The sequence below is a fragment of the Nocardia sp. JCM 38205 genome, from assembly GCF_058222935.1.
The window spans coordinates 761,849-819,519 of the sequence record NZ_JBYHFL010000001.1 but is presented as its reverse complement, the minus strand read 5'-3'; the positions used below and the strand labels follow the sequence as shown (position 1 = coordinate 819,519).

The following is a 57,671-nucleotide window of genomic DNA, read 5'->3' as shown; positions in this document are numbered from 1 at the left end:
CGCACTTCGGATCGGTCGCAAAGTTGAAGGAGGCAACGGTGGAGGAGATCACCGAAGTGCCCGGTATCGGGGTCGCCACGGCCCAGGCGGTGCTGGCCGCCTTGCGCGGAGATTAGCCCCGGTCGCGTACGTTGTGTAACTGCACCGGGTACCGAATTCGGTGCGACAAGATCGAGAGGCATCCAGACAACAGATCCGGTGGTACATGACACGCGTCGAATCGAACAGCAGCGGCCATGCCCCCGGGCCCGCCGCAGCGCGCGGCGGACCCGCTGGTGCGCAGGTAGAGGTCGTTCTGGTGACCGGTTTGTCCGGAGCGGGGCGCGGTACCGCGGCCAAGGTGCTCGAGGATCTCGGCTGGTATGTCACCGATAATCTGCCGCCCGAACTGATCGGGCGCATGGTCGAGCTCGGCGCCGCCGCTGATCCGCCGATCCGGCGATTGGCCCTGGTCATGGACGTGCGCAGCCGGTTCTTCACCGGCGATCTCTCGGTGGTCACCGAGCAGCTGCGTGCGCGCGGTGTGAAGACCCGGGTGTTGTTCCTGGAAGCCTCCGACGATGTGCTGATCCGCCGGTTCGGTTTCGCCCGGCGCCGCCATCCCTTGCAGAGCGAGAGCGCCGACGGCACGCTGTCGGCGGGCATCGCCGCGGAGCGGATCCGGCTCTCGGCGGTCAAGGCCGCCGCGGATGTCGTCATCGATACCACCGAGCTGTCCATTCACCAGCTGCACCGCAAGCTGGAGGAAGCCTACGGCGGCGGCGCCTCGGCAGCCTTGCAGCTGACCGTGCAGTCCTTCGGTTTCAAGTACGGGGTACCGCTGGACGCCGACATGGTGTTGGATGTGCGTTTTCTGCCCAATCCACACTGGATACCGGAACTGCGGGAACATTCTGGACAGGAGTCGGTGGTCAGCGAGTACGTGCTGACGCGTCCGGGCGCGGACGACTATCTGCGTACCTGCCACCACCTGCTCGACCTGGTCACGAACGGTTACCGCCAAGAGGGGAAGCGATACATGACGGTGGCAGTGGGGTGCACCGGCGGCAGGCACCGCAGCGTAGCGATCGCGGAAGCGCTGGGTGAATCGTTGCGCACCGACTCCGACGGGGTCGTCGACGTGGTGCGCGTGGTCCACCGGGATCTGGGGCGCGAATGACGGGATGGGATGCCAACCCCGCCATCGTCGCGCTCGGCGGCGGGCACGGTCTGTACGCGACGCTGACCGCGGTGCGGCGGCTCACCACCCGCATCAGTGCGGTGGTGACCGTCGCCGACGACGGCGGCTCCTCCGGCCGATTACGCGCCGAGCTCGGCGTGCCTCCGCCGGGTGACCTGCGGATGGCGCTGGCAGCGCTGGCCGCCGATGCCGACGGGGTGTGGACCCGCACGGTGCAGCACCGCTTCGGCGGCACCGGCGCGCTGGCCGGGCATTCGGTCGGCAACCTGATCCTGGCCGGGCTCACCGAGGTACTCGGCGATCCGGTGGCCGCACTCGACCAGGTCGCGGCGCTGCTCGGAGTGACAGGGCGGGTGCTGCCGATGTCGCCGATCGCCCTCGATATCGAGGCCGACGTATCCGGGCTGGAGGCCGACCCACGGGTGAGCCGCTGCATCCGCGGGCAGGTGGCGGTGGCGACCACCCCGGGCAAGGTCCGGCGGGTGCGGCTGATCCCCTCCGACCCGCCCGCCAGTCCGGAGGCCACCTCGGCCATCGAACACGCCGACGTGGTGGTGCTCGGCCCCGGTTCCTGGTTCACCAGTGTGATCCCGCATGTGCTGGTCCCCGAGCTGCACGACGCGCTGGTCTACACCCGAGCACGCAAAGTGCTCGTCCTGAATCTGGCCGCCGAGCCGGGCGAGACCGCAGGATTCTCCGCCGAACGCCATCTGCATGTATTGTCCCAGCACGCACCGGATTTCGCGGTCGACGATGTCTTGGTCGATTCCGGCTGCGTGCCCGAGGGCAGAGAGCGCGAACATGTGGCAAGAGCGGCCGAACAGTTGCGAGCGCGGGTAGTCTTTTCCGATGTCGCCGACGCGGGAACAGACCGGCACCATCCCGGAAAGCTTGCCGCCGCACTGGATCGTTTGATCCGGGAACCTCGGCCGACCGTGTCAGGGCTTCGAGTCGAGGGACGGCACATGGGTCAGGATGTGCGGTCCGGGTTGGGTGGAAAGGAGCGCGTCTCGTGGCGATGACAGCCGAAGTGAAGGACGAGCTGAGCAGGCTCGCGGTGTCCCAGGTGAGTTCGCGCAAGGCGGAACTGTCCGCCCTGCTGCGCTTCGCCGGTGGGCTGCACATCGTCGGCGGGCGGGTGATCGTCGAGGCCGAGGTGGATATGGGCTCGATCGCGCGCAGGCTACGACGCGAAATCTTCGAGCTCTACGGCTACGGCTCCGACGTGCACGTTCTCGGTGCCGGCGGGCTCCGCAAGACCTCGCGCTACGTGGTGCGGGTGTCGAAGGAGGGCGAGGCGCTGGCCCGCCAGACCGGCCTGCTCGACGTGCGCGGCCGTCCGGTGCGCGGGCTGCCTGCCCAGGTGGTCGGCGGCAGCGTCGGCGACGCCGAAGCCGCTTGGCGTGGTGCGTTTCTCGCGCACGGCTCGCTCACCGAACCGGGGCGCTCCTCGGCGCTCGAGGTCAGCTGCCCCGGGCCGGAGGCGGCGCTGGCGCTGGTGGGCGCGGCGCGCAGGCTCGGCATCTCGGCCAAGGCGCGCGAGGTACGCGGCACCGACCGGGTGGTGGTGCGCGACGGCGAGGCCATCGGCGCGCTGCTGACCAGGATGGGCGCCCAGGACACCCGGCTGACCTGGGAAGAACGCCGGATGCGCCGGGAGGTGCGGGCCACCGCCAACCGGTTGGCCAACTTCGACGACGCGAATCTGCGCCGCTCGGCGCGCGCCGCTGTCGCCGCCGCCGCGCGGGTGGAGCGGGCCCTGGAAATCCTCGGTGACGAGGTACCCGATCATCTGGCCGCGGCGGGCAAGCTTCGCGTGCAGCATCGCCAGGCCTCGCTCGAGGAACTGGGCCAGCTCGCCGATCCGCCGATGACGAAAGACGCTGTGGCCGGACGTATCCGGCGCCTGCTGTCGATGGCCGACCGCCGCGCGAAGGAGCTCGGCGTGCCCGATACCGAATCGGCGGTGACCGCCGAACTGCTCGACGAAGCCTGAGCGGGCGGGGCCGGTTGTACCGGCCCGCGTTCGGTCGTTCGCGGGCCGCACCTCACCGGATTCGCAATCGTGAGGTGCATGTCCGCGGGGTTACGGCCGGGCACTACTGTAGGTAGAGACGGAATGAATCCGCTGAAAAGCTGAGGAGCGATAACGTGACTGTCCGGGTAGGCATCAACGGCTTCGGTCGTATCGGCCGTAACTTCTTCAGGGCGGTCGAGGCGCAGAAGGCGCTCGGCACCACCGACATCGAGATCGTCGCGGTCAACGACCTCACCGATAACGCGACCCTGGCCACCCTGCTGAAGTACGACTCGATCCTGGGCCGGCTGCCGCAGGACGTGTCGCTCGACGGCGAGGACACCATCGTGGTCGGCGACCAGCGGATCAAGGCGCTGGCCATCAAGGAGGGGCCCGCCGCCCTGCCGTGGGGCGATCTCGGCGTCGACGTGGTGGTCGAGTCCACCGGCATCTTCACCGACGCCACCAAGGCCAAGGGTCACCTGGCCGCAGGCGCCAAGAAGGTCATCATCTCCGCGCCCGCCAAGGGCGAAGACCTGACCGTGGTCATGGGTGTCAACGACAGCCAGTACGACGGCAGCCAGAACATCATCTCCAACGCCTCCTGCACCACCAACTGCCTCGGCCCGCTGGCCAAGGTCCTCAACGACGAGTTCGGCATCGAGCGTGGCCTGATGACCACGATCCACGCCTACACCCAGGATCAGAACCTCCAGGACGGCCCGCACAGCGATCTGCGCCGCGCCCGCGCCGCCGCGCTGAACATCGTGCCCACCGGCACCGGCGCCGCCAAGGCCATCGGCCTGGTGCTGCCCGAGTTGCAGGGCAAGCTGGACGGCTACGCGCTGCGCGTGCCGGTGCCCACCGGTTCGGTCACCGACCTCACCGCCACCCTGTCCAAGTCGGCCACCATCGACGAGATCAACGCCGCGTACAAGGCTGCCGCCGAGGGCCCGCTGAAGGGCATCCTGAAGTACAACACCGATCCGATCGTCTCCAGCGACATCGTCACCGACCCGCACTCGTCGATCTACGACGCGCCGCTGACCAAGGTCATCGACGATCAGGTGAAGGTCGTGTCCTGGTACGACAACGAGTGGGGCTACTCCAACCGCCTCGCCGACCTCATCGGCCTGGTCGGAAAGTCGCTCTGACCCAGATGGCAGTCAAGACACTCGCAGATCTGCTGGCCGAGGGTGTCGAGGGCCGGGGCGTGCTGATGCGCTCCGACCTGAACGTCCCCCTCGACGACAACGGCACCATCACCGATCCGGGCCGCATCCTGGCGTCGGTGCCCACGCTGAAGGCGCTGGTCGAGGCCGGCGCCAAGGTGGTCGTCACCGCGCATCTGGGCCGCCCGAAGGGTGAGCCGGATCCGAAGTTGTCGCTGGCGCCGGTCGCCGCGCGGCTGGCCGAGGAACTGGGCCGCAATGTCCAACTCGCCGGTGATGTGGTCGGCCAGGACGCGCTCGCGCGTTCGGAAGGCCTCACCGACGGTGACGTGCTCATGCTCGAGAACATCCGGTTCGATCCGCGCGAAACCAGCAAAGACGACGCGCAGCGCGCCAAGCTGGCCGCCGCGCTGGTCGAGCTGGTGGGCGAGGACGGGGCGTTCGTCTCCGACGGCTTCGGTGTGGTGCACCGCAAGCAGGCCTCGGTCTACGACGTGGCGAAGCTGCTGCCGCATTACGCGGGCACGCTGGTCGCCGCCGAGGTCGAGGTGCTGGCCAAGCTCACCGAGAACCCGGAGCGGCCGTACGCGGTGGTGCTCGGCGGGTCCAAGGTCTCGGACAAGCTCGCGGTGATCGAGGCGCTGGCCCCCAAGGTCGACACCCTCGTCATCGGCGGCGGCATGTGCTTCACCTTCCTTGCCGCCCAGGGCCTTTCGGTAGGTTCCTCGCTGTTGCAGGAGGAGATGATCGACACCTGCAAGCAGCTGCTCGAACGCTTCGCCGACGTCATCCATCTGCCCCGTGACATCGTCGCGGCCGACAAGTTCGCCGCCGACGCCGACTCGAAGGTCGTTCCGGCCCACGAGATCCCGGACGGCTGGATGGGCCTGGACATCGGTCCCGAGTCGGTGGACCGGTTCTCGGCGCTGCTGACCGAGGCGAAGACGGTGTTCTGGAACGGCCCGATGGGTGTGTTCGAGTTCGACAACTTCGCCGCCGGCACCCGCGGGGTCGCCGAGGCGATCGTGACCGCGACCGGTAAGGGCGCGTTCACCGTCGTCGGTGGTGGCGACTCGGCCGCGGCCGTGCGCACCCTCGGCCTGCCGGAGGACGGTTTCTCGCACATCTCGACCGGTGGCGGTGCGTCGCTGGAATACCTCGAGGGCAAGGAACTTCCCGGCATCAGCGTGCTGGAGGAGGACGCGTAATGGCACGCAAGCCGCTCATCGCGGGCAACTGGAAGATGAACCTCAATCATCTCGAGGCCATCGCCCTGGTGCAGAAGATCGCGTTCGCCCTGCCGGACAAGTACTTCGACAAGGTCGACGTCACCGTCATCCCGCCGTTCACCGATATCCGCAGCGTGCAGACGCTGATCGAGGGTGACAAGCTGCGCGTCACCTTCGGCGCGCAGGATGTGTCGGTGCACGACGCGGGCGCCTACACCGGCGAGATCAGCGCGTCCATGCTGGCCAAGCTGGGGTGCAGCTTCGTGGTGGTCGGCCATTCGGAGCGCCGCCAGTACCACAACGAGGACGACGCGATCGTGCTCGCCAAGGCCAAGCAGGCGTTGAAGCACGAGATCACCCCGATCGTGTGCATCGGTGAGGGTCTCAATGTCCGCGAGGCGAAGACCCACGTCGAGTACAACCTCGAGCAGTTGCGTGGTTCGCTCAAAGGCCTGACGGCCGAGGAGATCTCGAAGATCGTCATCGCCTACGAACCGGTGTGGGCCATCGGCACCGGCAAGGTCGCCACTCCTGCCGACGCGCAGGAAGTGTGCGGCGCGATCCGCGGTGAGCTCGCCGAACTGGCGTCGCCGGAGGTGGCGGCGTCGGTGCGGGTGCTCTACGGCGGTTCGGTCAATGCCAAGAACGTCGGCGAACTGGTCTCGCAGACCGATATCGACGGCGCGCTGGTCGGCGGTGCCTCGCTCAAGGGTGACGAGTTCGCCACTCTGTCGGCGATCGCCGCGGGTGGCCCGCTGCCCTGATCAACGACCCTCGAGGCCCACCGGGATTGATCCCGGTGGGCCTCAGTCGTTGTCGTGGATTCGTGGTCGTGCTCGGAGGGGCGTGTGATCCGGTTCGCGGAGCGGCTGAGGCGATGACCCAGACCCGCAGTTCGTCGGCGAGGTTCTGGCGTGACCCCGCACGCAGTGAACAGTGCGTGCGGGTGCGCCGGGCTGTGCCTTGGCCGGCGGTGTGGGGCAGGTGTGCCGGGTGCTGCGCGGCTACTGGGCCCGCAGCGTCAGTCCATGACCGTTGGGGTTGCGCAGGGTGAGGACGTCGGCGTCGACGGTGGCCTGCGCGGTGCCGTCGAGGGCCTGGAGGACCGCCTGTTCGACCTCCATGGTTTCCGGGTCGCACATCATCCTGGTGGTCGCCACCTGGAAGGCGATATCGGAGCCTTCGGGGGTGTCGGTGATGGTGGCCGAGCCGGTCATCCGGTTGCAGCCGGCGAAGCCGGTGAGGGAGCCGTCCTCGGCGATGGTGAAGGTCGGCCGAAGTTCGTCGATCTTCTGTGAGTGGATCTGGGCGTCGGGGGTGAGCAGGGCATTGACGACCCAGGGCGTACCGCGCAGCGGGCGGTCGGGGAGCAGGACTTCCTTGTCCATCATGATCACGGTGGTGTTGTTGCCTTCGAGGGTGAGCCGGGCGTCGTCGAGCCGCCAGCTGGGCGAGGCATTGAGCAGATCACTGAGCCATCCGTCGGCGCCCATCTTCTCGCCGGGGCAGGCCATCAGCGTGCTGGCCAGGCCCGACACCTTGACGGTGTTGCCATCGAGTTCGACCGCGCCGCTATGGGTATTGCAGCCCGCCGATCCGGAGATCCGGCCCTCGGCGAAGGTGAGCGTCAGCGGGCCGCCGCCGGGAATCGGGGCGCCTTCCACCTCGGTGGAGAGGTAGGTGTGGCCCATCGGCGTCGGCGCGGGCCCGGCCGGCTCGGCGTCGTCGTTCGCGCAGGCCGTGGCGGCCGCGAGGGTGAGCAGCAATGCCGCTCCGAACCGGATCAGATGTGCCGACATGTCGCGATCCTACCGGCGGGTGATCTGCCGACTCGGGATTCGCGGGCGATGTCCACGTCCAGCTGCTGCGGCGGGCGGCGATCGGGTATCGACATTCCGGCGATCGCCGAAAATCAGGTGACGCAGCGAATGCCGGGCCGTACCGTACGTCCCTGTCCGATAACGGGATACGGGGTGGACCAAGTGATTGCGAATTCGACATCCGAGTGGGTCGATCGCTGATGCGATTGTGGACCTTGCAGGCGGCGCAAGTCGTCGACGCCGTGCGTGACAACGGCGTCTACCGCGCGGACTGGCAATACGCGATCGTGAACTGGCGCCCGGCCTACCGGGCGATGGTCGCCGAGATGGAACGCCGGGGCATTGCCTGCCATGGTGCGGCACCGGTGTGGTGCTGGCCCGGGCGTGCACTGCGCCCGCGCGCGACGCGCAGCACCGCCAACAGTCTGCTCGGCCTCGACCAATGGGCGCGCGGCGTGTATCTGCTCAAGCTCGACGTGCCCGCCGCGCTCACCATGACCACCTCCTACGCCCGCTGGAACGACTACCTCGGCGTCACGATGGAGCTGCTGCGCGCCGCCGGCCGCACCGACGGTCCCGCCTTCCCACCCGAGCAGGCGCCCATGGATTGGAGCGCCACTCTCGAACACGAGTGGGACAACCTTCAGGTCGTGATCCCCGAACTGCGGCGCGAATGGGTCGTGCGCAGCCGCTACTACGCACCGGACGCCGAAACCGCCGCCAGCATCGCCGCCGACCCGGATCTCACCCCGTCGCCAGTTGTCGCCGACTGAGCACCGAGGATGGTCCCGGGGGCGGGCTGGATTTCCGTCACGGACAGACCGCCTCCTGGGCGTGGCGAACCCGGATCCGACTGGCGCCTGTGCTGACGCCGGAGACCGCGATGGTCGAGTGCGGCGGACGCGATCACCAGGTCTCGGAAGCCCAACCTCCGGTCCGGACGCCGTCCACCTGCCCACTGGTGCGCCGGCTGCGCCGAAGGCGGGGGTCGGTCACGGGTCCGCGGTGCCGACTGGCGATGCTGGCCGGATGACGCCGCCTGGTGTTCCGTGCTGAGCTCGCTCGCCGATCCTCGATTCGACCTCGAACCGCGACGCGCAAGCACCCGGCTCGGTGATCGCCGAGGCGCCGCCGGAGCCCCGGACTAGGCTGTCCCAAGTGACCACCGCCGCGCCGAAACCGCCTTCCACCTGGGCGCCACTGCGGATCCGGGTGTATCGGGCGTTGTGGATCGCGCAGCTCGTCTCCAATCTCGGCACCTGGATGCAGACGGTCGGCGCTCAGTGGATCCTGGTGGATCAGCCGAACGCCGCGACACTGGTGGCCTTCGTGCAGACCGCGACCACCTTGCCGGTGATGCTGCTGTCGATCCCGTCCGGCGTGATCGCCGACCTGGTGGATCGACGCAGGCTGCTGCTCGGTGCGCAGACGACCATGGCGTTGCTGGCGGCCACGCTCGCCGTCACAACGGCCACCGGGCACACCACGCCTGCGGTCCTGCTGACATTGCTGTTCCTGCTCGGTTGCGGCCAGGCGCTGACCGCGCCCGCCTGGCAGGCCATCCAGCCCGAACTGGTGCCGCGCGAACAGATTCCGTCGGTCGCGGCGCTCGGCAGTATGAGCATGAACATCGGGCGGGCGGTAGGGCCCGCGATCGCGGGTGTGCTGGTATCGCTGTCGGGCCCGACGCTGGTGTTCACGCTCAACGCGCTGTCCTTCGGTGCCATCGTCGCCGCGCTGATCCTGTGGCGCCGACCGTCCACCGAGCGGTCGCTGCCCAGCGAACGCCCGCTGGCCGCCCTGCAGGCGGGCACCCGGTTCATCCGGGCCGCGCCGGCGATCCGGCGGGTGCTGCTGCGTTCCATCCTGTTCGTCGGGCCGGGTAGCGCGTTGTGGGCGCTGCTGCCGGTGGTCGCCCGCGACGGTCTGCACCTCGGCTCCTCCGGCTACGGCGTGATGCTCGGTGCCCTCGGCGTCGGTGCCGTCCTCGGTGCGTTGGCGCTGGCACGGGTCCGGGCGCTGCTCACCCCGACCAGGCAGCTGGCGGTCGCGGCGGTGATGTTCGGCGCCGCGACGGTCGGCGCCGCGCTGCTACACGCGCTGATTCCGGTGCTGCTGCTCCTGGTGTGCGCGGGCTTCGCCTGGCTGCTCGCGCTGTCCACCATGAACGCGACGATGCAGCTACTGCTGCCCGGATGGGTGCGGGCACGCGGGCTGTCGGTGTACATGCTGGTGTTCATGGGCGGGCAGGCCATCGGCTCGCTGGTGTGGGGCCTGGTCGCGGGCGCGTTCGGGGTGGTGACGGCGCTGTTGGCGGCGGCGGTCCTGCTCGGCTGCTGTGCGTTGAGCACGCTGTGGCTGCCGATCCGCCACGATGCCGACGCGCTCGATCTCACGCCGTCGGCGTTCTGGCCGGAACCGCAACTGGTGGAGGAACCGTCACCGGCCGACGGGCCGGTCATGGTGCTGCGCGCCTATGACGTGCCGCCGGAGAACGTCGACGAATTCCTGGCCGCGATGGTGTTCGTGGGCCGGTCCCGCCAGCGCACCGGCGCCATGGAGTGGCGGCTCTACCGCGATGTCGGGGTGGTCGACCGCTATGTCGAGGCGTTCGTGGTGCGCTCCTGGTCGGAGCATATGCAGCAGCATCAGGTCCGGCTCACCGCACAGGATCAGCTGCGCGAGAGCGCGGTGGCCCGCTACTCCGCCGATGAGCCGGGGACCGTCACGCACCTGGTCGCGGTGACGCCGCGGTAGTCACGGCCGGGAGATACGGACCGGGCAGTCGGTGGATCAGGCGGCGAAACCGGGCTGATTCGGCGCCAGGAGACCGAGCACATAGACTGTCGGCCATGCGGATGTTCCTGGATATCCTCCTGATCATCACCAGCGTGCTGCTGGTGCTGCTGGTGCTGCTGCACCGCGCCAAGGGTGGAGGTCTGTCCAGCCTGTTCGGCGGCGGCGTGCAGTCCAGCCTGTCCGGCTCGACCGTTGTGGAGAAGAACCTCGACCGCGTCACCATCTTCACCGGTCTCATCTGGTTGATCGCCATCCTCGGTATCGGCCTGGAGATCAAGTTCTCCTGATCCGCCGGATCGCCGGTGCGTGACCAGGAACACCGGCGCATCGCAGTCGGCTCCCGCGTGGCGTCGCGACCTGCGGCGACCGCGGCGATGTGACATCACGCAGAGGCGGACGTCTGCCGCGCACTATCCGACCGGAACCGTCTCGTCCCGGGTACGTGAGGTGCGGGCACCATCCATCGGCTCGATCGTCCGCGCAACCACGACCGCCAACAGCGTCCCCGCCGCCAGCACCACGGCCGCCACCGCGAACGCGGCGCCGTAACCCGCACCCAACAGCGGCGCCACCAGTAACGGCCCCAGCAGCTGACCGGCTCCGTACACCGCCGTCAATGAGGCAGCCGCCGCCGCCCCACGCAGCTCACCGCCGACCTCCATCGCCAGCAGCGTGATCCCCATGAACGTCGCGCCGAACAAGGCAGCCGCCAGCACGACCTGCCATGTTCCGCTCGACACCGCCAGCAAGACCGCCGACAGCAGCTGCGCGAACAACGCGATCGGCAGCAGCGCCGACGCCTGCCATCGCCGAGCCAGCGCACCCCACACCACCGTCGCCGGTGCCGCAGCCACCCCGACGATCACCCAGCTCAGCGGCGCCAGCGCAGCACCATCGGGCCCGCTCACCGCCGCCACCAGGAACGTCCCGATGACGATGTAGCCGAGCCCCTCCAGGAAGTACGCCCCCAACAGCAACCGCCACGCACTTCGACCCGCCCGCCGGACGGTCTGCCGCTGTGCGCCTCCCGCAGGAATCGGCAACTGGATCGCGGGCGCGAGCAGTAGCGCGGTGAGCGCCGCCGCCCCGGCCCACATCCCCTGCCACGACACCACCGGGCGCGCCACGAGCACCAGCACCCCGGTGATCGCGATCCCCACGCCCACGCCGGCGAACGCGATGCCCGCACCGTGCCGTCCGCCGGACACCGCGACGGCGCGGGCGCAGCCGACGAAGATCACGGCACTGGCCACCCCCGCCACCAGCCGAGACCCCGCGGCCACCGCACTAGGGGTCGGCACCGCCATTACTGCCTCGCTCGCGATCAGGGCCAGGGCCGACAGCCGGAAGAAGGTCGGACCGTGCAGTTTCGGCACACGCGCGAGCAGGACCGCGCCGAGCAGGTACCCCGCGTAGTTGGCGGCCGCGACGACCGCACCGGTATGAGCGTCGAGGCGCTGCGCGTCGATCATCACCGGCATGAGCGGGGTGTAGGCGAAACGGCCCACGCCCATCGCAGCGGCCAAACCGGCACAGGCTGCCAGCGCCTGCATCAGCGGGCGTCCGTGCGCACTGCCGTGTCGGGCCCACGGATTCGACTCGGAGGTAGCGGTCACGACATCCGACGCTAGGTCCCGCCCGATCCGCCGTGAAATGCTTCCTGTGCACGATGTATACGCTGGACGCATGGATGTCGAGCTGCGCCACCTGCGGGCCTTCGTCGCACTGTGCGAGGAAGCCAACTACACCCGCGCCGCCGCCCGCCTGCACCTGAGCCAGCCGGCGCTGACCCGGACCATCCAGCAGCTCGAGCGCCTGCTCGAATGCCGGTTGATCGAGCGCAGCTCGCGGCACTTCGCGCTCACCGACGAGGGCCGGGAACTACTGGACCGCGGCCGCGGCATCCTCGCCGACGTCGACGCGGTCCGCGCCGACCTGAGCAGCCGCAGCGCCGTCGAACTCGGCTTCTCCTGGCTGCTGCCGGACGAATGGTTCAGCGAAACCCGCACCCGCTTCGAGCAACTCAGCGGGCGCATCGCGCTGCGTCGCATCGACGATCCACTCACCGCGCTCACCGAACGCACCATCGATATCGCCATCTACCGCACCGGCAACGGCCTGCCCCGGCACCTCCGCTCCCGCCCGATCGCCACCGAACGCCGGGTACTCGCGGTCGCCTCCGCCTCCCCACTGGCCACCGCCGCCGGACTACGCTGGGCCGGCCTCGCCCATGAGCCGCTGGTGGTCAATACCATCTCCGGGACGACAACCGCTGCGTCCTGGGATCCGCCCGACCCGGCGCGCCCGGTCATCACCTGCACCAACTTCGACGAGTGGATCGAGCTGGTGGCCGCCGGACGCGGCATCGGTGTCGTTCCCGAACTTGCCCGGGTGCGTGCGCCGCACCCCGGGGTGGTGTATCGCGACCTACCGGACGCGCCGCCGTCACGGGTGCGGGTGGCGTGGCGAGCCGAACCGTCGCGGGCCGTGCGCCGGTTTCTCGAGGTCGCCTGAGCGGACAGAGTGCCGGCGATCTCGTGGACGTTCGAGGTCGAAACGGTCGACAGACGAGTGCTCGAGATCAGCGCTTCGCCGACTGCCCGAGGTGATCTGCTTCGGCACCGGGTCGTGATCAGTCGGCGCGCGGTACGCGTCCATCGATGTCGGTGAACCCGTACTCCTCGGCGAGGTCGGCGACCCGGAAGGCGCGGCCGGAGCGGCGCTGTCGATCGGGATCGGCGGCCAGCGCGGTGACCGCGCGGCCAGGGAACCGCGGTGATTCCGCGGCATCCAGATCGAAACTGCCCTCACCGGGCAGCGTGACCCGCCGTTTGCCCTCCGCATCGCGCGGAATCATCTGCAACAGTTCGGTATTCACAATGCCGGGCCACAGCGATACGACCGTGACACCGTCCGCGGCCAGTTCGTGCGCCATATCGGCGGTGAGCCGATCCAGGGCGGTCTTGGCGACGCCGTAGACGGCATTGTGCATATGCCGTTCGGCGCCGGGGGAGGAGATATTGACGATCAATCCGCCCGATTCACGCAGTAGGGGCGCGGCGTAAACGCTGGCCGCGTAGTGGGAGCGCACGCCGACGTCGAAGGTCTCGTCCCAGGCCGTCGGCGGCACCTCCCAGAACGGTTTGCCCAGCCAGCGGGCGGCGGCCGGGGAGTTGTAGACGTTGTTCACCAGCAGGTCGAGCCGGCCCTGCTCGCCGCGCACCATCTCGAACAGCCGCTGCACCGCGTCGTCGTCGCGGTGATCGCAGATGTAGGGGATACCGGTGCCGCCCAGCGCATCGATCTCGGTGGCGGTGTCGTTCACGGTGCCGGGCAGCCGTCCCGGCGTGGTCGACCGCCCGGTGACGTACACCGTCGCGCCGGCCGCGCCCAGCTCGAGGGCGATGCCTTTACCGATGCCACGGCTGGCGCCGGTGACCACCGCGACCCGGCCGCTCAGTTGTGCAGGTATTCCGCTCACGGTCCCGGGACATTACCGTGAAACTGAAACGCGTTCTAGTGTTCGGGAGGTTGTCGTGGAAGTAGCTCATCGGTTCGTGACGGGCAATGGCGTGCGGTTGCACGTGGCGGAGCAGGGTGCGGGCGATCCGGTGGTGTTCTGCCACGGTTTCCCGCACACCTGGTTCGTCTGGCATCGGCAGATGGAAGCCGTGGCGAACGCGGGTTTCCGCGCACTGGCCCCGGACATGCGCGGATACGGTCGCAGCGACATCCCCGACGGTGTGGACGCCTACACCAACGAAGCCGTCATCGGCGACCTTCTCGCCCTGCTCGACGACATCGGCGCGCAACAGGCCGTTTTCGTCGGCCTGGATTTCGGTGCGGCGTTGCTGTGGGAGCTGGCATTGCGCGCACCCGAGCGTGTGCGCGGTCTGGTGATGCTGAACAACCCGTTCACCCCGCGCGCGCCGCGGGTGCCGTCGAGCTACTGGTCGAAGATGGCCGAAAGGCACTTCCTGCATCTCGAATACTTCCGCGAGCCCGGCGTCGCCGACACGGCGTTGGCCGCCCGTCCGCGCGAATTCCTCTCCCGCGTGTACTACGCGCTCAGCGGCGACTACCACTACCTCGACACCTGGCGTAACCCGCCCGGCATCAACTATCTCGAGGCACTCCCGGAAGCGCCGTCACTGCCCTGGAAGTGGCTGTCGTCCAAAGAATTCGACACGCTCGCAGCCGATTTCGAACGCACCGGTTTCACCGGCGGCCTGAGCTGGTATCGCGCCATCGACCGCAACTGGGAACTGACCGCCGACTACGCCGGCGCCTCGGTAGGTGTCCCGGTGTACTTCATCTACGGCGAGAACGACCCGGATATGGAGGGCTTCAGCGGCCGCGACCCGCTCGACACCATGCGGGCGCACGTCCCCGACCTGCGTGCTGTCGAAAAAGTCGATGGCGCGGGACATTTGGTTCAGCTGGAGCGTTCCGATGCGGTGAATGCCTTCCTGCTCGAGAGCCTGCGTGGGCTCGGGGTCGCCGGGGAATTCGCCGAGGAACGTTCGACCTCGGCATAGATGCGGGCGCCTGCTCGAGACCGGGCAGGTGTGCCGTAGCCGACACTCGACGCAGCTGCGGGCGCGGGGTAGTCTTCCAGTCATATACGGTGCCGTATAGATGGAGGCTCGCCATGACACTTCCCCCTGGTCAACGTGCTGTCGACGGGTTCCCACGCTTCGGTACCCATCTCCACCACCCGCCGCCGGCGGTGCCCGTCGATCCGGCCATCGAGATCGGTGGCGCGGTAGCCGAGCCCTTCGCTGTGTCGGTGGCCGATCTCGCGACGATGCCGCGCCGCGAGCAGCGCTCCGACTTCCATTGCGTCGCCGGCTGGTCGGCCACCGGCCTGCTGTGGGAAGGGGTGCCGTTCGGCACCTTCTACCGCTCGCAGATCGAGCCGCGGCTAGAACCGGGCACCTCGATCAGCCACCTCATCTTCGAAGGTCTCGACGGCTTCCAATCGACCGTGGAACTCGCCGACGCCCTGGCCGACGACGTCCTCATCGCCGACCGCCTCGACGGCCAACCGCTCAACAGCGACCACGGCGCCCCCGTCCGTCTCGTCAGCCCCCGCCAATACGGCTTCATCAACACAAAACACCTCTGCCGCATCGAATTACACACCTCCACACCCCCGGTGACCGACCGATGGTCCCCCCTCGCCTCACACCCGAGGGCACGAGTGTGGGAGGAGGAACGCCACCGGCATCTGCCGGGTCGGGTAGTGCGGCCGGTGTATCGGTCGTTGATCGGGCCGATTCGCCGGCTCAGTGCGCGGGGGAGTGCGGAGGGGTAGGGGATGTGGTCGGTGGGTCGCCGCTGCTGCGGCTGAACTTTGCGACGGCCATGTCAGGTGGCCGGCAGGCTGGATTGTGCCGGCCGGGTGATCGGGTTTCGCGATAACGCACTCGTGTGCCGCCGCCGAGTAGGTGTGCTCGGCCACCCTGATCAAACGGCACGGACCGCGGACACCGCCAGTGTGCTGTACTGCATCATGAACCCGCCGCCCAGTGCATCGATCGCCGCGCCGACGGCCGTCGAAATCGTGGCCTGTTGACCAGGGTCGAGCCGGGTGAGGCCGCCGGTAGTGGGAAGTAGCGCCAGCCATTCCGCGCGGGTGTACCGCTGCTCCCAGTCGTACCGCCAGTGTTCGGGCTCGGTGAAGGCGCCGGTGGAACGCAGTGCTTCGGCGAATTTCGCATACATCGCCTCATACATCTCCACTGACCGTCGGGCCGGCTGGTCGGCGAACGGGGAGTCCGGCACGGCGCGACGGTAGGCGGCGGCGAACGGTTCGGCGACCTCGGGCGGCGGTTCGAAGACATGCCCGAAGATGGCGAGTCGCCCGCCTGGTCGCAGCACCTGTGCCGCCTTCTTCGCGCCGACAGCGGGATCCACCCAATGCCAGGACTGTGCCGCGATGACAGCATCGAAGCTGCGCCCATCCGGCGCCCAGGCCTCGAAGGTGGCGACCTCCACCGGCAGCCCACTAGCACGCGCGAACTCGGCCATCCGTGCATCCGGTTCGACACCGAGCACAGTGCAGCCCGCGGCCTGGAACTGCCGTCCCGCGATGCCGGTGCCGCAGCCGACATCGAGCACCGCGCTCCCGGGGCTGCCCGCGATGATCCGGTTCACCAGGGCATCGGGGTACCGGGGCCGTGCCCGGTCGTAGCCCGGCGCGTCCACACCGAATGATTCCGCCATCGCCCGAGCCTGATGCGGCTGCGGTGCTGCTGATTCGGGTTCTTCCCGAGGTAGAGTGGGCATGTGCCCACACTAGTGGGCGGTTGCCCACCTGGCAACGTGTTCGTTCGTGAGGAGTCTCGAGTGCCCACTGGAGTGCATCTGCGTGACGCGCGGCAGCAACTGTTCGACGCGGCCGAACGCATCCTGCTGCGCGACGGGCCGAACGGACTCACCAGCCGGGCCGTCACCGATGAGGCCGGATGCGCCAAGGGCGTGCTGCACCGCCACTTCGCCGATTTCGACGCCTTCCTCACCGATCTCGTTCTCGACCGCGCCGCACAACTGGAGGCGCAAGCAGATTCGCTCCGGGCCTCCGCCGGCACCGGCACGGTAACCGGCAACCTCGCATCCGCGCTCACGGTCCTCTTCGGCCCGGTCCCGGTGGCGATCATCCCGCTCATCACCTTCCGCGACGAACTCCGCGCCCGCCTCCGCCGAGCCCGCCCCGGAGGCGGCATCGCCATCCTCGGCCACGCCACCGACGCCGTCGCCGCCTACCTCACCGCCGAACGCACGCTCGGCCGCATCACCCCCGACGCCGACATCGATTCCCTCACCCTCTCCCTGGTCGGCGGTGGAAACCTCCTACACGCCGACCGGGATTCCCCGCCCACCACCCAGGCGATCGAGAAACTGGTGGAGGCCGTGCTCGCAGGGGTTCTTTAGTGGGTGTGCGGAGTGGTTTGGGGACTGCTGAGCGATATGACGCAGCAGGGCGGTCGCGTTGAAGGGATCCCGCAATTGCGAGAACGGCTACCGGACGGAAACAGACCAAACGCTATGTGCGATCAGAACTTCGTCATCGTCTTCAGTCAGGGCAGCGATTTCGCTTTCCGAAGTTGATGTCGCGTAGTGGTCGAAATCCTTTCTGTCGCTTCAGCGATCAGCGTTACGAGTGGTACCTTCATCCTTATCTATTTCACGTTCAGTCCAGAGTGCACGCACGCCGAGTTTGTTTGGGGTATCGAACCCGAACGATGACCACCCCATTTTCATTGTCCTATTCATACTTCACACCTGCATTCAGTGCGCGTGCGAAAAACCTCCAGGGGTTGAAAGTCTCGATATCGCCGCGGGTTCCGTGTGCGTCTTCGAGCCATGCTGCAAGACTCTCGAGCAGGTCGGAAGCGAGCATGTTGGCGTATACATCGGGATTCTCGCTCATACCGGTCGATGTCGCTCTGGCGAATGTGATTAACAAATCCAAGCTGTCAACTGATTCTGGGTCCAACTCGGTCACTGAAACTTCCTCATCCGAATTCGAGTCCGAGGGTTGATCGCGGCGATCCATCTGGTCGGTTCTTGGCAGACGCGGTGCTGTTCCGGCGGTAATTTATGCGAGACATTCTTGCTAATTTGTTCTCTCAATCTCTGGCGCGGTATTTAAATCGGCTCGAACTCCACGATCGCGAGCTCGGTAAAAAACCGGACATCAAGCCAATCCTGCTGAATACGCCCTGTCGAGCAAATCGAATACCTTCCGGTAGACGTAGGTGGTCAGAGTGGGTTGTAGCGCCCGACTTGGCCCTGTTTAGGGGCCGGTCGGTGACGCACCAATCATTTGGGAACGACCGATTGTGGGAGAATTCCGCGTGTCCACTTGTCATCGAGCTTCCACAGAAATGCGCGCGGAGACTTTTTCTCAATCATTTCCTTGAGGGTTTCGCCAATTGGTGGATCGGAGATCGAGAACCTCTCAGATGCTGACCCGATCATCGATGTGGCGTACCGACGACAACTTGCGCACCACTCAATTATTTCCGCTCGCCCTGCGAATCTGGACATTTCGTGGTAATACCATCGGACCGAATGTCGTCCGCAGTGAGGGCAATTTCTCTCGGGTCCAAGATCGCTTATTCCAGTACGGCCTAAGGCTTCCTTCTCCTCGCCATCGTATCCGGTCCACGTGTAGTCGTCCATCAGCTATCCCGTCCTGCGAAGGAAGGTCTGATACATCGAACGGCCGAAGTCTTCCGCAGCGTGCTCCGGTCCGCCTACGGTTATCGCACTCATCCTGAACTGTTGGTGGTGGTAGATTTCATGAAAGATGGTCGTGATCAGTGTTTCATCGGATCTGAAAGCGGACTCGCTCAACTCTATCAGTGGTCGTCCTCGTGAACCAAGATATGGCGTTCCATCCGAGTTGTGAGGTGAGTTGCCGAAGACGGTCCTACCGCCACCGAGGCGTTCCTCGATATCTGGGGCATATTGAATGTCATAGTCTCTGACGCTCATTCCTGCGCGACCGAGCATCATCTTGATCCGCTCTATTCGGCAAGGGGTTAAGCCGAGTGGGTCGAACTCCACCAGTGGGTTCGTCGGATACGCCAGTGGATTTGGAGAAGGAAGTAGGCCAAATGGATCTATTGACGTGTACCGTGCGGTTTCTGGGTCGTAATATCGGTGGAAATTGTAGTGAAGCCCACTTTCGTAGTCGTACTGCTGACCAGGAAAGCGAAGTGGGCTCTCGGCCGTTCCACGCCACGCGGTCGTGCCCCAGAGGCTGGTTTTGGCCTCACCAATGATAGAACAAGTGTGGGCGTCGATCAGTGCTAATGGAGTGCCGGAATTGTCGGCAACTATTACCCCGTGGCTGATGGGGTTCGCGACTTTTCTGGAAATTGTCTGCGTAACCGCAAATGGGCTGCCGGGATGGTAGGTCCATAAATAGACGTAATCTGAATAAGCTTCCGCCACCAGCGTGGCTCCGTCCCATTCGAATCTGATTACGGTGACCTGCGCTCGAGCATTCGTAAAACGCTGCTTGGTTGTTCTCCTCCCAAGGGCGTCGTAGGTGTAGTGCCACCATTGGCCGGTGGGGGTGTAGACGTCGGTGAGTTGGTCGAAGGCGTTGTAGCGGTAGTGCCAGACGTCGGGTTTGCGGGATGGGCGGGTGGTGGTTTTGCGGATGAGGCGGCCGGCGGGGTCGTAATGGTACTGGTGGCGGCCGTCTCGGATGAGGAGGTTGTTGTGGTACTCGCGGCGGCCGTGGGTGGGTGAGTTTTGTTGGGGTGGGGGTGGATTGGCCGGGGGCGCCGGTGGGGTGGGGTATCCCTGGTGCGGGTTGGCGGGGGCTGTGGGGTGGTGGCCGGACGGGCCGGGGGTGGTGGGGTCGGGGGTGAGGACGCCGCCGGAGGTGATGTTGGAGAGGTGGTCGTAGGTGTATTGCTCGGTGGGGGTGCCGTTTCGGGTGATTCGAGTGACTCGGCCTATGGGGTCGAGGGTGTATTCGCGGTGGTCGGTGACAGAGCCGGGGTGGGTGGTGGTGTGGGTGGTGAGGTAGCCGTCGGGGCGCCAGGTGTAGTCATCGCGGCGGAGGAGGCGGGGGCCTGGGCTTGCGGCGGTGGGCGGTAGTGGGGGCTCGTTGCTGGGGGTGGTGCCGAGGGGGTGGTGCGTTGCGGGCTGAGGCGGAAACTCGGTGGATTGTGCGGCGGGGTAACCGTGGTGAGTGGGTGCGGCGTACCCGCCAGACGTCGAGCTCGGGGCGGCTGCTGATCCGCTGGTGGAGGGCTGGGTGGTGAATCCGGGTGGGGTGGCCGGGTATCGGCTGGGATCTGGCTGGGGGTTCCAGGGGTTCGAACTGGGCGTCGGCTCGGTGGACGGTAGGTGGGTGGTGACGATCTGGTGGGTGGTGTGGCCGACGGGGGTGAAGGCTCGGTCGATGGAGATGTTGCCGATGCGCCAGCCGGTGGTGCGGCCGAGGGGGTCGTGGGTGAACGAAATCGAGTGACCGTCGGTGGTCATCTGGGTGACGCGGCCGGTGGCGTCGTGGGTCCAGGTGGTGTGGCCGCCGGAGGGTGTGGTGCGGGTGGTGCGGCGGCCGAATTGGTCGTGGGTGAAGACCATGGGTGGTTGGTCGTCGACCTGTTGAGAAGCGAGTCGGCCGGTGGGGGTGTGGGTGAATTGGAGGGTGTGGGTGCGGGTTTCGCCGGTGCCGGAGACGGCGGTCTTCAACCGGCCGGCCACATCGTGGGTGTAGTGGATCCATTCGCCGGTGTCGGCGGTGATCGAGGTGAGGCGGCCGAGCACGTCGTGGGTGTGATGGCGGGTCACGCCGGTGGCGGGGGTGACCGTGGCGACGCGGCCGGCGACATCGTGGGTGTAGTGGGTGGTGGCACCCGTGTAGTCGGTTTCCGAGACGAGACGCCCCGCCGGGTCGTAGCGGTAGTGCCAGGTCTGGCCGATGGGGTTGGCGACGGCGGTGAGGCGACGCTGGGTGTCCCACTGGTAGTGGGTCATGGCGCCGTCGGGTTCGGTGCGGGCGGTGAGGAGATCGAAGGCGCCGTACGTGTAGCGGGTGATGCCGTTGGCGCGGTTGACGTGGGCGGTGAGGTTGAGTTCGCCGTCCCAGATCCAGGATTCGCCGACGCCGTCGGGGTCGATGCGGCGCATCAGTTTGCCCTCGCCGGACCACACGTATCGGACTACCGAGCCGAGTGGGTCGGTGACGGTGATCGGGCGGCCGAAGTGGTCGCGCTCGATGGTGGTGACCGCGCCGTGCGGGTCGGTGACCCGGACCGGGAGCCCGGCGGCATCGACCTCGATGTGGGTGACGGCGCCGGTGGGTTCGGTGACCGAGGCGACCGCGCCAGAGGTGTGGTGGGTGTAGGTGGTGCGGTTTCCGGCGGGGTCGATGATCGCGGCGAGGTTGCCGTCGGGGTTCCATTCCTGCCGGGTGAGGCTGCCGTCGACGTTGGTGATGGAGATGGGCCGGTTGTGGGCTTGGTAGGCGATGTCGATGGATAGCCCGTCGGGGCGGGTGATGCGGTGCGGGTCGCCGGCGGGGGTGTAGTGGTAGGTGGTGACGGCGCCGTCGGGGGCGATGACGCGGGTGGGGCGGCGGTTGTCGTCGTAGTCGGTGCGGGTGCGGGCGCCTGCCGGGTCGATGTGTTCGATTAGGCGGAGGTCGGCGTTGAAGATGAACGTGGTTGCCGCGCCGAGGGAATCGGTGTGGATGGTGCGGTGGGTCGTGGCGTCGGGGGTGGTGAAGTAGTCGAAGGTGGCGTTGAGGATGTTTGAGTTGCCGTGCTGGGCTACGACCCGGCCTTCGGTGTCGTAGGTGTTGAGCATGCGGTTGCCGTTGGAATCGGTCCAGCCGGTCAGGCGATGGGCGTCGTCGTAGGAGTAGTGGGTGGTGGCGCCGACACCGTTGGTGACCGACACCAACTCACCGGCCTCGTAGGCGAAAGCCCGCACCTGCGTGAGGATCTCGCTGTCGCTGTCGCTGTCGCTGTCGCTGTCGCTGTCGCTGCTACTGCCGCTACTGCCGCTACTGCTGCTGCTGCTGTCGCTGCTGGTGGTGCTGCCGCTGCTGCTGGTGGTGCCGCCGCTGCTGGTGGTGCTGCTGCTGTCGCTGCTGGTGGTGCTGCCGCCGCTGCTGCTGCTGGTGCTGGCGCTGTAGTTGTTGGCGCCGCGGGCGTGACTGTCGTAGTCGGTGGGGTCAGTGCCGCCGGGATCGCCGCCGCTACGGTCTGCGCCGGTTTCAAGGGACTCACCTCTGGCCCCGCCACTGTCGTGGGCTGCGCCGGGTTGGGCGTGCCCACGGTGCGTGGCGGCACCCGGGCTCGTGTCGGTAGTGGCGCTACCGGTGTCGGCGGGGCCCGCATCGGTGGTGGTTGCAGGACCGACGACCGCGAGTGCGGTGACGCGCCCATCCTCGGTGCTCACCCGCACCCGATACCCGCCGGTGTGGGTGATTTCGACGGGTGCGCCGTCGCGGTCGTAGTGGAAGCGGATGCGATTGTGGTGGCGGTCGGTGATCGCGGAGATGGCGTAGTTGCCGAGGAGCGCATCGAGCCCGCCGAGGGCGGGGGCGGGGGTGAAGTGCCAGGTGAGTTCGCGGTCGGGGTCGTAGACGCGGTAGCCGCCGGCCTCGGTGCGTGACATCGGCCAGCGTTGGCCGCCGTTGCGGGGCAGGACCGGCTTACCGACTTCGGGGTGCGGGTAGACCAGCAGCAGGCCGTGTTCGCCGATGAAGGTGACGGTGTCGTCTTCGACGACGACGCGCATGTCCAGGGTCGCCGACCAGGACGGGCCGAACCAGCGCCCGAACCGGTAGCTCGAACGGTGCCGCCGCAGCAACACCAGCGGGAGCACCCCGGGCAGTTCGAGATCGGTTTCCGGGAGCAGGAATTCACCGGTCGCGACGTCGACGGGGTCGTTACATTCGGTGACGTCCTTGGCGTCCTGGGTGTTCTTCGGCCCGCCTTCGGTGGCCTTGTCGCCGACGCCGTCGTCGGCTTTGGCCTGGTCCTGCGGTTTGCCCGGTTGATCTGGAGTGCGTTCCGGATCACCGGTCTTGGAGGGTGTTTCGGTGGAGGCCGTGCTGGTGTCGGGAGATTTGTCGCCCGGCTTGCTCGGAGTGTCGGTGTCCTTCGGCTTGGTCGGGGTGTCGGTCGAGGCGGTGGTGGTGTCGGTGGAGGTTTTCTTCGTGCTGCTCGGGCTGTTCTTTCCGGTTTTGCCGAGGACCTTCGTGATGGCCTTCCACGCATCCTTCAGCTTCGCCAGCAGTGGTTTCAGTTTGGCGAAGGTGGAGGCGACCTTGGAGAACAGCCGCGCAATGGTGGCCATCGTCTTCGCCACATATGTCGCTGCCTGGGCGGCGATGATCGGTGTGGCGGTGCCGAGGGAGAACACCGCCTCGGCGGCCCAGACCGCCAGCCGGCCCACGGTTTGGGCGACGATGTCGCGCACCGTCATCCGCACCGCCGCCACGATCCCGCCGGCCATCTCGATCGCCTGCGATGCCGCTGTTGCCGCCGCGGCGGCTGCCGCCAGTGCATCGGAGGTTTCCGCGGCCCGCGCCCGATACGCCGACGCCGCCGCTCCCGACCAATTCGCGATATCCGCCGCGACCGCCTGCTTGTGGGTGTCGACAGCCGCACTGACCTGGGTGGCGACGTTTTCCCAGGTCTTGGCATACGCGGTGATCTGATCGGGGTCGCCGGCCACCCAATCCAACGCATCCTGCAACGGCTCGACGTGCTCGATCAGGAAACCGACACCGAACCCGGCCAGCGTCCCGAACGGATCCACCACCATCGAGGCGACCTCGAGCCCGGCGGCCGCGATCCCGACCCCGGCCTCGATCCACGACCCCGACGAGATCGCATCACCGACATCGGCGACCGACTCGAACAACGTGACCCCGGAATACCACTCGGTGGAATCCTCGGGGGCGGCGATCAGCGGGTTCGACTGCGTGTCGGTCACTGCGACTCCCCGTGACCGGCGGAAGATGGCACGGCGAGCGCCCCGGCCGCGCGCCAATCACGCGAGACCAGTCCAGCAAAACCGGTCACTGCGACACCCCACTACCGGCCGCCCGCACCGCCGCCGAATTCGAATCATCTGCCTGGGCGAACGAATCCGCCGCCGCCCGCAGCTTCGCCGCGTCCTCGGTCAAGGCCGTCACCGCCGTCTCCAACGCGGTGATCCCCTCGGTCTCCACCGAATCGACGAACAACGGCGGCAGAAACGCGCACAACTTCCCGAACGCATCCGACGGCGCGGAGACGGCCTTGGCAGCCTCCACCGCCTGCCCCATCGGCCCGTTCAAGCCCTCGACATTCGAGGCGTGGGTGCGCAATTCGTCGGGCTGAACCTGCACCGGCTGTGCGTCGGACATCGACATCCCCCCGTCTAGCTACAGAACTGTTCGTCGATATTACCGATCTACACCAACCAACCTCGCTCGTTGCGCTGCTGGTAGTGCAGGTCGTCGCCGTCGACGGGGTTCGGGCCGGAGCCGGGCCGCCACCCCGCACCGGCGACCACAGCGCCCGGCGATGCTGTCTACCTGGCCTCGCGCCAGAACGTGAGGCCGCGCTCGGCCTGGCGAGTGTCCGGGTGGTCCGGGCCGAGAAGCCGCAGGCGCCGCACATGCAGCGCTTCGTATTCGGTCACCGCACCTTCGGTATCGCCGACGAGACCAAGCCATGCGGCCAGATTCTCCTGCGCGAGCAGCGTTTTCGGGTGATTGGGCCCGAGGATCCGGCGCCGCTGCGAAACCTGCTGCCGGTACTCCGCTACGGCTCCCTGCGGGTCACCGCTCGCCCCGTGCCAGAAGGCGAGGCTGGCGCGTGTCCGCAGAGTGTCGGCATGCTCGGCCCCGAGCACCCGTTGCCGTTGTTCGAGCAGGATGCGGTAGTGGCCGACCGCGCTGTCGACGTCACCGGTACGGGCCAGCCAGTAGGCGAGATCGCTTCTCGTCGTGAGAGTGTCGGGATGGTCCGGCCCGAGTGAAGCCGTCCGGTCGGCCAGTAGCGTCGTGAAGCCGCGCACAGCCTGTTCGGGCTGTCCGCTCTTGCCGTGCAGCGACGCGACGAGACCGCGCAGGGACAAGATCTCGGGGTGCAGCGGGTCGAGCACCCGCAGACGGGTATCGAGAAGAGCGTCGAGATCGCCGAGCGCGCCGGTGTAATCCCCGGAACGGCCGCGCCACCATGCCAGAGCTCGGATCGTCGCGACGGTGGCGTGATGATCGCGGCCTTGCACCCGCAACCGATCGGTCAGCAGCGCTGTCAACTGCGCGACGGCCGCTTCGGCGTCACCGCTGCACTGAGCCAGTTCACCGCGGGTATCGAGGGTATCCGGATGGTCCCGGCCGAGAACGCGCTCCTGCGCGGCCAGCACAGCGCCGAACCGCGCCACGGCGGCGGCGACATGGCCGCTGTCGCCGAGCCATGTGGCAATCCCCGCGCGGAGTCGGAGAGTGTCGCGATGGTCGGCTCCCAGCGCCTTCTCGAACTCCGGCAACCATGCTGCCCAGCGCTGGTGATTGTCGGCGGCCCGGTCGGTATCGGCCAGGGACAACGCCGCAAGCGCGGCCGCCGAGTCGCCCGCCGCGAGGTGGTGGCGTGGCAGCGATGATCGCGCGTAGGCGGCGATCGCAGCTGTGGGCACGGCATCCGGTGCGTCGAGCTGAGTTTCGAGCGCACTGATGATCGCGCGATGGATGCGCCTGTCGTCGGAACCGCGGGGCCCGAGGACACCGGTCAACGCGGACGCGAATTCGGAGTGGATGATGCCGACCGTTTCTTCCGGCAGGCCAGGGCGCCCACGAGCGATGAGCGAACCCAGCTCGACGAGCAGGTCTCGGATTCGCGCCAGCGGCAGGTCGGCCCCGAGGGCCGGCAGTGCCGATCGGAGCACCGGAATCGGCAGGCTCGGCCCGATTCCGGCGGCGAGCAGGATCCGTATGGTGGTGTCGAGGACGCCCCGATCGGCACAACGGCGTTCGGCGATCTCCAGTCTGACCTTGATGAGCTCGCTGAGACCGGCCTGCCCGGGCAGGGCGCCTTCGTCCTCGGCGGCGATTTCGGTGAGCAGCCTTCCGAGGAGCCAGCCGCCGGCATCGAGGGCTTCCACCAGGTGGTCGAGCGTTGCGGAAGCATCGCGGATCCCTCTGGCGGCGAGGGCATCCTGCAGGTCGGTGCGGGTCGGGGCGGCGACATGGATACGGGTAGCGTGACGCAGTTCGTCGCCGGTGTCGGGCTCGGTACCTGTGCGGACGCCCGCGATGACATGCACAGGCGGCCGGTCCGGGTGGTCCGTCGTCAGTTGCCGGATGGCTGCGACAATGATGCTTCGCGCCCCCGGCTCGGGCTGGTCGAGGCCGTCGATGACGACGGTGACGCGTCGCGGGCAGCGGCGCAATGCACGCGCGATGTCGACGTCGAAACCGGTGAGGTTCGCTCGCTCCGCACTGGTGAGTTCGTTCTGCGCAGCCTCACGTGCGGCGGTGTAGCCGGGCACTCTGCCGTGCAGCTGGTCGACGATGCCGGCGGTGAGCGAATCGAGGGTGCTGGTGATGTCGAGGAAGACCGCGGCGGTGACGTACTTTTCGTTGATGTCCAGCTCGTCCACGAGATTCGGGCGGATCAACAGCGACAGAACTGTTGATTTGCCTGCGCCGGCGGGACCGTGCACCAACCGTAGGGGCGCGGGCCGGGCATCCAGTATGGCCTGGAGCGCCTCGCGGACAGTGGTGGTGATCAGCACTGCGGTGGTGAGCTGATCGACGAACCCCGCCGCTGCGTGGCCGGTGACGGCATGGCGATGCAGCGCTTGGTTGGGCACCAGCCACAGCCCCCGGTCGCCGGGGTTCGTCCGGATCGGCGAGCCTCGGGTGTGGGAGGTGTGGTGTGGGATCTGCCTCGGGCATCGCTGAGCCAGTGCGTCGACGAAGTCCGCGCACAGCAGCTGCGAGCCGGCGGTCGGCATTCCGGCGTCGAACATGTCGAGGAGGGTGCGGGTGAAGCATCCGTCGTAGGCGTTGTGGTCGCCCGAGGCGACCAGCAGTTCGAATCGGCCATCCACGGCCAGCATCTCCGGCCAGCGCGATCCCGCGCCCGCCACGGCTTCGCCTGCCTCGCAGGCGTCCACGAGCACGATGAGTCCATCCAGCGACGGGTATTCGCCGAGGCGTTCCCTGACGGTCTGTGTCAGATGGATGGCGGTGTCGGAGTCCGCGCCTCGCGCCGGCGAGTCCTGGGCCAGCAGGCGAAAATCGGCGGTGCCAGAGGATGTCCCGTGCCCGAGAAAGAACAGCAGCAGGGTTGCGTTCGACGCGTCGGCTGTTGCGAATGCCCGCTTGATCGCCGTTTTCAGCTCCGTGACGGTGGGATTCAGCACCAGCCCGGTGTCGATCACCGGTTGCCAGCCGCCTCGCCGGGTCACGGCGGAGTGGAACTCGGTGGCCAGTTCTTCGAAGAAGTTCCGCGGGGGCAGCGCGGCGCATTGCGATCCCACGATCAGCGCTACCCGATTCGCCACTATGCCACTATGAACGCCGGGGGTGCTGCGGCACAACCGAATCCATTCATCTGGCTCGTTAGGGACTGGCGATGGCAACGATCGTGCTCGTGCACGGGATCGCGCAGGAGCAGTACTCCGCCGACACCTTGGAAGCCGCGTGGCTGCCCGCGCTCGCCGGCGGCGTCCGGACCAGCGGTGCTCATGCGTTGGCGGATCTGTTGTGGCGGCACCGGGCCGACGGCCGCATCGACACCCGCATGGCCTACTACGGCGATCTCTTCCTCAGCGCGGGCGCACAGGGCGGCCCGTCATCCGATCCCGGCGACGATGTCGCAGCGGAGCTCACCGAGAGCCTCGCCCGAGCGTTGCTCGAGAATGCGGCGGCATTCGCGGCGGATCCGCGTGATCGCGCTGAGGCTGCGCGCCGGCTCGGGCAACTCGATCCGCACGGTGAAGCGCAGGGAGCGCGTTCGGCGCTGCGTCCGGTGTTGAACGGGTTGGCGGCCCTTCGCTGGTTCGCACCGCTCGGCGTCGGGGTGGCCGGCCGCACTGTGTGGCGCGCTTTGTCGCAGGTCACCCGGTACCTCGGCGATGAACGGGTGCGCGCCGAGGCGCAGTCTCGGGTGCGCACGCAGATCGGTCCGGACACCCGGTTGGTGATCGGTCATTCGCTGGGTTCGGTGGTCGCCTATGAAGCGTTGCACCACTGCGAGCATCCGGTCGCGCTGCTCACCTTGGGTTCCCCGCTGGGGCTGCGCACCGTCGTCTATGACCTCCTGCGGCCAGCGCCACCCACTGTTCCTGTGGCGGTCACCCGATGGGACAACCTCGTCGACCGCGATGATCTCGTCGCTGCCCGCATCGATCTCGCCGAACTCTTCCCGGCCGCGGCCGGTTCCACTGTCCTACCGGTCACCGCGCCCCTGGTCGACAACGGGGCCAAACCGCACGATGCGACGCACTACCTCACCAAATCCGAGGTCGGAGGGATCGTCAGTGCGGTTCTCGGGCCTGCTGCCGGAGACCGCTGGGTCCGTTGAGGATGAAGCAGGTGATCGGCACGGTCGGCTGCTCGATCTCCACCAACCACCCACGCTCGTTGCGCTGCTGGTAGTACAGGTCGTCGTCTTCGACCGGTCGGGAACGCGCGGCGGCGGGGGCTCGGAGGCGCGGAATCGCGCGAAGTTTGCAGAGTGAGATATTCGAATTGACTGCGAGTCATGGAAAGTGGCCTTTGTCGAGGGCATGTGGGCATGACGCGATATGTGAAATCGGGCGGTGGATACCCGGCGGGACAGCGGGAATCGGTAGTGCCGAACGGGCGCGAAAAGTATTGTCGCCAGGTAGTTCGCAGTGAATACCGAAGGGAATATTCCGCGCGGAATATTCAGCACGGTTCGACGGTGGATCGCCTAGGTCGGGTTATTCGCTCAAGTACTTTTCGATGCCGTCCAGGCGGTCTGCGCGGAACAACTCGACGCCGTCGGCCGCATCGAGCAACGCCCACTGATCCTCGTCCGGAACGGGGATGAGTTGGTAGCCGGCGCGGCGGGCGCGCACGGTGAGGAAGCGCAGTCGCGCGGCGGTCGCTCGGTCGGTGTGCGGGTGCTCGTTCACTGGCCTCGGCTCCTGTTCTCGGCGTCGGGCTGCCAGTTGCGCAGGGCATCGGCGAACCGGGTCAATGTTCGAGTATCGGTGATGATCGGGCAGTTCAGCGGCTGTTTCGGCGACGGGCCCCCGGACCGGCCGGGGATTCGTCGCGGCAGCGTCGTGCTCACGAGTGCCTCCGGATGCGTGGTTCAGAAACCCATATGCGGACGGTCGGCGGGAACCATGCGGCGATCCGCGACCAGCCGCGCCTTCGCCTGCTGCTTGACCGCACAGACCGAGACCAGGCAGTCGATGTGCACCTGCATCACCCGATGCGCCTCGCCCACGGTCATGGACGACACCCGCTGATGATCGAGCACGGGATCTCCGAACATCGTTGCACCTCTCAACTGTCGAAACACGGATGAAGGAAAGTGCCCGGCGGTATCACCGAATGCGCGGTGCGGACCCGGCGCGCCGTACGGAGGGGCATCGGCCGCGACGCGCTGTCCTATTCACCGCCGGACACGCAGTAAGTAAACACCGAGATTTCGTGTTGTTGGCGTGTCTGTATGCAATTGGCGCACAATGAATTTGATCCACCTGGACCGGTTGCTCCGAGTTAAATGACCGTTCCATCTGAGTTGACATGACGGTGAGCGAAGCTAACGAAAGGTGATGTTCGTGCCCGTGGAATCGAGTCCTTCGACCCTGCCGCGACGAGTGCTCGGACGGCGGTTGGTCCAATTGCGTGAGTCACGCGAACTGAGTCGTGCACTCGCTGCGCGCCGGGTTCAGATGGGCACACAGACGCTGTGGCGCTTGGAGACCGGTCGCAGCAGTGAAGTGAAGCGGATGGTCATCAACGCACTCTGTGATCTGTACGAGTCGAGCGCGGAGGAGCGGCGCGAGTTGCTGTGGTTGGCGGAGGAAACCAAGAAGGAGGGCTGGTGGCAGTCATATGTCGACGCGATGGTCCCAGAGGTCGAGGTGTACGTGAGCCTCGAGCAGTCGGCGCGCAGAACGATCACATGGCAATCGACCCTGGTCCCGGGACTGTTGCAGACCGCCGACTACCGGCACGCCGTGTGGGATATCGCGAAGACGCAGCGTCAGCGTATCGACTTCACGCGCGAGATCGCGCTGCTCGAACGGCGGCAGAGTCGACTCCGCGACTCGGACAACTTCGCCTTCTCCGCGCTCCTGTGCGAGTCGGTGTTGCTGCGCCAAGTGGGCGGCCCTGAGGTCATGGCCGCTCAGCTGGAGCGGCTTCTCGAGGCCGGGGAACTGCCGAACGTGTCGATCCGGGTGGCCAGGCTGGGCACGCCGAGCCATGCCGGGCTGATCAACAAGGACTTCGTGTTCATCGAGTTTCCTGAGCACCTGAATCCCGCGCTGAGTGAACCGCCGGTGGTGTTCATCGAGGGCTTCACGGGCGACCTCTACCTGGACAAGCCGCTGGAGATCGAGACCTATCGCGCGGCATACACCGATATTGGTCGGGTAGCGTTGGACGAGCGGGATACTCGCAGTCTCATCGAGTCGATTCTCAAGGAGCGTGCAGCGTGAAAGTCGATCTGTCTGAAGCTGTTTGGTTCAAGAGCTCCCGCAGCACCGGAAGCAAGGAGTGCGTCGAGATCGCCCATCTCGGCTCCGGCGAGGTCGGCCTCCGTGACTCGAAGAATCCCACCGGCCCCGCCCTGGTCTTCGGTCCGGGCGAATGGGATGCCTTCTTGACCGGCATAGCAGCGGGCAGGTTCGATCGGTCCTCCTGACATTCGAGTCAGCAGTGATCAGCTGGGCGGCGTCGGGTCGTTCGTTGCGCTCCGAGCGGGCGATTCGGCGCGCACCCGCCCGGCGCCACGGGCCGGTGATCTGATCGGCTGACGCCGGAGAACCGTGCTCGGGCAACACCGATGGTCTCATGGTCAGAACGGCCGCACTGCCATCTGGATACGATGTGGCAAATCCCAGCCGTGATCGGCGCGCACCTCGTATCGTTGAGGGTGCGACCCGCCACCAGGAAAACTGTTCGGGCCCAGCGTATCCCCAGCGTCACGTGTTTTGTGGGTATCTCGACGGGATACCCCGGTGGCAGTGCAGGGCGATGCCGGAAGTACCCGTAGGCGCGGCGGTGGGCCGTGAGTGAGTTTCACCTGCGGTAATGCCGGAGAGCTCGACCCGGCGCTGCTCGGCTGCTCTTCCCGGCCGTCGAGTGGCGTCCACCCAGCTCCACCGTCATCACAGTTCGGTTCGACGAGAAGCAAGGAGACGGTTATGCAACTGCTGGACTTCTCAGCGAGCCTGATCGACCCGCAGGCGATCGTGGACGCCGGATACGCCGGCGTGATCGGCTACTTCTCAGAATCCCGGCCGGGCACCAACTTCGGCGCCAAACCCCTCCGCCGCGACTACTGCGACGCACTGCGCGCATACGGGCTGGAAATCGTCTCCAACTACCAGTACGGCAAAGGCGACACCTCCGACTGGCTGGGCGGCTACGACGCGGGAGTCCACCACGCGCAGATCGCCATGCGCTACCACACCGAGGCCGGCGGACCGCCGCGACGACCGATCTACGCGCCGGTCGATGCCAACCCCACCCTGCAACAGTGGAACGACCTGATCGCGCCGTTCCTGCGCGGCTGGGCCAGTGTGGTCGGACTCGAATGGACCGGCATGTACGGCAATGCCCGCTGCATCGAATGGGCGCTGGAAGACGATGTCGCCCGGTGGTTCTGGCAACACAACTGGTCCGGTGACCCGGCCCTCAATGTCGGCCATCCCGCCGCGCACATGCACCAGATCGAGATCGACGCCCGACAAGTGGGAGGAGTGACCGTCGATGTGAACACGGTGCTGAAACCCGATTTCGGGCAGTGGTCGCTGGCGAGCTCGGCGCCCGCCCCCGAGTTCCGTGAGATCAACGAGATCGGCGTGTCCCCGAACTGGCACTCCCGGGAAGGCGCGCCGGTGCTGTGGTGGCTGCTGCACACCCAGGAAGGCAACGGCACCGCCGAATCGCTGGCGAACTACCTGCAGAACCCGAACAGCGGCGTCTCCTACCACTACACCATCGACAATTCGGTGACCGTGGTGGACGTCATCGACACCGACGTCGCGTCCTGGTCGGTGCTCGACGCCAACAATCGTTCGATCAACCTGTGCTTCGCCGGCAGCCGCGCGGCCTGGTCGCGGCAGCAGTGGCTGGACAACATGGGGCGCGCCATCGACGTCGCCGCCTACCTGGCAGTGCAGGACAGCCGTCGATACGGCTTCCCGGCGCGCATCATCTCACCCGCGGAACTCGGCGCCGGACGGCCCGGCATCGCCGACCACTACGCGGTCACCGAAGGGCTCGGCGTCGGCTCGCACACCGACGTCGGCCCGAACTTCCCCTGGGACGTCTTCTCGGCGGCAATTACCAAGTACGCGAATGGAGCTGACATGTCCTTCCTCGAAGAAACCCTCACCAACTACCGAGGCGACACCGTCACCGTCGGCACCCTGCTGCACTACCTCGACAAACACGTCGGCCTCACCCTCGACCAGGTCGCCGGCCCCGACACCTCCCGAGGCGCGGACTTCCCCGGCTGGGAAGCCCTTGGCGGCCGCACCGTCGTCGAAGCCCTCGCCGCCATCGGCGAAAAACTCGGCATCGAAGGCTTCGGCAACCCCACCTGACCCGATTGGGTGGGGTCCGCTGCGACCACGCCGCCGTCAGCGGTATTCGGTGGCCAAATCGGTGTAATCACGCCACTTCGGCATCGGCTGAGTACACAGGTAGGCAGTGAAACGGTCGAGCAGGTATTGCCAGCGGGGGCCGACCTTCGCGGCATCGTCGGGGTGGACGTGGCGGCGGACGAGTTCGAGGTTGGTCACCACGCCGACCTGGCTCAGACGCAGCTCGAGGGCGCCGTCACCGTCGATCCGGGCGTGGAGTTCGTTCGGTGCCGAGCAGTGATCGATGTGCACGGTGAGGGGGCCGGGGACGGGACCGTCGTCGGGTTCGATGACGAGGTCGGTGCCGGTGCCCGAGACCGCTCCGAACCAGCGCACGAGCTGGCGGGCCTCGGTGCAGGCCGCCCACACCCCGAGCACAGGATGCCGGAACGACCGTAGGTAGTGCAGAAGTACCAGCTCGTCGGGGCAATCGTGTTCCGGCCGCACTTCGCCGAGCATCGACGTCGTCGTCATCGGTGTACCTCCCGCGGTTCGCTGTCGCTGTCGAGAGTATTTCCCGTGGGCGGCTCGCGAATCGTTATTCGGTGCAATCGCTTACCGGTCGGCGCGTCGTGCCCACCCACCCGTCAGCGAGAGACGAGTTCGAGGGCGGCGGCCTCGATGGCGGTGTCGTCGAGCAGGACCGTGCTCGCGGCCGGCCCGAGCGGAACGAAACTGTCGGCGCTGGTCACCCGGGCGATGCGACCGGTGAATCCGGCGTCGAGCAGGGCCGCGAACACCGATTCGGAGACGCCCCCGCTGCGCCGGGTCTCGTCGGCGACCAGCACTCGGCCGGTGATCGCGGCGTGATGGAGCAGATCGTCGTGGGGGAGCGGGGCCAGCCAGCGCACATCGACGACCCTGGCGTCCACGCCACGCGCGGCCAGCCTGCGCGCGACACGCACGCTCATCGGCACGCCGTTGCCGAAGGTGACGATGGTCAGATCGGCACCGTCGCCGTAGGTCCTGGCCCGGCCGATCGGCACATGCCAGGGTGCGCTCGCCGGGGCGAGCCAGCCGCCGTCCTCGGATTCGTACAGGTCACGGCGGTGATAGAGGGCGATCGGCTCGATGATGACACACACCCGCCCGTCCACCCTCGCCGCCGACACACAGGTGCGCAGCAGCGCGGCAGCATCGTCGGCACGGGCGGGTACCGCCACCACGAGGCCGGGGATATCGCGGAGCGCGGCGACGGAATTGTCGTTGTGGAAGTGGCCGCCGAAACCGCGCTGATACCCCAGCCCGGCGACCCGCACCACCATCGGATTGCGGTAGCGGCCATCGGAGAAGAACTGCAAGGTCGCAGCCTCACCGCGCAACTGGTCGAGCGCGTTGTGCACGTACGCCAGGTACTGGATTTCCGGGATCGGCACGAAACCGGCGAGCCCGGCGCCGAGCGCGGTGCCGAGCACGCTCTGCTCATCCAGCAGCGTGTCGAATACGCGCCGCGCCCCGAAATCCTTGCGCAGCCCCTTCGTGACGCCGTAGACCCCGCCCTTGCGGCCGACGTCCTCCCCGAACACCAGGAGGTCGCTGTCGCGGGCGAGCAGGGCGCGCAAGGTGTGGTTGATGCCCTGCGCGAGAGTCAGCGGGAGATGTTCGGCCGGGCCGGTGGCCACAGCCGCGCCGGTACTTCGCTCGACGTCGGCCTGCACCAGGTCGGGATGCGCCGGCGCGAGCGGCGCCATCACCTGTGCCGCGGAAGCGAGCTTCGGGGCCTTCGCGAGATCTTCCGCCACCTCGGCGACCCGTCCGGCGATCGCGTCGTATCGAGCCAGAACCTCATCGGGGGTACAGATTCCGATGGTGATCAGCATGCGCGCGGTGGCGGCGACCGGGTCGCACTCGGCGTCGGCGGCGATCGCGGTGGGAGCTCGGTAGGCGGTTTCGACATCGGAACCGGCGTGTCCGAGCAGGCGCACCGTGCGCAAGCGCAGGAAAGCCGGGGCGCGGTGCGTGCGCACCCAATGCACAGCATCGTTCGCGGTGGTGAAGGCGTCGAGCAGATCGCACCCATCGGCGTCGAAATACCGCAGGCCCCGCCGCTGACCGTAGGCGGTGGCGATCCAGTCCGGTGGCGTCGGCACGCTGATGCCGATGCCGTTGTCTTCGCAGACGAAAAGGATCGGTAGACCCACACCGAGATGCGCGGTGTGCACGGCGGCGTTGATCGCGCCCGTCGCGGTCGAATGATTGGCGGACGCGTCGCCGAAAGTGCACAGCACCACCGCATCCCGCGGCCATTCCCGCGCGACGCCGAGCCGTACGCCACGGTCGAGCGCGAACGCCAACCCCACCGCGCGAGGCAGGTGTGAGGCAATGGTCGAGGTCTGCGGGATCACCGCCGCGGCCTTGCTGCCGAACACCTTGTGCCGACCCCCGGAGATCGGATCCGCCGACGCCGCGACAACGCCGAGCAACACCTCCCGGACCGGATCCAGCCCGTCCACCTGCCGCGCCCGCTGCACGAAGAACGCGCCCGACCGGTAGTGCAGCAACGCCGGATCATCGACCCGCGTCGCCATCGCCAACGCCGCGTTCCCTTCATGCCCCGAGGATCCGATGCTGTAGTAACCGAGCCCCGCCCGACCCAGCCGCCGAGCCGCGAGATCCAGCTGCCGACTCGTCACCTGCGAATCGAACAGCTCCACGCACCCACCGGCGCTGATCCCAGGAGCCACCATCTCCTCGGGAGCCCGCTTCACCCCGGGCACGGCCGCCCGCACCGCGGCTCGGAACCGCTGCTCGAGCTCCTGCTCACTCATCCCCGCGCCCCGCCGATGTCCCGCGCGCTCATCACCGAGCGCTGCGACCGCTCGATGTCACAGGTCATGATCGCCAGCCTACGACCGTCCGGCGTCCTGCTGCCCGCGCCGCGCGGGGCCGCACCGTCGGCGCCGGGCCGGGGAGCAGGCGGGCTATGCGATTTCGGCGAGGGCGGCGACGCCGGACAAGAGTATTATTTTCCCTGTTCAACCCCGCCCCACGGCGCGGAAGTGACCTGCCGGAGGGCAGGGACTCCTCCGTCGGCCGGTTCCGCCGCAGTGGTCGTCGAAGAGCCATCACGTACGGAGGCAACGATCATGGGCATCGCCACGAGCATGCGGGAGTATCTCGACGGGCTGCACGTCCACTACGACGTGAGCACACACGACAGGACATCGACATCGGCCCGAACCGCACAGGCCGGGCACATCCCCGGCCGGCAGCTGGCCAAAGGGGTCGTGCTGAAGAAGGACGGCGGCTATATGGTCGCCGTGCTTCCGTCGAACCGCCTCATCGATCTGGCCGAGACCGGTGACGTGGTCGGCGAAAAGGTGCGGCTGGCGTCCGAGGCGGAGGCCTCGGCACTGTTCCCGGACTGCGACACCGGCGCCATCCCCGTGGTCGCCGAGCCCTACCACGTGCCCTGCGTGGTCGACGACCAACTCGACCAGCGCGAGGACATCTACTTCGAGGGCGGCGACCACAGCACCCTCGTGCACGTCTCCGGCGCCGACTTCGCCCGGCTGACGTCGAGCTATCCGCACGGGCACATCACTATTTGAGCGAGCGCGGGTCCGAAGCTGTGCGGTAGCGCGCGACCGTTACCGCAGCGAGCCGGCTGCGGCCCGGTCGAGCATCCACGTGGTCGACTCCGAACCGGAGGCACCGGCGGCGGGGATGTCGACCGGTTCGGCGCCGGCCAGCGCGGCCGCGACGGCATCGGCCTTCGCCCCACCGGCCACCACGAGCACCACGTGCCGGGCGTGCCGGATCGCGGGCAAGGTCAGGGTGACGCGCACCGGGGGCGGCTTGGGGGAGTCGGTCACCGCGACGACCAGTTCGTGTTCCTCGCGCACCGCATCGGTATCGGGGAACAGCGAATTGATGTGGCCCTCGCCGCCCATCCCGAGCAGATGCAGGTCGAAGGCACCGTGCTGGGCGAGGTGGGCATGTACGGCGGCGGAGTACTCGGCCGCCGCGGCCACCGGGTCGGGGTATTCGCCATCGGAGGTCGCCACCGGATGCACCCGGTGCGGATCTACCGCCACATGATCGAGCAGCGCCTCGCGGGCCTGCCGGTCGTTGCGTTCGGCATCGCCCGCCGGGACGAACCGCTCATCGCCCCAGAACACATCCAGGCGCGACCAGTCGATGTCGCCGGGCGTCTCGCGGACCTTCGTCAACAGGTCGATGCCGGTGCCGCCGCCGGTGAGCACCACCGACGCCGAGCCGCGCTCGGCCTGGGCCGCCACCACCACGCCGACGAACCGTTTCGCCGCCGCCGTCACCAGCGCGTCGGCGTCGGGATGCACCTCGACGGTATCGCCGGGGAACTGCGAATCGGTGCTACTGGACATAGGTCACCCTTTCGATGCCGGCCAGTGCCTCGGCATAGATGTCGTCGGCGTCGAGCCGGCGCAGCTCCTCGGCGAGGCAGTCCCGAGCTTCCCTGCGCGCCAACGCGATCCGCTGATCCGGTTCCCCGGTGCGGGTGAGCGTGGCGGTGACACCGGTCTGCGGGCGGGTGATGCCGATCGACACCGTGGGCCGATGCAGTTCCACCCGCAGCTCCCCGGTGCGCCGGTATACCGGGCAGTGCAGGCGCCCGGCCAGCCAACCGGCCAGGATGTCGAGGGCCGGTTCGTCGCGCAGTCCCGACACCGTCACCGATTCGACCGGCTCGAACGGCGGCTCGTCCATCGCGGCCGCGAGCAGCGCACGCCAATAGGTGATCCGGCTCCACGCCAGATCGGTATCGCCGGAGGCGTAGGAATGGCTGCGCTTCTTGATGGTGGCCTGCGGATCGGCCGCGAAGGTGGCGTCGGTGATCCGCCGGGCGGCCAACCGGCCCACCGAATCCTTGGACGGGTACTCCGGCGCTCCACGCGGCCACCACGCCACCACCGGTGTGTCCGGCAGCAGGAACGGGATGACGACGCTGCTCTCGTGATTGATCAGTTGCCCCTGCAACCGCAGCACGATCACCTCGGCCGCGCCCGCGTCCCCGCCGACGCGGATCTGGGCGTCCAACCGGGTCTCGGCGTCGCGGTCGCCGCGCGCCAGCACGACCACCCGGCAGGGATGTTCACGGCTGGCGTCGTTGGCGGCGTCGATCGCGTCCTCGGCCTCGGAGCTGTCCAGCGTGCACACCACCAGGGTGAGCACCCGGCCCATGGTGATCACACCGTTGCTCTCACGCAGCTTCACCAGCCGTTTGGTGACTTCGCCGGTGGTGGTGTCGGGCATGTCGACGATCACGGGCGCCGCCATTCCCGGCCGGTGCGGGCCAGCATCTCATCGGCCGATTCGGGTCCCCAGGTGCCGGCCTCGTACTGTTCGGGTTTGCCGTTCGCCGCCCAGTGATCCAGCACCGGATCGAGGATGCTCCAGGACAATTCGACCTCCGCGTTCACCGGGAACAGCGACGGCACCCCGAGCAGCACATCCAGGATGAGCCGCTCGTAGGCCTCGGGGGAGGACTCGGTGAACGCCTCGCCGTAACTGAAATCCATGTTGACATCGCGCACCTCCATCCCGGTCCCCGGCACCTTGGACCCGAACCGCATGGTGATGCCCTCATCCGGCTGAATCCGCATCACCAGGGCGTTCTGCCCCAGTTCCTCGGTCATGGTCTGGTCGAAGGGCAGGTGCGGCGCCCGTTTGAACACCACCGCGATCTCGGTGACGCGCCGGCCCAGCCGTTTGCCGGTGCGCAGATAGAACGGCACGCCCGCCCAGCGCCGGGTGTTGACCTCCAGGGTCAGCGCGGCATAGGTCTCGGTGCGCGAATCAGGGTCGAAACCCTCCTCGTCCAGTAGCCCGACCACCTGCTCACCGCCCTGCCAGCCTGCCGCGTACTGACCGCGCGCGGTGGTCTCGTCCAGCGGTTCGACGAGGGTGGTGGCGGAGAGGACCTTGATCTTCTCCATCTGTAACTGGTTGGGCGCGAAGCTGATCGGCTCCTCCATCGCGGTGAGCGCCAGCAACTGCAACAGATGATTCTGGATGACGTCGCGCGCCGCGCCGATCCCGTCGTAGTAGCCCGCGCGCCCGCCGAGCCCGATGTCCTCGGCCATGGTGATCTGCACGTGGTCGACGTAATTGGCGTTCCAGATCGGATCGAACAACTGGTTCGCGAAGCGCAACGCCAGAATGTTCTGCACCGTCTCCTTGCCGAGATAGTGGTCGATGCGGAACACCGTCTCCTCCGGGAACACCCGGTTGACCAGCGCGTTGAGTTCGCGGGCGCTGTCCAGATCGTGCCCGAACGGCTTCTCGATCACCACCCGCCGCCACGGCGTGCGCCCCTGCACCTGCGCGGGCTTGGCCAACCCGTGCTCGGAGAGCTGATCGAGCACCACCGGGAACATGTCCGGCGGAATCGACAGGTAGAAGGCGTGATTGCCGCCGGTGCCGCGTTCGGCGTCCAGCCGCGCCAGCGTCGCCGCCAGCTGCGCGAAGGCCGCGTCGTCCTCGAAGGTGCCCTGGACGAACCGGATGCCTTCGGACAGGTGATCCCACACCTGCTGCCGAAAGGGGGTGCGCGCGTGCGCCTTCACCGATTGCAGCACGATGTCGGCGAAATCGGCGTCGCCCATGTCGCGGCGGGCGAAACCCACCAGCGCGAAACCCGGGGGCAACAGCCCCCGGTTCGCCAGATCGTAGATGGCCGGCATGAGCTTCTTCCGGGACAGATCGCCGGTGACACCGAAGATCACCATGCTGCACGGTCCCGCGATCCGCGGTACCCGCTTGTCCCGTCCGTCGCGCAGTGGGTTACGCCACCCGGCCGTGGTCGCTGCGTGCCCGGTACCGGCCATCTGGGTCAGTTACCCCCGGCCGCGGACAGCTCCTGTGCGGTGGCCGAAAGCAGTTCCTCCCACGACTTCTCGAATTTGTCGACGCCTTCGCGTTCGAGCACCGCGAACACATCGTCGAGGTCGATGCCGACGGCCGCCAGCTTGTCGAACACCTCCTGCGCCGCCGCGGCGGTGCCGGAGACGGTGTCGCCACGGATCTCGCCGTGATCGGCGACCGCTTCGAGGGTCTTCTCCGGCAGAGTGTTGACGGTATTGGGGGCCACCAGCTCGGTCACGTACATGGTGTCCGAGTACTCCGGGTTCTTCACCCCGGTCGAGGCCCACAGCGGCCGCTGACGGTTGGCCCCCATGGCCGCGAGGTGGCTGTAGGTGGAGGTGTGCGCGCCGCCGTCGAAGACGTCCTGGTACTCCGCGTAGGCCAGGCGGGCATTCGCCACACCGGCCTGGCCGCGCAATGCCAGTGCCTCCGGCGAGCCGATCGCCTCGAGCCGCTTGTCGATCTCGGTGTCGACCCGCGACACGAAGAACGAGGCCACCGAATGGATGTAGGCCAGATCGTGGCCGGCGGTGCGCGCCTTGCGCAGACCGTCGAGGTAGGCGCCCATCACCGAGCGGTAGCGGGCCACGGAGAAGATCAGCGTGACATTGACGCTGATGCCCTCGGCGATCACCGCGGTGATCGCGGGCAGGCCCTCCTCGGTGGCCGGGATCTTGATGAACAGGTTGGGCCGGTCGACGATCTTCCACAGCTCCACCGCCTGGGCGACGGTCTTGTCGGCGTCGAAGGCCAGCCGCGGATCGACCTCGATGGAGACCCGGCCGTCCACGCCACCGGTCTGCTCGAACACCGGGGCAAGCACATCGCAGGCCGCGCGGACGTCGTCGGTGGTGATGGTGCGGATGGCCGCGTCGGCGTCGGCACCCTGCTCGGCCAAGGCCGTGACCTGGGCGTCGTAGGCGTGGCCCTTGCTCAGTGCGCCCTGGAAGATGGTCGGGTTGGTGGTCACCCCGACCACGCCGCGGGTCGCGATCAGTTCCGCGAGATTGCCGGAGTTGATCCGGTCGCGGGACAGATCGTCGAGCCAGACCGACACTCCCGCCGCACTGAGGGCGGCGATGTTCTCGTTCTGTGCCATGAGCACTTATCCCTTCACGTTGCTGAGCGTGCGCTGGGCGGCTGCCACCACGGCCTCGGGCGTGAAGCCGAACTCGCGGAACAGGGTCTTGTAGTCGGCGGAGGCGCCGAAGTGCTCGATGGAGACGATCTCGCCCGCGTCACCGGCGAACCGGTGCCACGGCATCGCGATACCGGCCTCGACGGTCACCCTCGCGGCGACCGACGGCGGCAGCACCTCGTCGCGGTAGGCCTTGTCCTGCGCGTCGAACCACTCCACGCACGGCATCGAGACCACGCGGGTGCCGATACCCTGCTCCTCCAGCGTAGTGCGCGCGGCGACCGCGAGCTGGAGCTCCGAACCGGTGGCGATCAAGATCACCTGCGGGGTGCCGGTGGAGGCCTCGGCCAGGATGTAGCCGCCCTTGGCCACACCCTCGTAGCTGGTGCCCTCCAGGATCGGCAGGTTCTGGCGGGTCAGCGCCAGCGCCGACGGGCCGTCCTGATGCGGCATCTCCGAGACGGAGAAATGCGAGCTGTGCTCGCTGCTGTCGCGTTCGAGGATGGTGCGCCAGGCGTAGGTGGTCTCGTTGGCGTCGCCGGGGCGGACCACGTTCAGGCCGGGGATGGCGCGCAGCGCGGCCAGATGCTCGATCGGCTGGTGGGTCGGGCCGTCTTCGCCGAGACCGATGGAATCGTGGGTCCAGACGTAGGTGACCGGAATGCGCATCAGCGCGGCCAGGCGCACGGCCGGGCGCATGTAATCGCTGAACACCAGGAAGGTGCCGCCGTAGGGGCGGGTGGGACCGTGCAGCGCGATGCCGTTGAGGATCGAGCCCATCGCGTGCTCACGCACACCGAAGTGCAGGGTGCGGCCGTACGGGCTGGTCTTCCACATACCGGTGGAGATCGACTCGGGGCCGAAGCTCGGTACGTCCGGCATGGTGGTGTTGTTGGATTCGGCGAGGTCGGCCGAACCGCCCCACAGCTCCGGCAGCACCGGCGCCAGCGCGGCGAGCACCTTGCCGGAGGCCTTGCGGGTGGCCATGCCGGCCGGATCCGGCTCGTAGGTGGGCAGATTCGCGGCCCAGCCCGCGGGCAGATCGCGGTTGGCCAGCCGATCGAACAGCTTCTTGTTCTCCGGGTTGGCCTGCGCCCACGCGTCGAAGCTCTGCTGCCAGTCCTTATGCGCCTGCTGACCGCGTTCGATGGCCTTGCGGGTGTGCGCGATGACGGCGTCGTCGACCTGGAAGCTCTGCTCCGGATCGAACCCGAGGATCTTCTTGGTCGCGGCCACCTCGTCGCCGCCGAGCGCGGCGCCGTGCGAAGCACCGGTGTTCATCTTGGTGGGCGCCGGGTAGCCGATGACGGTGCGCAGCACGATGATCGACGGCTTGCCGGTCTCGGCCTTGGCGGCCTCGATCGCGGCCTCGATCGCGACGACGTCCTCGCCGCCCTCGACGGTCTGCACATGCCAGCCGTAGGCGGCGTAGCGGGCGGCGACGTCTTCGGTGAAGGCGATGGTGGTGTCGTCCTCGATGGAGATCTTGTTGTCGTCGTAGATCACCACCAGATTGCCCAGCTGCTGGGTGCCCGCCAGCGACGACGCCTCGGAGGTGACGCCCTCCTCGAGGTCACCGTCGGAGGCCACGACGTAGATGAAGTGATCGAACGGGCTGGCGCCGGGCGCGGCATCCGGATCGAACAGGCCGCGCTCGCGGCGGGCCGCCATGGCCATGCCGACCGCGGAGGCCAGGCCCTGGCCCAGCGGGCCGGTGGTGATCTCGACGCCGTCGGTGTGCCGGAACTCCGGGTGGCCCGGGGTCAGCGAGCCCCACTTGCGCAGGTTCTTCAGATCGTCGAGTTCGAGCCCGAAACCGGCCAGGTACAGCTGGATGTACTGGGTGAGGCTGGAGTGGCCGCACGAGAGCACGAAGCGGTCGCGGCCGGCCCAGCTCGGATCGGTGGGGTCGTGGCGCATGACGCGCTGGTAGAGCACGTAGGCCAGCGGCGCGAGGCTCATCGCGGTACCGGGGTGACCGTTGCCCGCGTTCTGGACCGCGTCCGCGGCCAGCACCCGGATCGTGTCGACCGCCTTGGTGTCCAGGTCCGTCCAGTCGGCCGGATGGTTCGGCTGGGTGAGGGCGCGGATGTCGTCTGTCACTGACACGACCGAGGTTCTCCTGACATTGGTTTCGTCGACGATGGCGGGGTGGGCGGTGGCATGACGTACGGCAACGCCGAAAAGCGCGTGCCGGATGTATCCACCACCCTAGTTGTGCCCGCGACCGGCCGCGCACGAACCCAGCCGAAATCCGCCGCTCGGCGGCGTGGCGCACGGCCCGGCCCGCCCCGATGATCTGGTCCGCCGGGATCGGCGTGGTCGCTCGCCGTCGTCGGTGCCCGGGAAGTCGGGGCAGCTCGCCGATAGTGTGGCCGCCACCACGAAGCGGTGCCGGATCGCGTGAACTGCCGCTGTTCAGTCCGGGTTCGGGCGGTTACCCCCGGGTGAACGGCACCATGTCGGGGCAGGGGGCGAGGGTCGGGGCGGTAGGGGCGTGGGTCTACCATCGTCTGTAGTAGTGGCCGCGCCGCAGCTGCGCGCTGCTCGTTCCACAGCCGGATGCGATGCACAGCGTGCGAGGAGAAGAAGTGCGGATCGGTCAACAGCCGGGGGTCGGCGGCGCGCACGATTCCGCACCGGCGCTCGCGAGTCGGATCAGCGGTGACGGCCCGTTGTCGAAGCTTGTGCGTCGGCCGCTGGCCTATATCGCGCTGACCAAACCGCGCGTCATCGAACTGCTGCTGGTCGCCACCATCCCGACCATGCTGCTGGCCGACCGCGGCCACGTCGACATCCGCCTCATCCTCGCCACCCTGTTCGGCGGCTGGATGGGCGCGGCGAGCGCGAACACCCTCAACTGCGTGGCCGACGCCGATATCGACAAGGTGATGAAGCGGACGGCCAAGCGGCCGCTGGCCCGCGACGCGGTGCCCACCTCGCACGCGTTCGTCTTCGGCGTGGTGCTCGGCATCGGCTCGTTCGCCTGGCTGTGGTGGCAGGCCAACCTGCTCAGCGGTGTGCTGGTGGTCGCCACGATCCTGTTCTACGTCTTCGTCTACACCCTCGGACTCAAGCGCCGCACCTCGCAGAACGTGGTGTGGGGTGGCGCCGCCGGTTGCATGCCTGCCCTAGTCGGCTGGTCGGCGGTCACCGGAACCATCGGCTGGCCCGCGATCGCGCTGTTCGGCGTCATCTTCTTCTGGACGCCGCCGCACACCTGGGCGCTGGCCATGCGCTACAAGGAGGATTACCGCGCGGCCGGGGTGCCGATGCTTCCGGTGGTGGCCACCGAGCAGACGGTCACCAAGCAGATCGTCATCTACACCTGGCTGACGGTGCTGACCACGCTGGTACTCGTCCCGGCCACCGGCGTGATCTACGCGGCCGTCGCCCTGGTCGCGGGCGCCTGGTTCCTGCTGATGGCCCACCAGCTCTACGCGGGTGTGCGCCGTGGCGAATCGGTGAAACCACTGCGGCTGTTCCTGCAGTCCAACAACTACCTGGCGGTGGTGTTCTGTGGCCTCGCCATCGACTCGGTGCTCGGCTGGACCACCATCGGTGAGGTGCTGTTCGGCTGAGCCGGCGGGGCCGCTGCGGCGGGCAGCCGGGATCGCCCTACCACCGTGGGGCGGTGTTCGAGTAGGTACGCCGGGTGCCCTGAGGTGGGGCCTGTAGCGTCGGCGTCGCGTCAGCGTCGTCTGGCCGAGGCGGTGACGAGTTCGGCCGGGGCGCCGGGCAGTGCGTCGTCCTCGGCGTCGCCTATACCGAGATCGCGTGCGACGAAGGCCCTGATCGACATCGACTCCCGGTCGGCCGTCCCGCACGTCCCCGTCCGGCGGACCAGCTCGCGGCTGTCGTCGGCGGCGATGACGTAGCCGAAACGCCGGACTTCGATTCCGCCCGCCCGGGCCAGCACCGCCGTGACACCGACCGGTTCCGAGCGCAGCGACACCAGCGCCGTGCCGAGCTCGACGGCCAGGCCCAAGTCGGCGAGGCGTTCGAGCAGGGCGTCGCCCGCGCCGCGTCGTGCCTGCCGGTCGAGGCCACGCAGCCGCAGGGCACTCGCGAGCGAGGAATCCGCGGCCGCGTCGGCGAACAGGCGCCCGGCCCGGTCGACGACACGCACGGCGATTCCGCGCCGCACCAGACCGAGAGCGACGGGAAGCCCGATCGGGCCCGCGCCGGTGATCAATACCTGCATGTCTGCCTCCTGTGCTGGATTACGTACCCGACTCGGTGGCTGTGCCGGCGCGGTCGGGAGAATTCGGTGGTCGGCGTCGGGGGAACGGCGCCACCGGGTCGAACAGTCACGGGTGGGAGTACCCCGGCGGGGGAGCGTCTGGCCCTGGCCGGGGCGTGCGCTCGCTGAGGGCATGTGCCGGATGAGGCAGGTGCCCACCGGGGCCGCCGACTCATCTCGGTGCCGTCATTCGCCCGGCTCCGGTCGCCGGCTCGGCAGCCGCGCCGGTGACACGGCCGATGTACCCGTCCGGGCGGATCAGGATCCGGGCTCCGTCGACGACGTCGTAGGCGTCGTGGGCGTGGCCGCCGGCGTCGATGAACGCCGAGCCGTCGGCGTCGGTGCCGGGGCGCACGATCGTGTACGCGCGGGTGCCCGGCTCGGTGGGGAGCTCGCCGGTCGCGCCGAAGCACAGCAGCGTCGCGTGGGGGCCGCGGAACAGATCGAACAGGCGCACGGAGTTCCCCGCCGCGTCCTTCAGAGGAGCGTCCGGTGCGCGATCGCCGACCGCGACGGCGGCGGTATCGGCCGGATCGCGGTAGGTGAGGTCGAGCTGACGGGTCTGCTCGCCGCGGTGCATGGCGTCTTCGTCGCCGTCGATCAGCTTGTCGAGCAGTTCGGTGCTGATACCGAGCACCCGCGCGGCGACCGAGCGCCGCTCGGGCTCGTAGGTGGCCAGCGGTGCCTCGTCACCGGCGAGTGCCGCGGCCAGTTTCCAGCCGAGGTTGTAGGCGTCCTGGATGCCGGTGTTCATGCCCTGCCCGCCGGTGGGTGGATGGACGTGGGCGGCGTCACCGGCCAGCAGGACGCGCCCGACCCGGAATCGTTGCGCCAGGCGGATGTTGGGGCGCCAGACGGTGACCCAGGTGAGATCGGTGAGTGTGAGGTCGTCGCGGCCGGAGTAGCGGTCCAGGTACTCCTGCAGGGTGGCGAGGGTGGGCTCGGCGTCACCGTCGAGCGGCGCCGCGCATTGGAAGTGGCGTCCACCGGGCAACGGGGACAGCGCGATTCCCGCCATCGGGTTGTCCGCGGCGGCGAACCAGTGGCCGTAGCCGTGGTCGAGCGCGTCGGCGCGCACATCGCCGAGCAGCATGCGCACCGACTCGTCGGTGCTGCCCTCGAACGCGATGCCGAGTTGCTTGCGGACGGTGCTGGCGCCGCCGTCGGCGCCGACCAGGTAGGCGGCCCGCACGAGCTCGCGCGTCGCACCGCGCGCCACGACCGCGCTGACGCCCTCGCCATCCTGCTCGAAGGATTCCAGGGCGCTGCCCAGCTCGACGTGGACGCCGAATCCGGCCAGCCGCTCGCGCAGAATCGCTTCGGTCCCGGACTGTCCCAGCATCCAGACATTGGGGTAGGGGACCGCCGGCGTCGGTTCGGCGGGCTCGCTCATCCGGTGTTCGCCGGCGAACTGTCCGCCCAAGTAGGCCCGCATGACCGGCGCGGGCGCCCCGGCCGCGTGGATGGCATCGAGGACGCCGAGGTCGTCGAAGACCTCGAGGGTGCGGGGTTGGATGCCGTCGCCGCGTGAGCCCGCGAAGAACTGTTCGGCGCGATCGATCAGCCGGACCGGGATGCCACGGCGGGCGAGGTCGATGGCGAGCGTCAGACCGGTCGGGCCTGCGCCCGCGATGAGGACGGGATGCTGCATGAGAACTCCTGGACCAGCGGGCACCGCATAACTGAATTGCGATTCATTGAATATGGATTCAGTATTGGAGTTGGTAGGTTGCCTTGTCAAGGAGGTGATGTGGTGGCCAGCCGCAGAGAGCGATCGGTGGAGACCGAACAGGCGCTCAAGGACGCCGCGCGCCGGGTATTCGCCGAACGCGGCTACCTCAACACCAAGATCACCGACATCACCACCGCCGCAGGCCGGGCCGCCGGCTCGTTCTACAACCACTTCGCGAGCAAAGAGGAGCTGCTGCAAGCGCTCCTGGCCGATCTGGCCGAAGTCGGCGACGCGCAGGCCGAACAACCCGAGCACAACCCGGATTTCAGCGACCCGGAGGCAGTGCGCTTCCATATCGCCGCGTACTGGAAGTTCGCCAGAGAACACGCGGTGGTGCTGCGGGCCATGGGGCAGGCGGCGATCGTCAACGAGGATTTCGCGCGCACGCTCGCTCGATTCGGCGTCGAGCAGCGCGCCGATATCGCCGACCACCTGGATGGGCTGGCGGCGAAGGGATTACAGCTGCCCAGCGGGGTGGATGCCAGCCTGGCGATGGTGTTCTACCTCGCCCAGGGCGTTCTCGGCGGGGTGGAGGACGGCTCGGTGCAGCTCTCGGACGACGAGGCGATCGAGGGCTTGACCCGGTTCATCTACCGCGGGCTCACCGGCCGCGACTACTGAACCGCGCCGCGCCTGCTCAGGGCAGCAGCACGATGGACCCGGTGGTCTTGCGGCCCTCCAGATCGCGATGCGCCTGCGCGGCCTCGGCCAGGGGATAGGTCGCGCCGACGCGAATCGCCAAAGCGCCCTCCGCGATCGCTTCGAGCACATCACCGGCCCGCCACAGCAATTCGGCCCGGTCGCGGGTGTAGTGCGCCAGCGTCGGCCGGGTGACGAACAGCGAACCCGCCGCATTGAGCCGTTGCAGATCGAACGGCGGCACCGGGCCGCTCGCGGCCCCGAACAGTGCCAGCATCCCGCGAATCCGCAACGACGCCAGGCTCGCCTCGAAGGTCGCGGCCCCGACGCCGTCGTAGACCGCGGCCACACCGGTGCCGTCGGTCAGAGCGCGTACCCGCTCGGCCAGATCATCGCCGTAGCGCAGCACTTCGGCCGCGCCCGCCGCGCGCGAGAGGGTCTCCTTCTCGTCGGAGGACACCGTGGTGATCACGCGCACGCCGCGCGCGGCCGCCATCTGGGTGAGCAGCAGGCCGACACCGCCGGCGCCGGCGTGCACGAGCACGGTCTCGCCGGGTTCCGGCCGGTAGATCGATTCGATCAGGTAGTGCGCGGTCATGCCCTGCAGCAGCGCCGAGGCCGCGACGGGCGGGTCGACGTCATCGGGCACCGCGACCGCGACGGCCTCGTCGACCGCCACCAGCGGGGCGTAACTGCCGGGCGCGGCCGCCCAGCACACCCGGTCTCCCGGCTGGAACTCGGTGACCTCGGCGCCGACCTGCGCCACCACACCGGTGCCTTCGGCGCCGGGAATGTAGGGGACCGGCTGCTTGTAGGTGCCGGTGCGGATGTAGGTGTCGATGAAGTTGACGCCGATCGCGTCGGTGTCGACCAGCAGTTGACCGGGCCCGATCTGCGGGTCCGGCACCTCGGTGTAGGTGAGAACCTCGGGACCACCGTGCTCGGAAACCTGGATGGCGCGCATGGACTCAGTTCTACACCGAGGGCACCCCGATCCAGCCCACCGCCGGGGTGGAGCTTTTCTTACCCGCCGGTAAACTGCGGGCATGAGTGCAGATGTCGCCACCGTGACCGCGCAGGTCCCGAGTTCCGTCGTGGACTCGGTGAAGAAGTTCGTCGCCGAGCACGGCGGCTCCGCTACCGCCGTCTTGCAGCCGATCGGCCGGATGGGTGTGCGGGTCACCCTGGTCGGTTCCGACGGCATCCTCGGTGACCAGGTGGTCGCCGATCTCGACACCGCGAAGGCGCTGGTCGAGCGGGTGGACGGGCTCAGCGAAGCCGACGAATGGGAGCGCGAGCTGACCTCGATCGTCACCCCGCGCACCGGCCACTGGGCCAAGATGGCCGGTTGGGTGGCCAAGCAGACCCGGTTCCCCAAGGCGCGCAACGAGCGATAGCTCACCGGCTTCGGTTTGTGCGCCGTCACAGGCGCACTGCCGCGGCATTGGCTGATGTCACAACTCGGCCGCCAACCCCTACTGGCCGGTAACTATTCGCGTTACCGTGATCACTCCGCGATCAACCTCGGGCCAGAAGGAATCGATATGACGGTCGTCGACTCGACTCGCCCGCGCCTCACCGTTGCCGGCCGCCCGATCACCAGCCAGCTGCGCGATGTGTCGACGCTCTCGCGCCGGATGGTCGGGCACTTCATCGAGCACGTGGCGCCCTGCGGGACCTTGCCGGGTGATGCGCTCCAGGGCGACGTCACCGCGGTGACCCGGGTCTGCCTGGAACTTGCGCTGAATCTGCTCGATGGCCACAACCTGCCGGAGCAGATCGACCAGGTGGGCGAGGCCGCCGCCGAATGGGCCCGCGAGGGCGTACCGATCGACACCATCAATCACGCCATCCACGAGGGCTTCAAACTCGGCCTCGACGCCCTGCTGAGCAATGCCTCGCCGGCCGACTACGCCGATCTGGTGACCACGGCGCGGCGGCTGCTGGAAATCCTGGACACCATCACGACCACGGTCTCGATGGCGTATGTGCGCGAATACCGGTCCGTGGTCAGCGAACACCACACCGCGGTGCACACGCTCACCTCGGCGCTGCTCGGCGGGCACAGCACCTCGACCATGGCCAGGGAGTGCGGGATCGAGATCGCCGCCTCCTACGCGGTTCTGGCGCTGGCGATTCCGCCGCACCCGGATGAGGCCGCGCCCGCGGTCGACGGCAAGATCGTCGCTCGCCGCAAGTTGCGGCGCATCCAGGCCGAACTGGCCACCCGCTGCGGTGATCGGGCGTTGTCGCTGCTGAGCGTCGACGGTGGCACGCTGCTGCTGCCCTCGATCGACGTCGACGACGAGACGCTGGACGAGCTGATCGCCCAGCTCTCGGCCGCCGCGCGAGTGCCGATCACCGCGACCGTGGTCGCGGCCGTGCCCGCCGAGATTCCGGCCGCGTCCGACCAGGCCCATGAGCTGCTCGACACGGTGCAGCGGATCTCCGGGCTCGGCGGGCTGCACCGCTTCAACGATCTGGCGCTCGAATACCAGATCACCCGGCCCGGTCCGGCACGCGAATACCTCAGCGGCATCCTGGATCCGCTCGACGAGCACCCGGAACTGCTGGAGACGCTGCGCCAGCACATCGCCAACAACTTCAACCGGCAGCGCACCGCGCGGTTGATGCATATGCACACCAACACCCTCGACTATCGCCTCAAGCGGGTGCGCATGCTGACCGGCTTCGACCCGACCCAGCCGTCGGGGCTGTGGTATCTCACCTCGGCCCTGGTGGCGCGCAGTTATCGCGGCGCGACGGCTGATTCCGCCTGATCCTTCCGGCCCCCAGGGAACCCAGGGGGCCGAAGCTTTGTCGGTTGAGCGGCACACGAGTCGCGCATCACAGGCAATTTGGTTGTGCGCAACTTAATTGCCCACTACCGTTCAGTGGTGGAGGTGGTGACCGATGACCGATATCGATGAGCTCGCACTCGACAACCAGGTGTGCTTCGCGCTGTACTCCGCGTCGCGGGCGATGATCCGTCTGTATCGGCCGCTGTTGGATGAGCTCGGCCTGACCTATCCGCAGTACCTGGTGATGCTGGTGCTGTGGGAGCGCGGTGAGGTGAGCGTCAAGGAACTCGGCGCGGCGCTGGAACTGGATTCCGGCACGCTCTCGCCGCTGCTCAAACGGCTCGAATCCACCGGAATGGTGCAGCGCAGGCGCGCCGCGGGCGACGAGCGCTCGGTGCTGGTCGAGGCCACGCCCGAGGGCCGGGCGCTGCGCGAACGCGCCAAGGCCGTGCCCCGCCGGATCGGCTGCGCGACCGGCCTGGACGCCTCCGAACTCGCCGGCTTCCGGGCGCAATTGCGCGCGGTCACCGCATTCATCGACAACCAGCAACTGGTGCTGGACAACCCCGAGGAGAACGCATGACCACCCTGTACACCGCCGAAGCCACCGCGACCGGCGCAGGCCGCGGCGGACACGTCCGCTCCACCGACGCCGCGCTTGACCTCGATCTGAGCATCCCGAAGGAACTCGGTGGCGCGGGCGGCACGGGCACCAATCCCGAGCAGTTGTTCGCGGCCGGATTCGCGGCCTGCTTCCACAGTGCGTTGCAGGTGGTGGCGCGCCGGGAGAAGGTCGCCCTCGACGGCACCTCGGTCACCGGCGCGGTCGGCATCGGCCCGGACGGCGCGGGCTACGGACTCACGGTGGCGTTGACCGTCGATCTGCCGGGCATCGAGCGCGCGCAGGGTGAGGCACTCATCGCGGCCGCCCATCAGGTGTGCCCGTACTCCAACGCCACTCGCGGCAATATCGACGTCCAGCTCACGCTGGCCTGATCGAGCGGCGGTGTCGGCGGCCGAACGCCGCTGCGCCTCCGGGCTCGGCGAGGGCCGTCAGGGCGAGTCGGACGCACCAGCCCGTCAGGGAACGCGAGGCGGGGTGCGATCAGGCGGCCGAGACCGCCGGATCGGCGGCCGGAGCCTCGACGCGTTCCCTGGTCCGCAGCGACGCCCACAGTGCGGCGGTGGCGGCAGTGCAGGCCGCCGCACCGCCCACATGCAGCACGACGAGCGCGGCGGGCACATCGGTGAAGTACTGCACCACACCGATGAGCCCCTGCGCGAGCACCAGACCGAGCAGCACCCACATCCGGGTCCGCACCGGTTTCGGTGCCCCGATCGCCAGCAGCCCGAAGGCCAGGCCGATGAGCAGGGCGAGATAGCCGACCAGCAGCTGCGAATGCAGATGCACCAGCGTCACGATCTCGACCTCGAGCCGTTCGACCGGGCGGTCGATGCTCTTGTCGCCCGCATGCGGGCCCGCGGCGGTGACGAGGGTGCCCGCGATCAGGGTGCCCGCGAGGGCGGCGCCACTCAGCACCGTCAGCCAGCGCAGGGGAGCGGGTGCGCGGACGGTCTCCACGCCGTCGTCCGGCTCGCTGATCTTGGCATACATGACCACCGCGAGCCACACCATCACCATCGACGCCAGCAGATGCACCGCGACGGTCCACCAGAGCAGACCGGTGCGCACCGTGATACCGCCGATGATGGCCTGAACGACCGTGCCGCCGGGCATCAGCCAGGCGTAGATCAGCACTTCGCGCCTGCGTCGTGCTCTGGTCACCGCGAGCACGATGAGCGCGGCGAACAGCGTCACCACGAAGGTGAGCAGCCGGTTGCCGAACTCGACGGTCTGGTGCAGGACCGGCACCTCGGACACACCCACCGGAGTGAAGCTGCCTGGGAAACATTGCGGCCAGGTGGGGCAGCCGAGGCCGGAGGCGGTGACGCGCACGATGGCGCCGGTCACCGAGATGCCTGCCTGCGAGGCGATCACCCCGGCGGCGATCAGCAGCTGGCCGCGCTGGGACAGCAGCGGCAGGCGGTCGACGAGACGCAGGAACGCGCGATACAGCACGTCACGATGGTAGCGGCACCGCTGAGGCGGCCCGCAGGCGGACTACTACAAGCCGTCGTTTGATCGTGGCCGGGAACCCGAGCGGTTCGCCGCAGCCGGTGCCGACGCCGACCCTCTCAGTGGAAGCGGAAGAACCGGGTGGCCAGGAAACCGCAGATCAGACCCCATGCCACGAGTACGGCGACGCCGAACCAGTCGATGCTGTCGCGCAGCGCGTCCTCCAACGCCACCGCCATCGCACCCGAGGGAATCAACCGCGCCAGCACGCTCACCGCGGTCGGCAGGTCGTCGGAGGCGAACACCACGGTGGCCACGCCGAGCATGACGAACCACAGCACATTCGCCAGCGCCAGCACCACTTCGGCCTTGAGCGTGCCGCCCAGCAGCAGACCCATCGTGGCGAAGGTAGCCGTGCCGAGCGCGATCACCACCGCGCCGAGCAGCAGCCCCGCCGGTTCCGGCCGCCAGCCGAGGGCGGCGCCGATCAGGCCGAGCAGCACCGCCTGCAACACCACCACGATCAGCACCGCGGCGCTCTTACCGGCGACGATGCCCCATTTCGGCAACGCGGTCGCCCCGATCCGTTTGAGGGCGCCGTAGCGGCGGTCGAAACCGACCGCGATCGCCTGCCCGGTGAACGCCGTCGACATCACCGCGACCATCATCACCGCGGGCACGATCTGATCGACCCGATCGGTGCCGAGATCGCCGAACGGCAGCAGAGTGAGCCCGATCAGCAGGGTGATCGGAATCAGCATCGTGAGCAGCAGTTGCTCACCGTTGCGCAGCAACAGGATCAGCTCGAGCCGGGTCTGCGCGGCCAGCATGGTGGCGCGCTTGTTCGGGCGCGGCGCGGGCGTGAAGGTGCCCGCGGGGAAGCGGTTGGTGCTGAGATCGGGTTTGGTCATCCGCGCAGATCCCGTCCGGTGAGTTCCAGGAAGACGTCCTCGAGGCGGCGTTGATCGATGCGGATATCGGTGGCCAGCACATTCACCCGGGCGCACCACGCCGTCACCGTTGCCAGTACCTGCGGATCGATCTCACCCTCCACCAGGTAGCAGCCGGGGCTCGTCTCGCGCGGCGAGAAGCCTTCCGGCAGGGCGGTTTTCAGCAGTTCCAGATCGAGCTTCGGTGGCGCGGTGAAGCGCAACTGGCCGGCCGCGCCGTGTGCGGTCACCTCGGCGGGCGTGCCCGCGGCGACGATGCGGCCGTGGTCGATGATCACCAGTTGATCGGCCAGCTCTTCGGCCTCGTCCATCATGTGCGTGGTGAGCACGATGGTGACGCCGTCGCGGCGCAGCGCATCGATCAACTCCCACACCATGATCCGGGCCTGGGCGTCCAGGCCCGCGGTGGGTTCGTCGAGGAACACGATCTCCGGGCGGCCCACCAGCGCGCAGGCCAGCGACAGCCGCTGCTGCTGACCGCCGGACAACCGGCGGTAGGGGGTGCGGCGGTTGTCGTCGAGGCCGAGGGTGCGCAGCAACCACTCGGGGTCGAGCGGGTCGGCGGAGTAGGAGGCGACCAGGTCGAGCATTTCCCCGGCCTTGGCGCCGGGATAGGCGCCGCCGCCCTGCAACATCACGCCGATGCGCGGGCGCAGCCGGTCGGAGTCGGCGATCGGATCGAGGCCGAGCACACGGACGGTGCCTGCGTCGGGGGTGACGAAACCCTCGCACATCTCGACAGTGGTGGTCTTGCCCGCGCCGTTGGGCCCGAGGAGCGCGAGTACCTGGGCGCGTTCGACGTCGAATCCGACCCCGTCGACCGCCGTGGTCTCGCCGTAGCGCTTGACGACGCCGTCGACGCGCACGGCGGGTCCGGAGGCTTCGGTCACGATCTCACACCGTAAGCCGTGGCCGGCTGTGACCGGGCAGACACCCCTGTCTGGGCCCGCCACGGCAGCGCGTTGCGCGTCACCACGATGAACAGCACGCACACAATGGTGGTGGCGATGGCCGCGCCGACGATCTGGAAAACCTCCATATCCGCCCCGCGCGGCATCTGCAGCACGCTGACCACCGCCGACAGCGCCACCGCAGGCACGCGGAAGATGGGCCGGGTGGCCCACGCGGCCAGCGGCACGATCGCCCACAGCAGATACCACGGCTGCACCACCGGGAACAGCAGCACGATCGCACCCATCGAGACCCCGAGCGCGCCGACCGGATGCAGCCGGCCGGTGCCGGTCGCCACCAGCATGCGCACGGTGACGAATCCGGCGGCCACCGCGGCGATCGGACGGGTGATGCTCAGCAGGGCGGTGGTGTGGTCGCCGAGCCCGAGCAGCACTCCGCCGAACCCGGTGATGATGCCGAGCGCGGTGGGCAGCGACATCCAGCTGCGCACCGCGTTGGCCACGCTCAAGGTCTGCGTCCAGCCGAATCCGAGCCCGCTGGCGAGGCTGACGAACAGTGTTGTCGCCAGGGCTATCACGCCGAGTAGCGCGGCGGCGGTGACCAGCTGCCTGAACCCGCCGCCCCACCGTCTGGCCAGCGCCATCCCGACGAACCCGAGCGCTATCAGGGAGGTGATCTTCACCGACGACGACAGCGAAATGACCACGGCGCCGGCGATGAGCAGGGCATAGGCCCGCCGGTCGAACGGATGGGTGTCCTCGATGGCGCGCAGGGTCAGTTCGACGCCGGCCAGCATCAGCCCGAGCATCAGCGCATCGTTGTGCACACCGCCGACCAGATGGAACAGCACCAGCGGGTTCGCGGCGCCCAGCCACAGCGCGCTCACCGGCGCCACACCGCAGCGCACCGACAGCCGCGGCAGCGCCCATACGATCAACGCGACACCGGCCAGCGCGAGCAGGCGATGCACCCAGACTCCGGCGATGATGTTGTCGCCGGTGACGGTGGCGATACCGCGGCCCATCCACAGGAACAGCGGACCGTACGGGGCGGGGGTGTCGCGCCAGATCGTCGGCACATTGTTGGTGAGGACGTTATCGATGCCGAGCCCGGCGACCGGTCCTTCCTTATAGGGATCGATACCGCGGGCGGCGATCTCGCTCTGCGCGAGATAGGAGTAGACGTCGTTGCTGAACAGGGGAGGCGCGACGCTGAGCGGGATGATCCACAGCAGCAGGGTGCGATCCATCTGCGAGCGGGTGAGCCGGTGGATGGGCGCGCCGCCGATGCCGCCGACGGCGAAGCGGCCGAGCAGCAGCCAGGCCAGTACCACGACGACGGTGCCGACCATGCACATGGCCAGCGAGCCGGTATGCGCGCGGGCGAAGATCCCGAGCACCCGCACTCCGGAGGTGGGATTCTGGTGCACCGGCTGGGCGCCGATGCCGAGCGCGCTGATGGCCATGAGGACGGTGCCGGTGGCGCCGAGCAGCCGGATCCGGTTCAGCTGCACCGTTTCCTTGCGGTCGAGACCGGGCACCTCGGATTCGTCACGGTGCAGCACCGCGATGGTGTGATCCGCCGCCGGTGCGTCCAGCCCCAGTGCCCGGCGCACCAGCGTCGATGTCTTGCGCCGCGCGCCTTCCAGTACCGCCACGAGAGGCAAGCGTAATGGGGCGAGCGTGGTTGTCTCCCGGCGACAGCCTGGGCGCATGGGCGAAGTGAACGCAACGGTGGCGGGGTGCTCCGGGACGCCGGTAGTGGCCGGGCCGCAGTGGCAAACCACCAGCATCCGGCGTTGTCCGGTGGGCGACCTCGGTGGCCGCGGGAGGTCCCGGCGATCTGCGCGGGGGCCGAGCCACGTGCTCGTTGGCCGCCCAGAGGGAAGTGGCACCGGCCGGACCAGCGTTGCCGGGTGGTGATGATGTGCCGTTCCCCGGAACACGGGGGAGTGATTTGCTTCACCTTTCGGAGTCGGCCAGTGCGGCATGACCTGCGGGTTCGATGCGAAACCGGAGGTGAGGCGGCTGTGACCGGCGGTCCTGGCCGAATGCCGACGTCCGAGGTCAGGGGACCCTTATTAGATTTCGGGAACGAATTCCGCCACACTGATGTTGTGAAAACCGTGGGTTTGCCGAACGCCGATGAAAGGGCTGGTCACCGGGCCGGTACCGCATCGAGTGCTGCGCCCGCGACGTCCGGTGAAGGTCATACCCGCGCGGCCATCGTCCAGCTGCTGCTGGAAGAGGGACCGATCACCGCGACCGCGATCAGCGCCAGGCTCGGGCTCACTCCCGCCGGCGTGCGCCGTCACCTCGACGCGCTCATCGACTCCGGTCAGGCCCGTGCGAGCCGGTCGGCGCCGTGGCAGCAGAAGGGCCGCGGCCGTCCCGCCAAGCAGTACCAGCTCACCGCCGCCGGGCGCGGCCGTCTCGGCCACGCCTACGACGATCTGGCCGGCGCCGCGATCCGCCAGCTCGGCGAGATCGGCGGCGAGAAGGCCATCACCGAGTTCGCCCGCAAACGGGCCAGGACTATCGTGTCGGGGATCGATCCGGTGCGCGAGCACACTCAGGCCGATACCGAGGCCAAGGCCGAGGAGATCGCCGAGGCGTTCACCGACGCGGGCTTCGCCGCGACCACCCGCAAGGTGGGCACGGGCGTGCAGATCTGCCAGCATCACTGCCCGGTCTCGCACGTGGCCGAGGAGTTCCCGCAGCTGTGCCAGGCCGAGCTCGAGGCGTTCCGGGAACTGCTCGGTACGCACGTGCAGCGGTTGGCCACCATCGCCAACGGCGATTGCGCCTGCACGACGCACGTGCCGCTGCTGGTACTCACCCCCGGCCAGGTGAACCACGAACCGGCCACCGAACCGAATACAGCCTCTCCATCAGCCGTTGCACAGCCCGCAACGGAAGCAACGATCGACTCCGGAAGGAGTGCCGAATGACGACGACCACCGACCAGGTGCAACCGCTCACCCAGGAAGAGACCATCGCTTCGCTGGGCAAATACGGTTACGGCTGGGCCGATTCGGATGTGGCCGGTGCCAGCGCGCAACGAGGCCTGTCCGAGGCTGTCGTCCGCGACATCTCGGCCAAGAAGAACGAGCAGCCCTGGATGCTCGAGCAGCGGCTCAAGGCGCTGCGCATCTTCGATCGCAAGCCCATGCCGAACTGGGGTTCCAACCTCGACGGCATCGACTTCGACAACATCAAGTACTTCGTGCGCTCCTCGGAGAAGCAGGCCGAGACCTGGGAAGACCTGCCCGAGGACATCAAGAACACCTACGACAAGCTCGGCATCCCGGAAGCGGAGAAGCAGCGCCTGGTCGCCGGTGTCGCCGCGCAGTACGAGTCCGAGGTCGTCTACCACTCCATCCGTGAGGATCTGGAGAAGCAGGGCGTCATCTTCCTCGACACCGACACCGGCCTGCGCGAGCACCCGGAGATCTTCGAGCAGTACTTCGGCTCGGTGATCCCCGCCGGTGACAACAAGTTCTCCGCGCTGAACACCGCGGTGTGGTCGGGTGGCTCGTTCATCTACGTGCCGCCGGGCGTGCACGTCGACATTCCGCTGCAAGCCTACTTCCGGATCAACACCGAGAACATGGGCCAGTTCGAGCGGACCCTGATCATCGTCGACGAGGGCGCCTACGTGCACTACGTCGAGGGCTGCACCGCGCCGATCTACAAGTCCGACTCGCTGCACTCGGCGGTCGTGGAGATCATCGTGAAGAAGGGCGGCCGCTGCCGCTACACCACCATCCAGAACT

At 68.0% G+C, this 57,671-nt stretch carries 51 protein-coding genes (2 of these 51 running past the window's edge); 27 read left to right on the top strand and 24 right to left on the bottom strand.

Going from position 1 to position 57,671, the window contains the following annotated elements; genetic code table 11:
- From uvrC to tpiA, 7 genes are all read left to right on the top strand, one after another.
- Nucleotides 1-116, top strand: partial view of an excinuclease ABC subunit UvrC gene (gene uvrC / locus AC4HOU_RS03785; protein ID WP_194989867.1) — the 3' portion only. The gene continues 1,909 nt to the left of window position 1, outside the view; only the last 116 of its 2,025 coding nucleotides appear in the window; its start codon lies beyond the left edge, outside the window; the stop codon is at nt 114-116.
- Between the two features lie 89 nt (nt 117-205).
- Nucleotides 206-1,159: an RNase adapter RapZ gene (gene rapZ, locus AC4HOU_RS03780; RefSeq protein WP_163815995.1), complete on the top strand. Its 954-nt coding sequence runs from the start codon at nt 206-208 to the stop codon at nt 1,157-1,159.
- A complete protein-coding gene (locus tag AC4HOU_RS03775; RefSeq protein WP_490724130.1) occupies nt 1,156-2,202 on the top strand; it encodes a gluconeogenesis factor YvcK family protein in 1,047 nt (348 codons plus the stop codon). Before rapZ ends, AC4HOU_RS03775 begins: the two co-directional genes overlap by 4 nt.
- On the top strand, nt 2,193-3,176 hold the full coding sequence (gene whiA, locus AC4HOU_RS03770) for a DNA-binding protein WhiA (protein ID WP_163815991.1): 984 nt from the start codon (nt 2,193-2,195) through the stop codon (nt 3,174-3,176). The genes AC4HOU_RS03775 and whiA overlap by 10 nt, the downstream gene beginning before the upstream one ends.
- Nucleotides 3,177-3,331: 155 nt before the next feature.
- Entirely contained in the window at nt 3,332-4,351 is a 1,020-nt protein-coding gene (gene gap, locus AC4HOU_RS03765) for a type I glyceraldehyde-3-phosphate dehydrogenase (protein WP_163815989.1), read from the top strand.
- A 5-nt stretch (nt 4,352-4,356) separates the two neighbouring features.
- Entirely contained in the window at nt 4,357-5,577 is a 1,221-nt protein-coding gene (locus tag AC4HOU_RS03760) for a phosphoglycerate kinase (RefSeq protein WP_490724129.1), read from the top strand.
- On the top strand, nt 5,577-6,362 hold the full coding sequence (tpiA, locus tag AC4HOU_RS03755) for a triose-phosphate isomerase (RefSeq protein WP_163815985.1): 786 nt from the start codon (nt 5,577-5,579) through the stop codon (nt 6,360-6,362). The genes AC4HOU_RS03760 and tpiA overlap by 1 nt, the downstream gene beginning before the upstream one ends.
- 240 nt (nt 6,363-6,602) lie before the next feature.
- On the opposite strand, the gene AC4HOU_RS03750 is transcribed toward tpiA, so the two are convergent.
- Nucleotides 6,603-7,397: an META domain-containing protein gene (locus tag AC4HOU_RS03750; RefSeq protein ID WP_195019611.1), complete on the bottom strand. Its 795-nt coding sequence runs from the start codon at nt 7,395-7,397 to the stop codon at nt 6,603-6,605.
- A gap of 221 nt (nt 7,398-7,618) precedes the next feature.
- On the opposite strand from AC4HOU_RS03750, the gene AC4HOU_RS03745 reads away from it, so the two are divergent.
- The 3 genes from AC4HOU_RS03745 to secG all read left to right on the top strand — a co-directional run bounded on the left by AC4HOU_RS03745 (nt 7,619) and on the right by secG (nt 10,504).
- Nucleotides 7,619-8,191, top strand: coding sequence for a DUF3841 domain-containing protein (locus tag AC4HOU_RS03745; protein WP_490724128.1), 573 nt, complete (start codon nt 7,619-7,621; stop codon nt 8,189-8,191).
- 385 nt (nt 8,192-8,576) lie between these two features.
- A complete protein-coding gene (locus AC4HOU_RS03740; protein WP_490724127.1) occupies nt 8,577-10,175 on the top strand; it encodes an MFS transporter in 1,599 nt (532 codons plus the stop codon).
- Between the two features lie 95 nt (nt 10,176-10,270).
- Nucleotides 10,271-10,504 carry a preprotein translocase subunit SecG gene (gene secG / locus AC4HOU_RS03735; protein WP_036537777.1) on the top strand — a complete coding sequence of 78 codons (234 nt, stop codon included), beginning with the start codon at nt 10,271-10,273 and terminating at the stop codon, nt 10,502-10,504.
- A 123-nt stretch (nt 10,505-10,627) separates the two neighbouring features.
- On the opposite strand, the gene AC4HOU_RS03730 is transcribed toward secG, so the two are convergent.
- Nucleotides 10,628-11,833: a YbfB/YjiJ family MFS transporter gene (locus AC4HOU_RS03730; protein WP_280499675.1), complete on the bottom strand. Its 1,206-nt coding sequence runs from the start codon at nt 11,831-11,833 to the stop codon at nt 10,628-10,630.
- 70 nt (nt 11,834-11,903) lie between these two features.
- Between AC4HOU_RS03730 and AC4HOU_RS03725 the strand changes: the two genes are divergently transcribed.
- Nucleotides 11,904-12,731, top strand: coding sequence for a LysR family transcriptional regulator (locus tag AC4HOU_RS03725; RefSeq protein ID WP_490724126.1), 828 nt, complete (start codon nt 11,904-11,906; stop codon nt 12,729-12,731).
- A 118-nt stretch (nt 12,732-12,849) separates the two neighbouring features.
- On the opposite strand, the gene AC4HOU_RS03720 is transcribed toward AC4HOU_RS03725, so the two are convergent.
- Nucleotides 12,850-13,698: an SDR family NAD(P)-dependent oxidoreductase gene (locus tag AC4HOU_RS03720; protein ID WP_194990030.1), complete on the bottom strand. Its 849-nt coding sequence runs from the start codon at nt 13,696-13,698 to the stop codon at nt 12,850-12,852.
- 55 nt (nt 13,699-13,753) lie between these two features.
- Here AC4HOU_RS03720 and AC4HOU_RS03715 point away from each other — a divergent pair, with 55 nt between their 5' ends.
- Nucleotides 13,754-14,755, top strand: coding sequence for an alpha/beta fold hydrolase (locus tag AC4HOU_RS03715; protein ID WP_490724125.1), 1,002 nt, complete (start codon nt 13,754-13,756; stop codon nt 14,753-14,755).
- Nucleotides 14,756-14,868: 113 nt separating this feature from the next.
- Entirely contained in the window at nt 14,869-15,534 is a 666-nt protein-coding gene (locus AC4HOU_RS03710) for a molybdopterin-dependent oxidoreductase (RefSeq protein ID WP_490724124.1), read from the top strand.
- A 152-nt stretch (nt 15,535-15,686) separates the two neighbouring features.
- On the opposite strand, the gene AC4HOU_RS03705 is transcribed toward AC4HOU_RS03710, so the two are convergent.
- Nucleotides 15,687-16,445, bottom strand: coding sequence for a class I SAM-dependent methyltransferase (locus AC4HOU_RS03705; RefSeq protein ID WP_490724123.1), 759 nt, complete (start codon nt 16,443-16,445; stop codon nt 15,687-15,689).
- A gap of 123 nt (nt 16,446-16,568) precedes the next feature.
- Here AC4HOU_RS03705 and AC4HOU_RS03700 point away from each other — a divergent pair, with 123 nt between their 5' ends.
- Nucleotides 16,569-17,153, top strand: coding sequence for a TetR/AcrR family transcriptional regulator (locus AC4HOU_RS03700; protein ID WP_195007054.1), 585 nt, complete (start codon nt 16,569-16,571; stop codon nt 17,151-17,153).
- Between the two features lie 334 nt (nt 17,154-17,487).
- Here AC4HOU_RS03700 and AC4HOU_RS03695 read toward each other — a convergent pair whose 3' ends face one another.
- The 4 genes from AC4HOU_RS03695 to AC4HOU_RS03680 form a co-directional block, all read right to left on the bottom strand.
- A complete protein-coding gene (locus tag AC4HOU_RS03695; protein WP_194990025.1) occupies nt 17,488-17,727 on the bottom strand; it encodes a hypothetical protein in 240 nt (79 codons plus the stop codon).
- 683 nt (nt 17,728-18,410) lie between these two features.
- Nucleotides 18,411-23,699 carry a DUF6531 domain-containing protein gene (locus tag AC4HOU_RS03690; RefSeq protein ID WP_490724122.1) on the bottom strand — a complete coding sequence of 1,763 codons (5,289 nt, stop codon included), beginning with the start codon at nt 23,697-23,699 and terminating at the stop codon, nt 18,411-18,413.
- An 85-nt stretch (nt 23,700-23,784) separates the two neighbouring features.
- A complete protein-coding gene (locus tag AC4HOU_RS03685) occupies nt 23,785-24,114 on the bottom strand; it encodes a type VII secretion target (RefSeq protein ID WP_163817450.1) in 330 nt (109 codons plus the stop codon).
- Between the two features lie 167 nt (nt 24,115-24,281).
- The gene (locus AC4HOU_RS03680; protein WP_490724121.1) at nt 24,282-27,263 is read right to left on the bottom strand and encodes a tetratricopeptide repeat protein; all 2,982 of its coding nucleotides are present in this window, start codon (nt 27,261-27,263) and stop codon (nt 24,282-24,284) included.
- A gap of 71 nt (nt 27,264-27,334) precedes the next feature.
- Here AC4HOU_RS03680 and AC4HOU_RS03675 point away from each other — a divergent pair, with 71 nt between their 5' ends.
- Entirely contained in the window at nt 27,335-28,285 is a 951-nt protein-coding gene (locus AC4HOU_RS03675) for a hypothetical protein (protein ID WP_490724120.1), read from the top strand.
- A gap of 382 nt (nt 28,286-28,667) precedes the next feature.
- Here AC4HOU_RS03675 and AC4HOU_RS03670 read toward each other — a convergent pair whose 3' ends face one another.
- Together AC4HOU_RS03670 and AC4HOU_RS03665 are read right to left on the bottom strand one after the other, a co-directional pair.
- Nucleotides 28,668-28,862 carry a hypothetical protein gene (locus tag AC4HOU_RS03670; RefSeq protein ID WP_194991792.1) on the bottom strand — a complete coding sequence of 65 codons (195 nt, stop codon included), beginning with the start codon at nt 28,860-28,862 and terminating at the stop codon, nt 28,668-28,670.
- Nucleotides 28,863-29,044: 182 nt separating this feature from the next.
- A complete protein-coding gene (locus AC4HOU_RS03665; protein WP_194991791.1) occupies nt 29,045-29,230 on the bottom strand; it encodes a hypothetical protein in 186 nt (61 codons plus the stop codon).
- 289 nt (nt 29,231-29,519) lie between these two features.
- On the opposite strand from AC4HOU_RS03665, the gene AC4HOU_RS03660 reads away from it, so the two are divergent.
- The 3 genes from AC4HOU_RS03660 (at nt 29,520) to AC4HOU_RS03650 (ending at nt 32,519) form a co-directional block, all read left to right on the top strand.
- Nucleotides 29,520-30,404, top strand: coding sequence for a helix-turn-helix domain-containing protein (locus AC4HOU_RS03660; RefSeq protein WP_194991790.1), 885 nt, complete (start codon nt 29,520-29,522; stop codon nt 30,402-30,404).
- Complete coding sequence (locus AC4HOU_RS03655; RefSeq protein ID WP_194991789.1) at nt 30,401-30,610, top strand: DUF397 domain-containing protein; 210 nt, start codon at nt 30,401-30,403, stop codon at nt 30,608-30,610. The genes AC4HOU_RS03660 and AC4HOU_RS03655 overlap by 4 nt, the downstream gene beginning before the upstream one ends.
- 502 nt (nt 30,611-31,112) lie before the next feature.
- Complete coding sequence (locus tag AC4HOU_RS03650; protein WP_490724119.1) at nt 31,113-32,519, top strand: glycoside hydrolase domain-containing protein; 1,407 nt, start codon at nt 31,113-31,115, stop codon at nt 32,517-32,519.
- Nucleotides 32,520-32,555: 36 nt separating this feature from the next.
- Here the strand turns inward: AC4HOU_RS03650 and AC4HOU_RS03645 are convergent, their stop codons facing one another.
- On the bottom strand, nt 32,556-33,032 hold the full coding sequence (locus tag AC4HOU_RS03645) for an SRPBCC family protein (RefSeq protein WP_163817434.1): 477 nt from the start codon (nt 33,030-33,032) through the stop codon (nt 32,556-32,558).
- Between the two features lie 113 nt (nt 33,033-33,145).
- Nucleotides 33,146-35,326: a thiamine pyrophosphate-dependent enzyme gene (locus AC4HOU_RS03640; protein WP_490724118.1), complete on the bottom strand. Its 2,181-nt coding sequence runs from the start codon at nt 35,324-35,326 to the stop codon at nt 33,146-33,148.
- 318 nt (nt 35,327-35,644) lie between these two features.
- On the opposite strand from AC4HOU_RS03640, the gene AC4HOU_RS03635 reads away from it, so the two are divergent.
- Complete coding sequence (locus AC4HOU_RS03635; protein WP_194992835.1) at nt 35,645-36,109, top strand: aminoacyl-tRNA deacylase; 465 nt, start codon at nt 35,645-35,647, stop codon at nt 36,107-36,109.
- Between the two features lie 39 nt (nt 36,110-36,148).
- On the opposite strand, the gene pgl is transcribed toward AC4HOU_RS03635, so the two are convergent.
- From pgl to tkt, 5 genes are read right to left on the bottom strand one after another with little or no spacing between them, the layout of a single operon-like run.
- Nucleotides 36,149-36,904, bottom strand: coding sequence for a 6-phosphogluconolactonase (pgl, locus tag AC4HOU_RS03630; RefSeq protein WP_490724117.1), 756 nt, complete (start codon nt 36,902-36,904; stop codon nt 36,149-36,151).
- Nucleotides 36,894-37,805, bottom strand: coding sequence for a glucose-6-phosphate dehydrogenase assembly protein OpcA (opcA, locus tag AC4HOU_RS03625; RefSeq protein ID WP_175586017.1), 912 nt, complete (start codon nt 37,803-37,805; stop codon nt 36,894-36,896). The genes pgl and opcA overlap by 11 nt, the downstream gene beginning before the upstream one ends.
- Nucleotides 37,802-39,367, bottom strand: coding sequence for a glucose-6-phosphate dehydrogenase (gene zwf / locus AC4HOU_RS03620; RefSeq protein ID WP_195007056.1), 1,566 nt, complete (start codon nt 39,365-39,367; stop codon nt 37,802-37,804). The genes opcA and zwf overlap by 4 nt, the downstream gene beginning before the upstream one ends.
- Nucleotides 39,368-39,372: 5 nt before the next feature.
- Nucleotides 39,373-40,503: a transaldolase gene (gene tal, locus AC4HOU_RS03615; protein ID WP_163817421.1), complete on the bottom strand. Its 1,131-nt coding sequence runs from the start codon at nt 40,501-40,503 to the stop codon at nt 39,373-39,375.
- A gap of 6 nt (nt 40,504-40,509) precedes the next feature.
- On the bottom strand, nt 40,510-42,651 hold the full coding sequence (tkt, locus tag AC4HOU_RS03610) for a transketolase (RefSeq protein ID WP_195007057.1): 2,142 nt from the start codon (nt 42,649-42,651) through the stop codon (nt 40,510-40,512).
- A 548-nt stretch (nt 42,652-43,199) separates the two neighbouring features.
- On the opposite strand from tkt, the gene AC4HOU_RS03605 reads away from it, so the two are divergent.
- Nucleotides 43,200-44,123 carry a heme o synthase gene (locus tag AC4HOU_RS03605; protein WP_375139412.1) on the top strand — a complete coding sequence of 308 codons (924 nt, stop codon included), beginning with the start codon at nt 43,200-43,202 and terminating at the stop codon, nt 44,121-44,123.
- Nucleotides 44,124-44,233: 110 nt separating this feature from the next.
- Here AC4HOU_RS03605 and AC4HOU_RS03600 read toward each other — a convergent pair whose 3' ends face one another.
- Nucleotides 44,234-44,746, bottom strand: coding sequence for an NAD-binding protein (locus AC4HOU_RS03600; protein ID WP_490724116.1), 513 nt, complete (start codon nt 44,744-44,746; stop codon nt 44,234-44,236).
- A 211-nt stretch (nt 44,747-44,957) separates the two neighbouring features.
- Nucleotides 44,958-46,436: an FAD-dependent monooxygenase gene (locus tag AC4HOU_RS03595; RefSeq protein WP_490724115.1), complete on the bottom strand. Its 1,479-nt coding sequence runs from the start codon at nt 46,434-46,436 to the stop codon at nt 44,958-44,960.
- A 102-nt stretch (nt 46,437-46,538) separates the two neighbouring features.
- Here AC4HOU_RS03595 and AC4HOU_RS03590 point away from each other — a divergent pair, with 102 nt between their 5' ends.
- A complete protein-coding gene (locus AC4HOU_RS03590) occupies nt 46,539-47,138 on the top strand; it encodes a TetR/AcrR family transcriptional regulator (protein ID WP_309139025.1) in 600 nt (199 codons plus the stop codon).
- Between the two features lie 16 nt (nt 47,139-47,154).
- Here AC4HOU_RS03590 and AC4HOU_RS03585 read toward each other — a convergent pair whose 3' ends face one another.
- A complete protein-coding gene (locus AC4HOU_RS03585) occupies nt 47,155-48,120 on the bottom strand; it encodes a quinone oxidoreductase family protein (protein WP_194991891.1) in 966 nt (321 codons plus the stop codon).
- Between the two features lie 82 nt (nt 48,121-48,202).
- Between AC4HOU_RS03585 and AC4HOU_RS03580 the strand changes: the two genes are divergently transcribed.
- The 4 genes from AC4HOU_RS03580 (at nt 48,203) to AC4HOU_RS03565 (ending at nt 50,953) form a co-directional block, all read left to right on the top strand.
- Nucleotides 48,203-48,553: a hypothetical protein gene (locus AC4HOU_RS03580; protein WP_194991892.1), complete on the top strand. Its 351-nt coding sequence runs from the start codon at nt 48,203-48,205 to the stop codon at nt 48,551-48,553.
- Nucleotides 48,554-48,700: 147 nt separating this feature from the next.
- A complete protein-coding gene (locus AC4HOU_RS03575) occupies nt 48,701-49,936 on the top strand; it encodes a PucR family transcriptional regulator (RefSeq protein ID WP_163815542.1) in 1,236 nt (411 codons plus the stop codon).
- 133 nt (nt 49,937-50,069) lie between these two features.
- Nucleotides 50,070-50,540, top strand: a complete 471-nt coding sequence (locus tag AC4HOU_RS03570; protein ID WP_194991893.1) for a MarR family winged helix-turn-helix transcriptional regulator — start codon at nt 50,070-50,072, stop codon at nt 50,538-50,540.
- Nucleotides 50,537-50,953, top strand: coding sequence for an organic hydroperoxide resistance protein (locus tag AC4HOU_RS03565; protein WP_163815537.1), 417 nt, complete (start codon nt 50,537-50,539; stop codon nt 50,951-50,953). The genes AC4HOU_RS03570 and AC4HOU_RS03565 overlap by 4 nt, the downstream gene beginning before the upstream one ends.
- Nucleotides 50,954-51,062: 109 nt before the next feature.
- Here AC4HOU_RS03565 and AC4HOU_RS03560 read toward each other — a convergent pair whose 3' ends face one another.
- The 4 genes from AC4HOU_RS03560 to mptB form a co-directional block, all read right to left on the bottom strand.
- Nucleotides 51,063-52,037, bottom strand: coding sequence for a COX15/CtaA family protein (locus AC4HOU_RS03560; protein ID WP_194991894.1), 975 nt, complete (start codon nt 52,035-52,037; stop codon nt 51,063-51,065).
- A gap of 116 nt (nt 52,038-52,153) precedes the next feature.
- A complete protein-coding gene (locus AC4HOU_RS03555; protein ID WP_163815533.1) occupies nt 52,154-52,945 on the bottom strand; it encodes an ABC transporter permease in 792 nt (263 codons plus the stop codon).
- Nucleotides 52,942-53,874: an ABC transporter ATP-binding protein gene (locus tag AC4HOU_RS03550; RefSeq protein ID WP_163815531.1), complete on the bottom strand. Its 933-nt coding sequence runs from the start codon at nt 53,872-53,874 to the stop codon at nt 52,942-52,944. The genes AC4HOU_RS03555 and AC4HOU_RS03550 overlap by 4 nt, the downstream gene beginning before the upstream one ends.
- On the bottom strand, nt 53,871-55,610 hold the full coding sequence (gene mptB, locus AC4HOU_RS03545; RefSeq protein WP_178128209.1) for a polyprenol phosphomannose-dependent alpha 1,6 mannosyltransferase MptB: 1,740 nt from the start codon (nt 55,608-55,610) through the stop codon (nt 53,871-53,873). Before mptB ends, AC4HOU_RS03550 begins: the two co-directional genes overlap by 4 nt.
- A 336-nt stretch (nt 55,611-55,946) precedes the next feature.
- Here mptB and AC4HOU_RS03540 point away from each other — a divergent pair, with 336 nt between their 5' ends.
- The gene (locus AC4HOU_RS03540) at nt 55,947-56,846 is read left to right on the top strand and encodes a helix-turn-helix transcriptional regulator (protein ID WP_194992455.1); all 900 of its coding nucleotides are present in this window, start codon (nt 55,947-55,949) and stop codon (nt 56,844-56,846) included.
- A protein-coding gene (gene sufB / locus AC4HOU_RS03535; RefSeq protein WP_036537753.1) for a Fe-S cluster assembly protein SufB crosses the window boundary here: on the top strand, nt 56,843-57,671 show its 5' portion. It continues 608 nt past the right edge of the window; only the first 829 of its 1,437 coding nucleotides appear in the window; its start codon is at nt 56,843-56,845; its stop codon lies beyond the right edge, outside the window. Before AC4HOU_RS03540 ends, sufB begins: the two co-directional genes overlap by 4 nt.

Bases quoted from the DNA above. Each gene is read 5' to 3' on its own strand.
- AC4HOU_RS03640 (WP_490724118.1), bottom strand. From the start codon at position 35,326: ATGAGTGAGCAGGAGCTCGAGCAGCGGTTCCGAGCCGCGGTGCGGGCG.
- mptB (WP_178128209.1), bottom strand. From the start codon at position 55,610: ATGCGCCCAGGCTGTCGCCGGGAGACAACCACGCTCGCCCCATTACGC.
- AC4HOU_RS03570 (WP_194991893.1), top strand. From the start codon at position 50,070: ATGACCGATATCGATGAGCTCGCACTCGACAACCAGGTGTGCTTCGCG.
- AC4HOU_RS03775 (WP_490724130.1), top strand. From the start codon at position 1,156: ATGACGGGATGGGATGCCAACCCCGCCATCGTCGCGCTCGGCGGCGGG.
- AC4HOU_RS03580 (WP_194991892.1), top strand. From the start codon at position 48,203: ATGAGTGCAGATGTCGCCACCGTGACCGCGCAGGTCCCGAGTTCCGTC.
- AC4HOU_RS03705 (WP_490724123.1), bottom strand. From the start codon at position 16,445: ATGGCGGAATCATTCGGTGTGGACGCGCCGGGCTACGACCGGGCACGG.
- secG (WP_036537777.1), top strand. From the start codon at position 10,271: ATGCGGATGTTCCTGGATATCCTCCTGATCATCACCAGCGTGCTGCTG.
- rapZ (WP_163815995.1), top strand. From the start codon at position 206: ATGACACGCGTCGAATCGAACAGCAGCGGCCATGCCCCCGGGCCCGCC.
- AC4HOU_RS03540 (WP_194992455.1), top strand. From the start codon at position 55,947: ATGCCGACGTCCGAGGTCAGGGGACCCTTATTAGATTTCGGGAACGAA.
- AC4HOU_RS03760 (WP_490724129.1), top strand. From the start codon at position 4,357: ATGGCAGTCAAGACACTCGCAGATCTGCTGGCCGAGGGTGTCGAGGGC.
- AC4HOU_RS03750 (WP_195019611.1), bottom strand. From the start codon at position 7,397: ATGTCGGCACATCTGATCCGGTTCGGAGCGGCATTGCTGCTCACCCTC.
- AC4HOU_RS03710 (WP_490724124.1), top strand. From the start codon at position 14,869: ATGACACTTCCCCCTGGTCAACGTGCTGTCGACGGGTTCCCACGCTTC.
- AC4HOU_RS03745 (WP_490724128.1), top strand. From the start codon at position 7,619: ATGCGATTGTGGACCTTGCAGGCGGCGCAAGTCGTCGACGCCGTGCGT.
- AC4HOU_RS03650 (WP_490724119.1), top strand. From the start codon at position 31,113: ATGCAACTGCTGGACTTCTCAGCGAGCCTGATCGACCCGCAGGCGATC.
- AC4HOU_RS03645 (WP_163817434.1), bottom strand. From the start codon at position 33,032: ATGACGACGACGTCGATGCTCGGCGAAGTGCGGCCGGAACACGATTGC.
- AC4HOU_RS03675 (WP_490724120.1), top strand. From the start codon at position 27,335: ATGGCAACGATCGTGCTCGTGCACGGGATCGCGCAGGAGCAGTACTCC.
- AC4HOU_RS03600 (WP_490724116.1), bottom strand. From the start codon at position 44,746: ATGCAGGTATTGATCACCGGCGCGGGCCCGATCGGGCTTCCCGTCGCT.
- pgl (WP_490724117.1), bottom strand. From the start codon at position 36,904: ATGTCCAGTAGCACCGATTCGCAGTTCCCCGGCGATACCGTCGAGGTG.
- AC4HOU_RS03725 (WP_490724126.1), top strand. From the start codon at position 11,904: ATGGATGTCGAGCTGCGCCACCTGCGGGCCTTCGTCGCACTGTGCGAG.
- zwf (WP_195007056.1), bottom strand. From the start codon at position 39,367: ATGGCCGGTACCGGGCACGCAGCGACCACGGCCGGGTGGCGTAACCCA.
- AC4HOU_RS03575 (WP_163815542.1), top strand. From the start codon at position 48,701: ATGACGGTCGTCGACTCGACTCGCCCGCGCCTCACCGTTGCCGGCCGC.
- tal (WP_163817421.1), bottom strand. From the start codon at position 40,503: ATGGCACAGAACGAGAACATCGCCGCCCTCAGTGCGGCGGGAGTGTCG.
- AC4HOU_RS03555 (WP_163815533.1), bottom strand. From the start codon at position 52,945: ATGACCAAACCCGATCTCAGCACCAACCGCTTCCCCGCGGGCACCTTC.
- tpiA (WP_163815985.1), top strand. From the start codon at position 5,577: ATGGCACGCAAGCCGCTCATCGCGGGCAACTGGAAGATGAACCTCAAT.
- AC4HOU_RS03595 (WP_490724115.1), bottom strand. From the start codon at position 46,436: ATGCAGCATCCCGTCCTCATCGCGGGCGCAGGCCCGACCGGTCTGACG.
- AC4HOU_RS03585 (WP_194991891.1), bottom strand. From the start codon at position 48,120: ATGCGCGCCATCCAGGTTTCCGAGCACGGTGGTCCCGAGGTTCTCACC.
- AC4HOU_RS03665 (WP_194991791.1), bottom strand. From the start codon at position 29,230: ATGTTCGGAGATCCCGTGCTCGATCATCAGCGGGTGTCGTCCATGACC.
- AC4HOU_RS03565 (WP_163815537.1), top strand. From the start codon at position 50,537: ATGACCACCCTGTACACCGCCGAAGCCACCGCGACCGGCGCAGGCCGC.
- AC4HOU_RS03685 (WP_163817450.1), bottom strand. From the start codon at position 24,114: ATGTCCGACGCACAGCCGGTGCAGGTTCAGCCCGACGAATTGCGCACC.
- AC4HOU_RS03635 (WP_194992835.1), top strand. From the start codon at position 35,645: ATGGGCATCGCCACGAGCATGCGGGAGTATCTCGACGGGCTGCACGTC.